Genomic DNA, 55,953 nt, shown 5'->3' on the forward strand with positions numbered 1-55,953 from the left:
TCATGCGTGAGCCAAAATGCAACAGTTCCCCGCAAGCGCACGCGGCGATGCAAGTTGCATCTAAGGGAACCACCCGACTCGGGGTTACCATCTTGCGCAAACCGGAAGGAGGGACTTTCGGATGCCGTACTACTATTTCGATCTCGTGATCGGTGAAGAGTACAAAAGCCAGGGCGGCCTGATCCTGGAGGACCTTGAGCTTGCCTCGGACCGTGCCGAGCAGCTCGCCAGCGAGCTGTCCGTGGTGCGGCCCGAGTTGAAGGCCAAAGGCTGCGCGGTTCGTGTCACGGACGGCGATAACAGGGAACTGTATCGCACGCCGCTCGATCCGATCCCGCAGTGGATGCGACACTGACTGTGGAGACCTCCTCGCCGCGCGCGAGTGCGGCGAGGAGCACAAGATCGCGAAGGGCATGGCGCGATCGCGAGCCCGTTCAGCAATAGGCACGCCCAGCTCGCGGTTCAATGCGAGCGGGCAAAGCGTCCGACGCTCTCGCGCACGCTGGAGGCCGCTTGCGGCAGGGCAAGGCTGACTGCATCGACCAGCCGGCGCCGCCACGGCCGCGCCAGCACCGACAGCTTCCCTTCGAGCAGGGCCGCCTTCTCGCGCGCGGCCATCGTCCCGATGCTGGCCTTGAGCAGTTCGGCCAGGAGCTTGTTCGTGCGCTCACACTCCCGCTCGAAGTCGGCCCGGTGGCCGCTGGCAATGGCCTCCATCTCGATCAGGTCGGCCTGCAACGTTTCGATCTTTTGCTTGAGGGCGGTGACCACCTGTTGACCGGATGGTGCCTGCGGCCCCCGTGCGATCGGGGAATGGCTGATCTCGGTGAGGTCGACCTGGACCAGCGTCTTGCCATCGTTGGAGCGTGATCGCGGCAATCGATGCCGCTTCACGACAGCCCTGGCAGCTTCGGGGGAGATCTTGAGCCGTTCGCCCAGCTCGGCATAGGTCAGCATCTCGACGGGCATGATGGTCGCTCCCGCTTAGCCGGGCGGTCACCACCCGGTGCACGGCAAAACCATATCAATTCCGAGTTAAGGGCTGGTTTACTATGAAATGGGGCGTCGCTTTTGCCCGTGCGGCCGCATGCGAGCCGATCTCATGGCGGCGACAGCGGCGGTGTGCCCGACCGAGGGGGAATCGCAGGCGGCGGCATCTGTCGCCTCCGTGGAATAACAGCGGCGCTGCGCCGATCTTCAGCACGGACCCTGAGTAGCCCCGGCTCGCGCGGGCTGCGGGCTCCGCTCGCCTCTCTGGAGCAAATGCGATGCGTCATGCCTTGGCTTTGGGATTGTTGATCGCCCTGACTGTTTGCGCCGAAGCTGCAACGGCGCATCACGCCCACAAGCGCCATCACGTCGCCATCCGTCCTGGCGTGGCCTCAAGCTTCGCCGCCGTTCCAGGTTGGGCTGACGTACCCCGTCCCCCCTCGGCGCACTACAACGACACCCCGCGCTACGACGATCCGTCGAAGTTTGGCGGCGAGGCGGCGCTGCCCGTCCGCTAGGCGGCCAGCGCGCACTTTGCCGGTGGCGGTTCCCGCGACGAAATACCAGGACGGCATGTGTTTTGAACGCTGGCGCTTCGACCTTGGCGTCGCCACATATTCCCTATCATCGATCATGACCGCGCGGCATTGATGACTGAGAGACGCTACAGCGCTCCCGCCGAGCAGGAGGAGCGCTGTGAACGCCATCATCTATCCCTTGCATCTTCGCCGAACTTTCGAACGCCGCTGGGCGGCGCGAGCGACCCGCGACGAAACACGCCGGTCGCCATCGCAAGGGACGGATATCTGCGGTTGCGGAAACCTGGTCACCGCGCCCGCGAGTCCAGCCTATTTGCCCACTGGGAAAATCATGAACCGGTGGAGGTGCACGGCGTGCGGGGCGTCCTGGGAGATGTTTGTAGATCCTGCGAGTAGTAACGAGAATTCCATGAACCAGTCCGAGCTGCTTCGAAAGAATGCTGAAAACTGTTTGACCTTGGAGGAGGCCGCGCCCAGCGCGGCGGCCCGCAACCGGTTCAAGCGAATGGGGGATGCCTGGTACGCCCTCGCAGAGACGCAGGACTGGCTTGACGGCGTGATTTCGCCGATCCGCCCGCGTCATCCTCAGCGCACGCCGACACGGCACGAGGCTGATTGACCGGTCGCCCGGAACCAGTCGGGAAAACTGCCAACACCATTTGCGATTTGCGCCGGGACCGGGACGGGCCGCGCTGCCGCTGCAACCCAAGGGCGCCTTGTTCCCGTTGTGGAACGGACCTCGGCACGCACTGTAGATCCACTTCGAACATGCAATGACTCGCTCCGACCTCGTTTCCGTCTTAGGATCGGGGTCGGCTGTCGTGGAAGCTTGTCGTGGAACAAGGACTGAGGTTGGCAGTAGAACTGAAGCGTATTTAGTTTTGGGGTCGCTTGTTATGCGTAAGACCTTACCCGATCGGTGTCCTCACTGCGCTCAACGTCTCGAAATCGTTTGCGTTAGATTTAGATGGTCAGCCCCACCTGCGACCGTGTGCGCCTGCCCAAATTGCTCGGAAGCCGCGGTGGATGAGTGGAGCGGAACAACCAGGAAGAAGGTCCGCAGGGCAAAAAGGCTGATAAACAAGGCTCACCTGCGCTGGTGGGAATATAGAATGCTGGAAATACTGAACGCTCGTTTCAGATATATCGTCAGCTTTCTTCTCGCTGCCGTGATCTTCGCAGGTGTTCTGCGGCACACTGCTCATGTCTATGCCGGTTTCTCGCGCGCGGAAATTCGAGAAGGCGCCTTGATAGGCTTGATGGCCGTTGTTGCTGTCTCGGTCGTTTTGATCTTTTGGCGTCGACGCCGTCGCGGCTGAGGATTGAGGCGCGGCTTCCTTTCCCGATCCAGCCGTTCTCATGCGGCGGCCTGTCTTCATTCGCGGCGCCCGGTGCAACGGAAAGCGCGGTCGTTTGCACCTCGCAAATCATCAATAGCGTGAGGGAAAGAACGCGCCCGCTGGCTGTCGTGGCGCTGATCTTCGCCGCGCCTGAAGGCGCAAGCTTCGCGCACAATGCCGGTTTTACCGCGTGATCGGGTATTCCGCGGACGGGATACTGGCAGCTTGATGATGTACGACGGGATGACATCAGCGCTCACGCTGCGGTGAACAAGTGTGATGGCGGGCGGTCCGGCTGGGTGCCTATCTGATTTGAATATGACGAGAAGGCATTCATCATGAAACTTGCAGCGATAGCGATAGTCATCACGGTTGCTCTCTCGAGCGCGGCTGCCCTGGCGCAACCCGGCGAGACCAGCGACCAGGTGCCCACCTTTGATATCAACCGAAATTGTCGCGCTGAAGCAGCCGACGCAGCCACCAGCTTTCAGCAGGAAGAGGCGGATTGCGTGCGGGACGAAGTCAATGCGAAAAAGCAGTTGGGTCAGGAATGGTCCAAGTTGGGGCCTAACAAGAGAGACTGCATCGTGGAAAGCTCGATCGGCGGTGATCAAAGCTATGTCGAGCTCCTGACCTGCCTGGAAATGTCATCCCCCCAGTGGAACGGAGCCGAAGACCGGGCCGCCTCAAATGCCGAGCCCCATTGAGGGCTTTGGGGGCAGAACTGTCATCTAGTTGCGATCGACGCATTGTCGCCCGGCCCGAGCAAACTACGGGCGAAAGGTGGCTCGAGATCAGCTTTAAGCGAACACAGCCTTTAGCCCACGGCTACGGCCGGGAAAGGCCTCGGCTTCCGAGGAGCTTGCTGTTTTCGAGCCAAGTTGCTGAAAGTGCTGGTGAGCGAGCTGGCTTCTCAAGCTGCCCATCAATGGCTAATAGTGCCATTTGTGTTGACCAGCGATGGCACACATATTCGTCTCGCTTGTTCCTAGGCCTCCACTCAACCTCAGTCGCGCTTAGTCGAACGTCATTGATGCGCTACAAGACGCAATCTCTGCGCTCTCAGGCGCTTTATCTCTTCATCGAGCGCGTCAATTTGCTCTTCATGCTGTGTCGGTTTGATTTCCGAGTATCCGCCTCACGCAGCTTATTGAGCGCTTTCTCAACGGAGAGCTGCGTGGTTTCGGCCAAAGTGAATCCTCGTGACGTGAGAGCAGGGTGGGTGGGGGTCTCGGCGCTTGGGAATATTGGTGATCGATCGATGGTGCCGCTGACCCCGGCGATTCAGCCACGCCATTTCGAAGCGCGAGGCGGTAACAAGGGGGCGGGCTCAGGTCCGCGCTCACGTTTTGTTTTCGCCCCGAGCACGAACTAAAGCCTTATTTAATGGTGTCGGCAGATTGCCGAACCCACATCAGCTTCACGCATTCGGTGTTCTAGTGAAAGCTCGACTATGGATTGTTGCGACTCCAAGCTCAACGACAATGTGTTCGGCATACATGATTGGCTTAACCATCTACGGGATCAGGCGACCAGGTATCGAAAACTTGTCGAGCGAGCCGACGATCCTCTCGTTAAAACCGAACTGCGTGCGTTGGCGTCGGTCTGCGATGAGATCGCCGATAACGTCGAAGATCATCTGACGGATGAGGAAGACCATGCGCCGCGTGGCCCGTCGTCAAAACTATCATGAAGGGGGCCGCCAACTAAGCGACCGCGCGGGAGTCTGATCCGCGGCCATGAAGCCGCCCGGTCTCGCACTCACCCCGCTGGGGCAGACTTCGAGCCCGCCGATTCAGCCCGGCGGTTTTTCCCTTTGACTTTGGCGGGCGCGGCAAACTGCTGGCCCTGGCTTTGAAGCTGCTGCTTTTGAGGCGCCGTCTGTGGAACCGGTCTTGCAAATCTCGCGGCCCACCGTTGTTCGCATCTTCGTTGAACGTCCAAAGGGACAACACTCATAATCGGGAACTCCGGGTTTGCGCTCTGCCCCCGGTTGCTGCCGCCTTAACGCTCACGGCGTCCTAAAGGTCCTAACCGACCAAACCGGGTCACGGGGAATCAGCGTCGCCCGCGTTTGCGGCAGGCCATGATCGGCCCATCCGGCAGCACTCCGGCTGAGCCCGCACCAGCGGGCTTCCTGGACTCGTGCAGGGCCGTCGGGGCGGGGGCTTCGGCCCCCGCGCTACTCCTTCGCTGGAGGCGGCCAAACAGAACGGCCCTGTCGTGCTGAGAACACGACAGGGCCGCTCCACCGTGAAAGGCAGGGCAGCCGCCTTTCGCAGTGCGGATAGTCATCTAGTGTCCTAATTCGGACGGTCCCCCGCCTTAGTGCATGAAGACGAAAAGCAACCCTGCCGCGAGGATGAGCAGCGCCCCCTCTTTTCCAACGGACGGCAGATTACAATTCGAGGCTGACGTGGACCTTACGACGGCCACAGGCTTGACCTAGCGACTCGCGGGAGTCTGATCCGCGGCGGCGAGAGCCAGACCACCGCGATCAGTGCCACGACGGTCATCCGACATGACGGACAACGTTGCTGATCTCGGCGCGCTGAGAGGCCAAGGCGAACGAAATCCAGGCATTGCGCACCTATGACGACAACCAGCTGCAATGCGGCGGCCTTCTCGCCGATGCGATTGAGCAAATGTGGGACTTTGCCGATCGGGCAGAGATCGTGGAAGCCCTTCGGCGGGCCGCCAACATGCTCGATAGCCACCAGGATTGACGCCCGCCGCGGCGTGCCGGGGCTCGGTCCCGCGTCCTACTTTGTGGCGCGGGTCAATAATACCCGCGCCTAGCGTAGATGCTGACGCAATTTCTTGCTGGATCTAGGACGTAATCTCTGGGGCATTGCAACTCACCGTACGGGTTAAGCCACGGCCGCGTCACCGCGCCAACAGATCCGGGGCCTGGGTATGCGCCGCCATCGTTTCCTCGGTAGCGCCGGGAATAAATGCTGACGCACCAGCCATCCTGGAACACATAGTCGGTCGGGCAGACGGCTGACCCTTGATAGTTCCAGCGGGGTCTAACCAATCCCTGTGCCGAAGCAGCCGACGCAAAAGCCAACTCGGCGGCCGCGAAGGCAAAAATGATCGCACGTCGCATGTAATTTCCCTCCCGGATGGGAATCATCCTTACGGGAGGAATAGTGGTGATTCGAATCTGAACGACACGTGAAATAGGCAGATGGGCCAGGTTCAGGTTGAGTGTCGCGCGGGGCTTCGGTCCCGCGTTTCGTTCGGGGGCCGTCCGCTTCATGCCGGGCCGCCTGATTCATTTTCAGAGGGCGGCCCGCACTCCGCGGAGCCTCCAATCAAGCCCGCACCGGCGGCCTTCCTAGTTGGGAGGCTAATCGACGTTTGATGGCCAGCAGCGGCAGTCGATTTGCCAACACGGTGCCCACACGAGGCTCTAGGATGATTTGGAGATTTTGCGGTAAGTGCTTGATCTTGCTGGTGAGCGCGCTGGGGATCGAACCCAGGACCCCGTGATTAAAAGTCACGTGCTCTACCGTCTGAGCTACGCGCTCCCATCAGCCCGGCGGGCATGATCCGGATCGCAATATCCGTTCGCGCGAGGCGAGGGCGGACCGTCTTGACCATGCTTCCGGCCCGCGCTGTGTAGGGGGCTGGCCAGCCGGGGTCAATAGTGCAGGGCGCCGGCCGAAGCCCGGCGAGCCCACCGCGAAAGTCATGGTCGCCATCGAAAGCCGCCCGGTCGAGGTTCCGCGGCTGCCGCCTGCGCAGGCCGCTATCCCCGGGCGGGATCGTTGGATTTGGCGATGAATTCGGTCGCGACCGGCTGCGAGGGGCCGGCGACCGTCGGCATCGCCACCGGCCGCAGGCCGATCAGCTCGGCGGTGCGCACGCCGGCATGGCGCCAGAACGAGAACGCGTTGATCCGCGAGTTCTCCAGGATCGCGATCGCCACTGCCGACAGGAACGGCAGGCTTTCCAACACCAGCACGGCGGCGAAGATGTAGATCTCGTGGATCTGCTTGTAGCTGTTGGAGGCGACGAGCACGGCGGCGCCGACCAGCAGCAGGACGCCGATCACGGCCTCCCAGAACGCCTGGAATTCGATCGACATCCTGGACAGGCCGCCCTTGGAGGTGCGGGCGAAGGGCAGATGGTCCTTGATCAGGCCGTTGGCGACCGCGCGCGACACCGTCCATTGCACGCTCATGGCCGCGATCATCGCGCCCAGCATCTGGCCGGTCCTGATCGGAACCCGCTTGCGATACATCCAGACGAAGTGCAGCAGCGACACCAGGAACGCCGCCATGATCGGCAGGGTGAGGATCTTGTCGGGAATGGCGATGTCGGCAAAGGCGACGATCGGCACCCAGACGAGGTTGAGCAGCGCGACCAGCACGCCGAGGCTTTCTGCGCCGAGCCAGTTCAGCCAGCCCAGCGAGAATTCGCGCTTCTGGTCCGGCGACAGCCGGCTCGCGCCGGGCAGGAAGCGGCGCCAGTGCTTCTTGACGATCTGGAAGCCGCCATACGCCCAGCGGTGGCGTTGCTTCTTGAAGGCCTCGTAGGTGTCGGGCAGCAGGCCGTGGCCGTAGCGCTGGCTGGTGTAGTGCGTGAGCCAGCCATGCTCGATGATGGCGAGCCCGAGGTCGGTGTCCTCGCAAATGGTGTCGCCGGCCCAGCCGCCGGCCATGTCCATCGCGGCGCGGCGGATCAGGCACATCGTGCCGTGCACGATGATGGCGTTCTCCTCGTTGCGCTGGACCATGCCGATGTCGAAGAACCCGGCATATTCGCCGTTCATCATGTAATGCATCAGCGACCGGTCCTGATCGCGATGGTCCTGCGGCGCCTGCACGAGGCCGACGCGCGGATCGGCAAACGCAGGGACGAGGTCCTTCAGCCAGTCCGGATGCACGACATAGTCGGCATCGATGATGCCGATGATCTCGGCGTCCGCCGCGGTACGGTCCATGGCAATGCGCAGGGCGCCGGCCTTGAAACCCTTCACCTTCTCGGCGTTGATGAACTTGAAGCGTTCGCCGAGGGTGCGGCAATGATCCTGGATCGGCTGCCAGAATTCCGGATCAGGCGTGTTGTTGATGATGACGACGCATTCGAAGTTCGGATAGTCGAGCCGCGATACCGCGTCGAGCGTTGCCTTGAGCATCTCCGGCGGCTCGAAATAGGCGGGCACGTGGATCGACACTTTCGGGAAAGTCAGGTTCTCGCCGATCGTGGCGGGCGCAAGCGCGGCGTGCTTCTCGATCAGCCGGCGCGGTGGCTGGCCGAAGGCGATCGCGGCGATCTCCTCGATCCGCGCCATCGCGATCAGGACCAGCGGCACGAGCAGAATCATGCCGAGCGTCAACGCAAAGGCCGAGCCCCAGACGAAATAATGGCTGTTCCAATAGGCGAACACCGTGGCGGCCCAGGCGCCAACGCCGTTCGCCGCCGCTGACAGCAGCACCGCCTGCAACGCGGTGGGGTCGCGAAGCCGGAGGATCGGCAGCGACATCAGTACGCCGACCAGAAGCGCGATCGCGGCGAGCTTCCAGTAGTTCGGATCGACGACGGGACCGGTCCAGGCGAATTTCGGCTCGAGGGCGGTCGTGAAGATGCCCCAATAGGGACCGACGCCACCTTCCGTGTATTTCCAGGGCTGGTCGATCGCCTCGACGATGTTGTATTCCATGCCGATCGCCTCGGCGCGGCTAACGAAATTGCGCAGCGTCAGCGCCTGCTCGAACAGCCCGGGATTGGCCTTCTGCAGATTGTAGCCGGCGCTCGGCCAGCCGAATTCGGCGATCATGATGCGCTTGCCCTGGAAGGCGTCGCGCAGCTTCTGATGGATGATCATCGCCTGGTCGACGGCCTGCTTGTCGGAAAAGCCTTCCCAGTAAGGCAGGATGTGCGCGCCGATGAAATCGACCGATGACACGAGATCAGGGTGCTCTAGCCAGATGTTCCAGATTTCGCCCGTGGTGACGGGGACATTGACCGCGCCCTTGACACGCTGGATGACTTTTATCAGCCGATGAACGTTGTTTTCGGCAATTGCCCATTTGACCGCGACGGCTCTCTTGTCTTCCGGTTGCACTTCCGCGCCCCGAAGCCGCTCGCTTTCCTCGCGAAGGATGCGCGCGGCTTCTTCAGGCTCAATCCCGATCTCGGGCAGCGATCCTAGGTTCTCGAGCGGGATCTGCTCGCCCCGGTAGATGGTCTCATTGCCGACGACGATGCCAATGACATTGCTGTTGCGCCGCGCGAGCTTGATCGCGGCCTCGATCTCGCGGGTGTTGCGATTGCTGTCCTTGTCGATCCAGGCGCCGAGCGTAACCTTCAGGCCGAACTCCGCCGCGATCGGCGGCACCAATTCGTTGCCCTCGGTCGAGGAATAAAGGCGGACCGCCCGCGCCACCGTGGCGAGCTTCTTCAGGTCGGCACGGACTTTTTCGGCGTCGCTGTCGACGACGGTGTGCTTCGGTTCAAACGGCGCATAGGAGACGCTCGGCAGGATGCCCCTGAAGTCGGGTGCCGGCTCCTTGTCGCGCAGAAGGCCCCAGATCCCTGCATGAACGGCAGACACAAGCACAAGAACTGCGACGACGGCGCGCATCGCTACTAAACCATGGGGGGCTTGGATGGCAGGGAAACGGACCCGACCCCGAGATCCGACCAAGTCAGCGGCAAATCGAGCATATCTCTGCCACGCGTTTTAACAACTGGTATGACGCCATGGCGTTTTCAGGGCGCTCGGGCCGAAGACCAAGCCAACCGCTCAATTTTCCGATCGTTCCTAATGTGATTCCGGTCGCTTGTCGCGGCAACCTCTTTCCGCGATTTTCGCACGACGGCTCGGCACCATCGTGCCGACCGTTCGTTCGTTTGACCACTCTGGCCTGAACGCTTGCTGAACGCTATTTGGCGGGAGCAGCCGCGGCAGGCGGTGCGCCCGCGGCAGGGGCGGGTGCGGCGGCGCTACCCGATGTCGCAGCCGGGGCGGCGGGCGGCGTTGCGGCCGCCGCGGCCTGCGGCTGCGCGCCCGGATTGATCCAGCAGGCATGGACCCGGCGGGACAGGCTGTCCGGCACCTTGTCGTCGATTTCGCCGAAGAAGCGGGTCAGGCAGCGAAACGTCGCCTGCACGTGGCCGCCCGGGCAGCCGAACCGGTCATAGAGATCGAGGTGGCGGAAGGCGGTGTCGAGATCGTCGCGGTACATGAGCTGGACCACCCGGCGCCCGAGCCAGACGCATTCGGGATTGCCGGCCGGGCCATTGATGGCCTGCGCGGCCTCGGAGAACTGGTCGCTGCGGCGCTGGTTCTCCTTGGCGGCGTCAGTTGCGTTGGCGGCGGGCTTGCCCGACTGGTCCTGGGCGCGGATGTCGCCGCTCTGGCCGAAGGCGCTGCCGGCGCCAAGCAGGAGGGCGAGGGCGGGGACCGCAAGCTGACGCAGGACCGTACTGTGAAGCTGAAGCACCCGTCGACGACGCATGAATTCCCCGGTGTGGTTGGCGGTCCGCCGGCCGGCGGCTTTTGGCGAGCGCCGGCTTGATGACGTTCAATTAGGTCCCCAATGCGGCGGACTCAAATGACCCCGATCTGATGCCGGGTATTTGGCATTTTGTCCAGCAAAGTCACAACTTTGTCGGTTCGTGGTAAAACGCGCGCCGGATACCGTTGTCCTTTTCCACCTCTTGGCAGAACGCCGCTGACCCGCTAATCGACGCTTCCTTGCCCGGAGGAGGGAACCGATTTCTTTTCGTACGCCACTGGCGCTTCTGCTCGTTTCACTGGGTGCGATTGCTGCCGTGTGGTGGTGGCTGGCCACGCCCATCATGCTCGCGCGGGCGCCCATCGATCCCAACGCAAAGCTGTTGTGCGTATCCTACGCGCCGTTCCGCGACAGCCAGACGCCGCTGCAGCCGACCACGCATATCCCGGCCGAGCAGATCGCCCAGGATCTGGCGCAGCTTGCCAAGATATCGGACTGCGTCCGCACCTATTCCATCGAAAACGGGCTCGACCAGGTGCCGGCGGAAGCCGCCAAGGTCGGCTTGAAGGTGATCCAGGGCATCTGGCTCGGCAGCGACCGTCTCAAGAACGCGAACCAGATATCGACCGCGGTCCACCTCACCAAGCAATTTCCGTCCGTGATCACCGCGCTGGTTGTCGGCAACGAGGTCTTGCTGCGCGGCGAAATGACCACCACCGATCTTGCCGCCATCATCCGTTCGGTGAAGGCGCAGGTGACCGTGCCGGTGACCTATGCCGACGTCTGGGAATACTGGCTGAAGAATCGCGAAATCTACGACACCGTCGATTTCGTCACGATCCACATCCTGCCCTATTGGGAAGACTTCCCGATCCGCGCCAAGTTCGCCGCCATCCATGTCAATTCGATCCGCCAGCAGATGGCGGTGACATTTCCCGGCAAGGAGATCCTGATCGGGGAGACCGGCTGGCCGAGCGAAGGGCGGATGCGCGAAGGCGCGCTGCCGTCGCGGACCAACCAGGCGCGCGTGGTCTCCGAAATACTCCAGCTGGCCAAGGCCGAGAATTTTCGCGTCAACCTGATCGAGGCCTATGACCAGCCCTGGAAGCGCCAGCTCGAGGGCACGGTCGGCGGCTATTGGGGCCTGTTCGATTCGGCGCGCCGCGCGCTGAAATACCCGCCGGGCGAGCCGATCAGCAATTTCCCGCTGTGGAAATGGCAGATGGGCGCCGGGCTCGTGCTGAGCGTGCTGGTGTTCGCGGTCGCGGGCCTGACGTTGCGGCGCCGGCCGTGGACGCCGCGCCCATCCTCCTGGATCGCGGTGGCGGTTTCGGCGACCACGGGCGGCATCCTGCTCGGCATCGCCGCTGACAAGATGTTCTACGAGAGCTACGGCATCGGTGGCTGGCTGCAATGGGGTGCGCTGCTCGCCGCGGGCATCGTCTCGCCGTTGCTTTGCGCCCATGCGCTGATGCGCGGACGACCGCTGCCGACCTTGCTCGAACTGCTCGGCCCGCGCGAGGGCCGCAGCAAATCGGTCCCGACCTTCCTGCTCGGGGCTGCCCTGATCGTTGCTGCGCTGATCGGCGGCGAGACCGCGCTCGGCTTCGTGTTCGATCCGCGCTACCGCGATTTCCCCTATGCGGCGCTGTCGATGGCGGTGATCCCGTTCGCAACGCTCGCACTCAACCGCCCGCAGGAGGGCAGTCGCCCCATCGCCGAAAGCGTGTTCGCGGGGCTGCTCGCGGTCTCGGCGCTGTATGTCGGCTTCAACGAGGGCCGTGACAACTGGCAGTCGATGTGGACCTGCGCGATCTACCTGTTGTTCGCGCTTACGCTGTGGCGGGCGCGGGCCGTGCAAATCCCAAAATGAGCAGCCCGATTGCGAGCCCCGACAGCGCGACGTTGTAGAGCACGATCCCGAGGCAGGCCGCGATCAGGCCGCCGGTGAGCAGCACGATCGAGGGCCGGATCACGTGCAGCACAGCGATCACGAGCGCGACGGTGCCGAACACCGAGTTCTTGAACAGTGAGGTCGCGACCGCGCGGCTCTTGCACAGCAGGGTCTGCAGGCCGGCGTCGCAGGCGAGCGCCACCTGCGAGAACTCGACCGCGAGGTAACGCAGATAGAGCGCATAGCCGACGGTGACGAAGCCGACGATCAGCAGGAACTGTACCTGGTAGGGCGTGAGGCGGAACGGTTTCTTGGTCATGCGGCGAATATGGCGGGGAATGGGTGGGCGCACAACCACCCTCCAAAATGCTTAAGAAGCGTTGCTCAAGCAGCTGATATTGCTGGCGTCTGCGCCTATCGGTTGAACAAGCGCGACAACGCCGAGGGCTCCGGCTTGGGCGCGGGCGGCGGCGCAGGCGGATCCTCTTTCTTGCCGTGCTTGGGATAGTAGCCGCGCCGGTGCTGGCTCGGTGCGGGCCTTGCCGGTGCGCGCGGCTCGTCGGCGTTCAGCGCGAGGCGCTGGCCGTCGAATACGGCGGTCTCGCAACTGCGCTGGCTCTCGATCAGCGCGGCGCAGATCTTCGCCGCGGCCGCGGCGTCGGTCAGCGGGCCCGCGCCAAGGTGAAGCTGCATCCCGAGCCCGGTGTTGCTTTCCTTGACCATGATGATCGGGCGGAGGCTTGCGAGGTCCGCATTCGACTTCACCAGGCCGCGCCACAGCGCGCGCAGGCCGCCGATCGAATTGGCGCTGCCGACATCGACGGCAAACTCGGTCCGCTGCACCGGCACCGCCGGCGGACTCGCGCCGTCAGGTTCTTTCGGCGCGGTAGAGGCGATGTCGGTCGCCGTAAATGGCGGCTCGGCCCTTGCCGGCTCGGCCTTCGCGACTTCCGCCTTGATTGGTTCAGACTTGGCTGGATCAGACCTTATCGATTCAGATTTGGCGGGTTCAGATTTGGCCAGTTCAGGCTTGTTCGGCTCGGTCTTGTTCGGCTCGGTCTTGGCGGAGGCCTTTTCCGGCTCGACGAGCCTGGGAGCGCCAGGGTCGGGCGGGGCCATGATCGACTTCGAGGCGACCAGGGGGGCTGTCGGCATCGCAGCGGGGGCGGTTGGCGGATTGGCCGCCTGCGGCTTTGGCGCCGCCGCACCGTGGTCGGACGTGACCGCCTCGGGCCGCGGCCGCTCGGGCTTCGCGGTCGGATCGACCTTGGCAAGCACGGTCGAGCCAACAGGGGCTACTGTGGGCGTCGCCGCCACGGCCGGCAGCGATAGGGGCGACTCGCCAGCAGACGGGATGGCCTGCGCAGGTGGCGGTGCCACGCTTTGCCGCGCGAGCGCGCCGGTCACGGAATCGAGGCCCTGCTCAAGCACGGTCACGCGCGCATAGAGGCGGTCGCGGTCGCCGTTGAGCGTGTCGATGGCAGATGCCAACCGCCGCGTCTCGCCCTGGCTTTCGCGCGCAACCGCCTGCATCTGCTGGGCCTGCCGCACCAGTTCCGCCGCCGCAAGCTGGTCGCGGCGCCACCCGAGCGAGGACTGGTTGGTGATCACGGCCACCACGACCGCGGCGACTGCTGCGGCGCCCCACGAGCCGAGGCGCCAGAGCGTGCGGCGATCGAACTCGTTCTCCTCGGCAAAAAGCCCTGATGACGCGCCGCCTGCTTTTTGCAGGCTGGCCGCCGAGTGGTCGGAATTCTTCGCCATTCCCTGTTTCGGCCCCGCCGAGCCCTCCCGAATCACGCACAAACCTTAACAGGAAAACCGCCGCCACCTTGAATCCCTCCGGTTTGCGGCGAGCGGAAAACGGCTTATGACGCTACCCGAGTGGAGCGGATTTGACGTCCGCCACCCGCCAGCCGCCAATGCGAACGTCAAATCCAAAGCTCCACTTGGATCAAATATTTGCTAGTGGTCCTTTAATTCCAACGTTCGCAAAAGTGCCCGCTGCAAATGGGATGCGAATGTTGGAATTGGACCACTAGCGGGCGGCGTGCCCCCGGGGAAAAGGACAGAGATGACCGATCGATCCAGCCTGACGGTGGTGCTCGCGGCCGGCGAGGGCACGCGGATGCGCTCAAGCCTGCCGAAGGTGCTGCATCCGGTCGCAGGCCAGTCGCTGCTTGCGCATGTGCTTGCCGCAAGCTCGGCGGGGCCGGGCGCGTCGCTTGCGGTCGTGATCGGGCCGGACCAGCAGGCGGTCGAGCAGGAGGTAAAACGCCTCCGCCCCGACGCCAGAACCTTCGTCCAGCGCGAGCGGCTCGGCACCGCGCATGCAGTGCTCGCCGCCCGCGAGGCACTCGCCAGGAAGCCCGACGACCTCCTGGTCGCCTTCGGCGACACGCCGCTGATTTCGGGTGAGACTTTTGCCCGGCTACGCGCGCCGCTGAAGAACGGCGCCGCGCTGGCCGTGCTCGGCTTCCGCGCCGCCGATCCGACCGGCTACGGGCGGCTCGTGATCGAAGGCGAGCATCTGGTCGCGATCCGCGAGCACGCCGATGCCAGCCCCGAGGAGCGCAAGATGACGCTGTGCAACGCCGGCGTGATGGCGTTCGACGGCAAGCGTGCGCTCGAAATCCTGGACAGGATCGGCAATGCCAACAGCAAGCGCGAATATTACCTGGTCGATGCCGTCGCGATTGTCCGCGACCTCGGATTGGAGGCTGTCGTGATCGAAACCAACGAAGACGAAGTGCGCGGCATCAACACCAAGGCGCAGCTCGCGGAAGCGGAAGGCGTGATGCAGGCGCGGCTGCGCCAGGCCGCGCTGGAGGCGGGCGTCACGCTGATCGCGCCGGAAACCGTCTTTCTTGCCGCCGACACCACATTCGGCAAGGACGTCACCATCGAGCCGTTCGTCGTGATCGGCCCCGGGGTGTCGATAGCGGATGGCGCCGTGATCCATTCCTTCTCGCACGTCGTGCAGGCTTCGATCGGCAGGAACGCCTCCGTCGGGCCCTATGCGCGGCTCAGGCCCGGCACGTCGCTGGGCGACGGGGCCAGGATCGGCAATTTCGTGGAGACCAAGGCCGCAACGCTTGAGGCCGGTGTCAAGGTCAACCATCTCTCCTATATCGGCGACGCCACGGTCGGCGCCAATTCCAACATCGGCGCCGGCACCATCACCTGCAACTACGACGGCTTCTCCAAGCACAAGACCACGATCGGGCAGGGCGCTTTCGTCGGCACCAATTCCTCGCTGGTGGCGCCGGTGAAGATCGGCAACGGCGCCTATATCGGCTCGGGCTCCGTCATCACCAGGGACGTGCCTGAGAACGCCATGGCGGTCGAGCGCAGTCCACAGAGCAATCGCGAGGGGGGAGCGACGCGCTATCGCGAGTTGAAGACCCGCGACAAGACGCCGAAAGGCAAGTGACGAGCCGTCAAAGCCCTATCCCTCGTCGGCGAATTCAGCGAAAATAGCCCGCGTCAGGCGCCAGCCCCGCGACGTGGCGCGCTTGGCCGGCTCGCCCGGTCGGTGCTTGATGATGAGCGGCTGGGCCGCCTGCGCGAGCAGCGGCGGCGGCCAGTGCGCCAGATGCGTGCCGAAGGTCTCTTCGGCCCGTGCGTGCCGGTAGACTGTGCCCTTGCGGACTTGTGAGCGATTGGTGGCATCCTTCATTTGGCGAGCCTCCATTGCGAGGCAGAAACGCCCGTTAAGGCTTCCGCTTAATAGTGTCTCAATCCGCAATAATTATTGAGTATCAGCGGCCTTTCGATTTTCGCTAAGAGAGGCGCGGGTTTTCGACGCAATTTAGTCGATTGGGGGATATTGATCCGACATGTGCGGCATCATCGGCATTCTCGGTCGCGCTCCCGTCGCGGAGCAACTGGTCGATTCGCTCAAGCGCCTCGAATATCGCGGCTATGATTCCGCGGGCGTCGCCACGCTCGAGGGCGATCATCTCGATCGCCGCCGCGCCGAGGGCAAGCTGAAAAACCTCGAGGCACGGCTGCGCGCCGATCCGTTGTCCGGCCATAGCGGCATCGGGCACACGCGCTGGGCCACGCACGGCAAGCCGAATGAGAGCAACGCCCACCCGCACGCGACCGACAATGTCGCGGTCGTCCACAACGGCATCATCGAGAATTTCCGCGAGCTGCGGCTCGAGCTGGAAAAGAGCGGTGCGAGATTCGACAGCGAGACGGATACCGAGGTGGTCGCCCATCTCGTCAACTCGTATCTTTTGAAGGGATTGTCGCCGCAGGAAGCAGTGAAGGCGTCGCTGCCGCGGCTCAAGGGTGCGTTCGCGCTTGCCTTCCTGTTCAGGGGCCACAACAATCTCCTGATCGGCGCCCGCAAGGGCTCGCCGCTCGCGGTCGGCCATGGCGACGGTGAGATGTATCTCGGCTCGGACGCGATTGCGCTCGCGCCCTTCACCGACACCATCAGCTATCTCGAGGACGGCGACTGGGTGGTGCTGACCCGCGAGGTCGCCGTGATCCACGACGCGCACGGCGCGGTGGTGAACCGCGAGGTGCTGAAGTCGGGCGCCTCGTCCTTCCTGGTCGACAAGGCGAACTACCGCCATTTCATGGCGAAGGAGATCCACGAGCAGCCGGAAGTGGTCGGCCACACGCTGGCGCGTTATGTCGACATGGCGACCGAGCGCGTCGCGCTGCCGATCAAGCTGCCGTTCGATTTCAAGGATATCCGGCACATCTCGATCACCGCCTGCGGCACCGCGAACTATGCCGGCTATGTCGCCAAATACTGGTTCGAGCGGCTGGCGCGCGTGCCGGTCGAGATCGATATCGCCTCCGAGTTCCGCTACCGCGAGGCGCCGCTGCACAAGGGCGATCTCGCGATCTTCATTTCGCAATCGGGCGAGACCGCCGACACGCTGGCGGCGCTGCGCTACGCCAAGGCGCAGGGGCTGCATACGCTCTCCGTCGTCAATGTGCCGACCTCGACGATCGCCCGGGAAAGCGAAACCGTGGTGCAGACGCTCGCCGGACCCGAGATCGGCGTCGCCTCGACCAAGGCCTTCACCTGCCAGCTCATGGTGCTGGCGGCGCTGGCGATCGCGGCCGGCAAGGCGCGGGGCGAATTGTCCGATGCGGACGAAGCGAAACTGGTCCGCGGCCTGATCGAAATCCCGCGCCTGATGGCGGCCGCACTTGCGACCGAGGCGCAGATCGAAAAGCTGTCGCGCGAGCTCGCGAAATCCAAGGACGTGCTCTATCTCGGGCGCGGCACCAGCTTCCCGCTGGCGCTCGAAGGCGCGCTGAAGCTGAAGGAAATCTCCTACATCCACGCCGAGGGTTATGCCGCCGGCGAGCTCAAGCACGGTCCGATCGCGCTGATCGACGAGAACGTGCCGGTCGTGGTGATCGCGCCGCATGACGGCGTATTCGAAAAGACCGTCTCGAACATGCAGGAGGTTGCGGCGCGCGGCGGCAACATCATCCTGATGACCGACGCCAAGGGTGCGGCGGAGGCCGCCATGCAGTCGCTGGTTACGATCGTGCTGCCGGACATGGCAGCTACTTTCTCGCCGATGGTCTACGCCGTGCCGGTGCAGTTGCTCGCCTATCACACCGCGGTGGTGATGGGGACAGACGTCGATCAGCCGCGCAACCTGGCCAAATCCGTCACGGTTGAGTAACGCGGTCGCGGTCTAATGGTCGCGGTGGTCTTCCAAAACCTGCTAGAAGACCCTAACTGACATTCTGGACCGATTTGGAACCCGAATGACCCCCGATCTACCCCCGCCGGTTACCCCCGGCGAGCAGCCACCGGCCGCTCCATCGGGCCTGATGGCCCGCTTCCGCAAGTATTTCCTCACCGGCCTCGTCGTGGCCGGCCCGATTGCAATTACCTTCTATTTGACCTGGTGGTTCGTCACCTGGGTCGACGGGCTGGTCAGGCCGTTCGTGCCGATCGCCTATCGCCCGGAGACCTACCTGCCGTTCGGCCTACCGGGTTCCGGGCTGATCGTCGCCGTGATTGCGCTGACACTGCTCGGTTTCCTCACCGCGAACCTGATCGGCCGCACGCTAGTCGACCTCGGCGAAAAGATCCTTGGGCGCATCCCGGCGGTGCGCGCGATCTATCGCGGTTTGAAGCAGGTGTTCGAAACGCTGTTCTCCGGCCATGGCTCGAGCTTCCGCCGCGTTGGCCTTGTCGAGTTTCCCTCGCCCGGCATGTGGTCGATCGTGCTGATCTCGCAATCGCCAAGCCCGGAGGTGTCGCGGAGCCTGCCGGGGCAGGAGGAGCACATTTCGGTTTTTCTGCCCTGCGCGCCGAACCCGACCACCGGCTTCTTCTTCTACGTGCCGAAGAGCAAGATCATCGAGGTCGAGATGAGCACGGAAGATGCCGCAACCCTGATCATGTCGGCGGGCGTGGTGCAGCCGGGCTCCGATCCGCAGAAGAAGGTCGCAGCCCTTGCCGGCATGGCCAATGCCGCGCGCGCGGCCAACAGCGCGAGACCCCTGCAGCCGCAGCCAGCGAAGGTGGAGTGAGGCGAAGCGTCATTCCGGGGCGCGAGTAAGACGAGCGAGCCCGGAATCTCGAGGTTCCCCGCCGGCGCAACTACGCGCGTGAGGTTTGCGCTTCGCGCATCCCGCAACGACGTCACCTCGATCTACCCCGCGCCGATCAGCGGAATCGCCTCGTCGCGCTCGAACAGATAAAGCAAAACGCGCAACGCCTCGCCCTGCTTGCCCGCAAGCTTCGGGTTCTCCTTCATGATGCGTAGCGCGTCCTCGCGCGCCTGCTTGATCAGCTGTCCATGCACCTCCGGCCGGGCGATCCGGTAGCCGGGAAGGCCGCTCTGGCGCACGCCGAGCACGTCGCCTTCGCCGCGCAGCTTAAGGTCCTCCTCAGCGATGCGGAAACCATCCGTGGTTTCGCGGATCACGGAGAGCCGCGCCTTCGACATCTCGTTCAGCGGCTCGCGGTAGAGCAGGAGGCAGGTGGAGGCTTCCGAGCCGCGGCCGATGCGGCCGCGCAACTGGTGGAGTTGCGCGAGCCCGAAGCGCTCGGCGTTCTCGATCACCATGATGGTCGCGGCGGGAACGTCGACGCCGACCTCGACCACTGTCGTCGCAACCAGGAGCCCGATCTCGCCTGATGCAAACTGCGCCATCACGCGGTCCTTCTCCGCGCCCTTCATCTGGCCGTGCACGAGACCGACCTGGTCGCCGAAGCGCTTTTGCAGGCTCTCGAAGCGCTTAGTCGCGTTGGTCAGATGATCGGTGCCCTCGGCCTCGGATTCCTCGACCAGCGGGCAGATCCAGTAGACACGCTTTCCAGCAGCGAGCGCGCGGCCGACGGCGTCGACCACCTCGCTGATCCGGCTCGCCGGAACCGCGCGGGTATCGATCGGCTGGCGGCCGGCCGGCTTCTCCCGCAATTCCGAGACATCCATGTCGCCGAAATAGGTCAGCACCAGCGTGCGCGGGATCGGGGTTGCGCTGAGCACCAGCACGTCGACCGCTTCGCCCTTCGAGGTCAGCGCGAGACGCTCGCGCACGCCGAAACGATGCTGCTCGTCGACGATGGCAAGCGCCAGGGCCTTGAAGATGACGTCGTCCTGGATCAGCGCATGCGTGCCGACCAGGAGATCGATCTCGCCGGCCTCGAGCCGGGCCAATAATTCGCGGCGCTCCTTGCCTTTCTCGCGGCCGGTGAGGATCGCGACGCGAATTCCGGCGCGTTCGGCCAGCGGCGCGATGGTCTTGGCATGTTGCCGCGCCAGGATCTCGGTCGGCGCCATCAGCGCCGCCTGCCGGCCGACTTCCGCCACCGCGGCCGCTGCCAGCAGCGCCACCACCGTCTTGCCGGAGCCGACATCGCCCTGCAACAGCCGCAGCATGCGCACCGGCTGACGCAGATCCTCCGCGATCGCCGCCGCCGCCTTTTGCTGCGAGGGCGTCAGCGCGTAGGGCAGGGCGTCGATGATCCTGCGCCGCAGATGGCCGTCGCCGGCGTGGCGGTTGCCCGCGGGCCGGCGCAATTGCGCGCGCACCAGCGCCAGCGCGAGCTGGCCGGCGAGCAGCTCGTCGAAGGCAAGCCGCGACCAGTAGGCATGGTCGGGCAGCACGTCGGTCAGCTCGACCGGGACATGGACGCGGGTCACTGCCTCCCGGAACGGCGGAAAATGGCAGCGGCGCAGCACGTCCGGGCTGATCCACTCGGGCAGCTCGGGCATCCGCTGCAAGGCGGCTGCGATGGCGCGCTTGAGCGAGCCGAGCGCAAGCCCCTCGGTCAGCGGATAGACCGGATCGATCCCGGACAGTTTTGCAAAGCCGGCTTCGTCGACCACGCGGTCCGGATGCACGATCTGAGGCACGCCGTCGTAGATCTGCAGCGTGCCCGACACGTAGCGCTTGGCGCCCACCGGCAAGAGCTTTTCGACATAGTCCGGCTGGCCCCGGAAATAGGTCAGCACGACGTCGCCGGTGTCGTCGCTGGCATAGACGAGATAGGGCACCCGCCGGTTGCGTGGCGGCGGCGGCCGATGCCGGTCGACTGTCACCTCCAGTGTCACCATGGTTCCCGGCGCGGCGTCGCGGATCTTTGGCCGTGCGCGGCGGTCGATCACGTTGGAGGGCAGGTGCAGCAGGAGATCGATCAGCCGCGGGGTATCATCGCGATCGAGCAGATAGCGCAGCAGCTTGTCCTGCTTCGGGCCGACGCCGGAGAGGCGGGTGACCGGGGCAAACAGCGGATTGAGCAAAGCGGGACGCATCGGGAAACCTAAGACCGTTCCTTACCGTCATGCCCGGCCTTGGGCCGGGCATCCACGTCTTTTTTTGTGGCCGAGCGGTGGATTGGCCGGGTCTTGGGCGAGCGGAAGCGAGCTGCCCTCGGGGCGCGGCTATGCCCGGCCATGACGACGCAGCCGGGCGGTTCTGCTTGGCGACCTGCTGACAGCGCCGCGAACGATCGCTATATCACCCCCGCCCGGCACGTCCGGGCTTTTGGCGTTGAAATGGATTTTTGACCGATGACGGGATCGACACGATCGAGCGGCGGGCTCGATGACCGCCGCAAGCGGCTCTTGTTTCGCTGCTGGCACCGCGGCACGCGCGAGATGGACCTTATTCTCGGGCGCTTCGCCGATGCGGCGATCACCGATCTCAGCGACGCGGAACTGGCGCAGTTCGAGCACCTGATCGAGGTGCCCGATCCCGATCTCTACGCAGCCCTGACCGGCGACAGGCCGCTTGCCGCCGAATACCAGAGCGCATTGTTCGACCGCATCAAGGCGTTCCGCGCCGTGGAACGCGACCAATGAAGCCGCAGCACAAGTCGCCCGCCGAACGGCTCGCCCCTGGCCGGGCGCTAACGCTCGCCAATGTCGCCGAGGGCTCCGAAGGTCTCGTCGTCTCCGACCTGGCGCGCGCGATCGCAGCGCGCCCGAAGCGGCCGGCGGTAAGTCTCGCCGTGGTCTGCCGCGACGGCGGGCGCATGCAGCAATTGGCGCGCGCGCTGGAATTCTTCGCGCCTGACCTCACCGTCATGCAGTTCCCGGCCTGGGACTGCCAGCCCTACGACCGGGTGTCGCCGCATGGCGGCATCCTGGCACAGCGGTTGACCACGCTGGCGCGGCTGTCGCGGCTGACAGGCAGCGACAAGCCGCTGATCGTGCTGACCACGGTGAACGCCATCGTGCAGCGGGTGCCGGCGCGCGAGGCGGTGGCGGCGCAAGCGCTGTCGGTCGCCCCCGGCAACGTGGTGCCGATGGATTCGGTCATCGCCTGGCTGGAGCACAACGGCTACAACCGCGCTTCCACCGTGCGAGAGCCCGGCGAATATGCCGTGCGCGGCGGCATCCTCGACCTGTTCCCGGCCGGGCTCGACCAGCCGGTGCGCTTCGATTTCTTCGGCGACAGCCTGGAATCGATCCGCTCCTTCGATGCCGAGACCCAGCGCACGCTGCTCGACATGCGCTCGCTCGATCTGGTGCCGATCTCCGAGTTCCAGCTCGTCACCGAGACCATCCGCCGCTTCCGGATGGGCTATGTCGCCGAGTTCGGCGCGCCCGAGCGCGACGATGCGCTCTACGAGGCGGTCAGCGAAGGCCGCCGCCATCCCGGCATGGAGCACTGGCTGCCGCTGTTCTGGGAGCGGATGGACACCCTGTTCGATTATCTTGGCGACGCCCCCGTCGTGATCGAGCCGCAGGGCGAGGACGCCGCGCACGAACGCTTCAAGCAGATTGCCGACTATTACGAGGCGCGGCGCGAGGCGCTGGCGCATCCGTCAGGAGGCGCAATCTACAAGCCATTGCCACCGGACCGGCTCTATCTCACCGAAGAGGAGTGGAGCCGGCACCTCGGCGACGCCGCGCTGGCGCGGCTGACGGCATTCGCGGTGCCTGAATCCGACAACGTGATCGACATCGGCGCGCGGCAGGGGCGCAGTTTCGCGCCCGAACGCAACGACAGCAACGTCAACGTGTTCGAGGCCGTGGTCGGCCATATCCACGCGCTGCTGGCAAGCCGCAAGAAGGTGGTGGTCGCGCTGTGGAGCGAAGGCTCGCGCGACCGCATGCGCAGCATGCTGTCGGACCACAAGCTTTCGAACCTCGCCAGCGTCAACACCTGGCGCATGGTGCAGGCGACGCCGCGCAACGAGACCATGCTGGCGGTGCTCGGCATGGAGAGCGGCTTCGAGACGGAAAACGTCGCCGTCATCAGCGAGCAGGATATCCTGGGCGACCGCCTGGTGCGACCGCGCAAGGCGGGCCGCAAGCTCGAGAATTTCATCTCGGAGGTGACGAGCCTCAGCGCCGGCGATCTCGTTGTCCATGTCGATCACGGCATCGGCCGCTTCGTCGGACTGCAGACGCTGGATGTCGCCGGCGCGCCGCACGACTGTCTCGAACTGCGCTATGCCGGCGAGACCAAACTGTTCCTGCCGGTCGAGAACATCGAGCTTCTGTCGCGCTACGGCTCGGACCAGGCCAATGTCGAGCTCGACCGGCTCGGCGGCAGCGGCTGGCAGGCGCGCAAGGCGAAGCTGAAGAACCGCATCCGCCAGATCGCGGGCGAGCTGATCAAGATCGCGGCCGAGCGCATGCTGCACGAGGCGCCGAAGCTGCCGGTGCAGGCGGGCGTCTATGACGAGTTCTGCGCGCGTTTCCCCTACGACGAGACCGAGGACCAGCTCGGCGCCATCACCGCAACGCTGCAGGATCTCGAAAGCGGCCGGCCGATGGACCGGCTGATCTGCGGCGACGTCGGCTTCGGCAAGACCGAAGTCGCCCTGCGCGCCGCCTTTGCCGTCGCGCTCGACGGCAAGCAGGTCGCGGTCGTGGTGCCGACCACGCTTTTGGCGCGCCAGCACACCAGGACCTTCACCGAGCGCTTCCGCGGCTTCCCGGTCCGCGTCGCCCAAGCCTCGCGCCTGGTCGCGGCGAAGGAATTGACGCAGGTCAAGAAGGGGATCACCGACGGCTCGATCGACATCGTCGTCGGCACCCACGCGCTGCTCGGCAAGGCGATCAAGTTCCAGGATCTCGGCCTTCTGATCGTCGACGAGGAGCAGCATTTCGGGGTCAGCCACAAGGAGCGGCTGAAGCAGCTCCGCGCCGAGGTGCACGTGCTGACGCTCAGCGCCACCCCGATCCCGCGTACGCTCCAGCTCGCGCTGACCGGCGTGCGGGAGCTCTCGATCATCGCCTCACCTCCGGTCGACCGGCTCGCGGTGCGCACCTTCGTTGCGCCGCACGACCCCCTGATGATCCGCGAGGCGCTGTTGCGCGAGCGCTACCGCGGCGGCCAGGCCTTCTATGTCGTGCCGCGCATCGAGGATCTCGCCGGCGTCAAGGATTTCCTCGACAAGAACGTGCCGGAGATGAAGGTCGCCGTCGCCCATGGCCAGATGCCGCCGACCGTGATCGAGGACATCATGTCCGCCTTCTACGACGGCAAATACGACGTCCTGCTGTCGACCACGATCATCGAGTCCGGACTCGACATCCCCAACGCCAACACGCTGATCGTGCATCGCGCCGACATGTTCGGCCTCGCCCAGCTCTATCAATTGCGCGGCCGGGTCGGGCGTTCGAAGCTGCGCGCCTATGCGCTGTTCACGCTGCCGGCGCGCGAGAAGATCACTCCGCAGGCCGAGCGAAGGCTCGGCGTGCTGCAGTCGCTGGAGACGCTCGGCGCGGGCTTCCAGCTCGCCTCCCACGACCTCGACATCCGCGGCGCCGGCAACCTGCTCGGCGAGGAACAGTCCGGCCACATCAAGGAGGTCGGCTTCGAGCTCTACCAGCAGATGCTGGAGGAGGCGATCGTCAACCTGAAGGCCGGTATCGTCGAGCCGGTGGCCGAGCGCTGGTCGCCGCAGATCACGATCGGCATGCCGGTGCTGATCCCCGAGGATTACGTCTCGGACCTGTCGGTGCGGCTGTCGCTCTATCGACGGCTGGCCGATTTCGAGACCGATGAGGAGATCGACAGTTTCGCGGCCGAGCTGCGCGACCGCTTCGGCGTGCTGCCGGACGAAGCGCGCTATCTCTTCAAGGTCGCCGCGATCAAGAATTACTGCCGGCGCGCCAATGTCGAGAAGGTCGATGCCGGCCCGAAGGGCTGTGTCATCACCTTCCGCGACAACAGCTTTGCGCATCCGGAGCGGCTGGTCGCCTTCATCCGCCAGCACGGCCAGGCCGCAAAAGTGCGGCCTGACATGAAGGTGGTGTTCTTCCAGGACTGGGAGACGCCTGAAGAGCGGCTCGCCGGCACCACCGACATCCTGCGGCAACTGGCCAATCTCGCGGCAAGCAAGAAGGCGGCATGAAAAAGCCGCCGGCATCGCGGCCGGCGGCTGCAACGCGGAAAGCTCACTTCGGATATTTGAATTCCGGCGCGGCCTTCAGCGCGTCCTTGGTGGTGTTCATCGACGCCAGCCACTTGTTGTTCTTCTCGTCATAGCGGACGTTGACCGACGCCGGCGACACCGCGACGTAGTGCTCGCCCAAGCCGAGGAAGCCGCCGACCGACAGGATCAGCGCGTCGACCTGGTGGTTCTTGATCGCGAGGTCGGTGATCTCGCCGATCGACTCGTCCTTCTGATTATAGACGTTGAGTCCCTTGAGCTTCGACGAGAACATCTCGTCCTTTGACACCGTCGAGAACTTGGCTTCCGCCGGAGCGTTGCCAGTGGTTTTCGATTCCTCAGCGAGAGCCGGGCTTGCGAGCATTGCAAGCGCAGCCGTGATCAATACGATTTTCTGCATCTTGTCCTCCAGTCGCGCGGTTTGCGCCGGCTACAATGCGGAGGCAGGAACAAATGTTCCTCGATGGGATTGAAAGGATCAGGACACGGCGCGCTGCGCGTCGTCGCACAGCCGTGCCAGGAGCGACTTCGCCGTATCGTTCGGCATCATGGTCGCGACGGTGACCGCCGGCTCGCAGCGCGTGCCGCGCCGGCCATGCGCGGTGTGGCGCATCACCGCCGACAGCCGCCGCGCGATCATGTGCGCATCGCGCAGATCGGTTTCGGGAAACACCACGACGACGGACCCATCCGCTTGCATCGCTCCGAAATCCATCTGACGCATCAGACGGCTGATGATGCGCGCGCCGTCGAACTCCGCGCGCTCCTCCTCTGCATCGAAGGCAAAGCGCGCCGCCGAAAGCGCGGCGCCGCGTGCCGCGGTCTGGTAGAGGGCGGTCGCGAAATCGCGGCTGAAGGCCTCCGCGGTCAAAAGCCCGCAGCGCGGGTCGAGCAGCCCGCCGGCGTCGATCGAACGCAGCGTGCGGGCGAGCCGCGCTTCGAACGCGTGCTGGCGGATCAGCGGCAGGGCATTGGTCGCGATGCGCGCAGCATCGCCGCTGATGATTTCGAGGTTCGGCAGCTCGTAGCCAGGCGCAAGCTCGCGCGAGGTGAGGATGACGGGCAGGTTGCGGAAGCGCGGATCTTCCGACAGCACGGTGAGGAAGGCGTCCCTGACCCGCGCCGTGAAACCGTCGCCGAGCACGATGCCGTCGATGTCACGGCTGTTGAGATGTTTGGCGGCCGCCTCGATGCTGAGCGCCCCGACCAGGCCCATCCGCTCGCCAAGCGCGACCGACAGCGCGGGGTAGGGGCCGCCGCGGCCGATCAGGAGCACCGTCGCCTCGCGTACCGGATCGATCCCGGCAAGCTCGACCTGGCCCGCAGCGTCGAGCCGCCGCATCACGGTCGCATGCAGCGCACGTACCCGCAGCGCCGCGTTGAGACGCCTGATCAGGCGATCGGGCTGGCCGCCAGCCTGTCCGAACGGCAGCACATTTTGCGGAAGTGCGATGTCGGGATCGACAGCCACCAGCGGCAGGCAGGGCTGGCGGGCGGCGATCTGCCGCGCCAGGGTCTGCAGCCGCAATTCGACCGCCTCGGAGACGGCGGCGACCACGGCGGCGGGCTGCACCAGGTCGATCGCGCGCGAGGCATCGAGCCAGGTCGCATCGACGAGCGGAAACAAAGCGGCTTCTTCAAGCGCCTTGGCAAAGGACGGCCGCCCGGCTTCCGACAGGACGATGATGGGACCCGGCTGGGACATCGAGCGAAAAGCGCTACAAATGAGGGAGCGATGATCCTAGGTCGCCGCGCTTAATGGCGCGTCAACGCGCTCTTCGGGTGGCAGCTCACGGCGCACCCGCCCGGTCCCGAAAAGCCTCTACCATCAGGGGGTTGAGGCCAAGTTCTAGGAGCGCTTCGCGGGCGCGCGCGTTATCGGGTGCGCGCCCGGCCAAGCGATGGCCACTGAGACGGTCGGGCAGCGCCGTGAGCAACGCCCCCTGTCCGAGCCGGCGTCCCCATTCCTGCAGGTCATGCGCCAGGAAGCGGTAGCCGCCGACGGTGACAATCCCGGAAGGTGGCGCGGTGATGTTGATGGCGCCGGTCGTGCGATCGATCCGCGCGGCATAGTCGGTGTCGACATAGTCGCGTGGCGCCTGGGCTAGCGAAAGATCTGGCGGCGGCGCGGGCGGCGCATAGGCGGAGACCACCACCATCGGCCCGCGCAAGCCCAACGTGCCCTTCGGCGTCACAAGGATTTCGCCTGAGATCGACGAGCCCGGCAGCTCGCGCCGCGTGCCATGCGATCCCGGCTTGACCGGTGCCGCCACACCGTCGGCGCCGCGGCGCGCGCCGAACAGCCCGGCCTCGCCGAACAGATAGACGTCGGTCAGCGATGCCTGTCGCGCGGTCCAATCGGGGCTCGAGGTGACCTGCTCGGGCGCCCGCCACAGCCCGACGACGTTGGAGAGGCTCGGCATGCGCGCAGCGATGTTGAGCTCGTCGAGCCGGAGCGCCAGCGGCGCCGGCACCACCAGCGTGTCACAGCGCTCCTCGTTGATCTGCTGCTCCAGCACGTCGGTCTCGAAGGGATGGTGCAGCACCAGCGTACCGCCGGAGAGCAGCCACGCGACCAGCGAGGAGGTGAGCCCTGCAAACGACATCGGCGAAAAGCCGGACATCAGCGTTGCGCCCTGCGGGATGTCGCTCTCCAGCGAAATCGCCAGCCCCCCGGCGATCAGGCTGAGATGGGGACGCGGCACCGGCCGAAAACCCTGCGGCGTGACGTCGAAGGACACCAGCGCCGCCTTGCGGCCGTCCTGGATCACCGTGCGGGACGTGGTCGATGGATTGGCGATCGCGTAGTCCAGCGATGCCATGCCGTCGGGCAGGTCGGTGCCGAAACCGCAGACATGGCGGATCGAGAAGGCCTCGGCCGCGGCGTTCATCGCGAGCTCGGCATAGGCGACGCCGTCGATGGTGCTCGAGGTGACGATGGCGCGTGCCGCGGTGCGGTTGAGGGCTGCGACCAGTTCGGCATGGCGCCAGAGCTGCGGCAGCACGGCCACGACGAGCCCGGCGCGATGCGCGGCCAGCACCGTCAATGCAAACTCCACCGTGTTCGGCAGTTGCACGCCGATGATGGAATTGGCCGGCAGCCCGGCCTCGATGAAATGCGCTGATAGCGCCGTGATCGCGCGATCCGCCTCGCGGTAGCTGAGCCGCAGCGGCGCCTGGCCGGTGATGCGCGGCTTGTTGAGCGGATCGATCAGCGCCGGCGCATCCGGCTTGCGCGCCAGGATGCGTTGAAACAGGACGTCCAGCGTCGGCGATACGTTGGCGGGATTCACGACATTCACTTCGCAGCAGCGTCCGGTTTGTACCACCAGGTTTCGGGAAGATAGCCGGTGAGGGCGGTCCTTGACGGCCGTTCTATCCGATTCCAGCGCGCAATCCATTGCTCGCCGATATTATAAAGCGGGATCGTATAGACGCCGGACATCAGGACGCGATCGAGCCCGCGGACCGCCGAGACGAAAGCCGGCCGCTCCCGCGCCGCCAGGATTGCCGCGATCGCCGCATCGATGGCCGGGTTCTTGGCGCCCATGTAGTTGCGCGTGCCCTGCAGATCGGCGGCTTCGCTGCCCCAGTAGAACGACTGCTCGTTGCCCGGCGACAGCGACTGGTCCCAGCGGCTCGGGATCATGTCGAAGTCGAAGGCGAGCCTGCGCTGGTCGAACTGCACGGGATCGACGACGCGCACGGAAGCCTCGATGCCGGCGCGCTTGAGGTCGCGCTGATAGGCAAGCGCGATGCGCTCGTGGTCGCGGCTCGTCACCAGGATCTCGAAGGCAAGCGGCGCGCGCGTCGTGCGCTGGCGCAGCACCGCGCCGTCGAGCGCGTAGCCGGCCTCCGCCAGCAGGGTCAGCGCGGCGCGCAATGTCGCGCGGTCGCGGCCCGATCCGTCGGTGACCGGAAGATGGTAGCTGCCATCCATGATATCGGGCGGGATCTGCGCGGCGAACGGCGCGAGCAGCGCCTTTTCGCGTTCATCAGCGGGCTTTCCGGCGGCCGACAGCTCGGAGCCCGCGAAATAGCTTGGGCTTCGCGAATAGAGCCCGAAGAAATAGTTGCGGTTGATCCACTCGAAGTCGAACAGCAGCGTCAGGGCGCGACGCACGCGGATATCGGAAAACACGGGGCGGCGGGTATTGAAGACGAAAAACTCCGACGGCCGCGGCATGCCGGTCTTGATCGCCTCGCGGATCAGGTCGCCATTGCGCGCTGCCGGAAAATCATAGCCTTCATGCCAGCGCAGCGGCTCGGTCTCGACGCGGAAATCGTACAGGCCGCGCTTGAACGCCTCGAACTGGCCGTTCGCCTCGCGGTAGAAATCGAGCCTGATCTCGTCGAAATTCCACAAGCCCCGGTTGGCGGGCAGATCGCGGCCCCAATAATCGGGGTTGCGCGTCAGCGTCACGCTTGCGCCGGGCCTGACCGCGCTGACGCGGTAGGGACCGGAGCCGACCGGCGCGGTCATGCTGGTCTCCTCGAAGGTCGCGACATTGGTCGCTTGGCGCGGCAGCACCGGCATCAACCCGATGATCAGCGGCAGCTCGCGGTCGCCGCCGCCGCCGAGATCGAAGCGCACGGTGAGCGGATCGAGCGCCTCGCCCTTGGCCACCTTGGAATAGAACTGGCGGTGATTGGGACGGCCGTGGTCGCGCATCAACGCCCATGAGAAGAGAACGTCGTCGGCGAGCACGGGCGTGCCGTCGGAGAAGCGGGCGCGCGGATCGATGTGGAAGGTGACGTAGCTGCGCGCATCGTCGGTCTCGACGCTCTGCGCGATCAGACCGTAGAGCGTGAAGGGCTCGTCATAGCCGCGCGCCATCAGGCTCTCGACCACGTAGCCGCGAATCTGCTGCACCGCCGAGCCCTTGACGATGAGCGGATTGAGGCTGTCGAAAGCGCCGGGCAGCGCCCATACCAGCCGGCCACCTTTCGGGGCATCGGGATTGGCGTAGGGCATGTGGTCGAAACCGGCCGGCAGCGCAGGCGCCCCATGCATCGCGATGGCGTAGCTTTGGCCGGCCTGCGCCGCGCCGGAAGCGGCGATCACGAGACCGAAGGCCAGCGCCAGCGCGCCGGTCGCATTACGCCCGCACATGCGCCGAAAGACGGATGAGAACGCGCACGGATTTGATTCGGAACGGCTCACCGTCGGCTTTTAACATGGCGATCCGGTCAAGGTGGATGACCCTGTCCAAAGATGCTTGTCGGCATTGATCTTTTCGTTCACCGCTGTATGAAGGCGGGCGATCGAGCCTGATCGCGGGCCGGTCACGTATCCGCCTTAATTGACGAGGAGACAGCCCGCGCGAAGCGGCCAGATCTGGTGCCTGCAGGGGTTTCGGGTGCCTCCCGTTCAGAAAGGGTTTTCCGCAATGAATTTCCGTATCTTGGCCGCGCCGAGCCGGCCGCGTGGACGCCTTCTCGCCCTGGTGGCGGCGACCGTGCTGGCCGTTCCCCTCGCGCTCGACGCTCAGGCCCAGACGCCGGCGCCGGCCCCCGCGGCCCCGAAGAAGGCTGCCCCGAAGGCGGCGCCCAAGGTTCCTGCGGCACCCGCGCCGGCCGCCCAGGCCCCCGCGCAACCGCCGGCAAACGGAGCCCAGGCGCAAGCGCCTGCCGGCCAGCCTCCGCAGGGGCAGCCGCAGGACCAGCAGGTGCAGCTCATTTATGCACCCTGGACCAAGTTCTGCCTGAAGGGCCAGGACGCCAACGCCAAGCAGGTCTGCTTCACCGGCAAGGACGGGCGCATCGAGTCCGGCCAGCCCGTGATCGCCGCCGTCATCATCGAGCCGGAAGGCGAGCCCAAGAAGATCCTGCGCGTGACGCTGCCGCTCGGCATGCAGCTCGTCCATGGAACCCGGATCATCGTCGACAACAACCAGCCACAGCAGTCGCCCTACGTGATCTGCTTCGCCAATGGCTGCATGTCGGATTACGAGGCGACCCCGGAACTGCTCGCGAGCATGAAGAAGGGCCAGAACCTCGTCGTTCAGGCAATCAACTCCAACGGCGCGCCGCTGACGTTGCCGCTGCCGCTTGGCGAATTCGCCAAGGCCTTCGACGGCCCGCCGACCGATCCGAAGGTGTTCGAGGAGACCCAGAGGAAGCTGCAGGAAGAGCTGCAGAAGCGCGCCGACGAAACCCGCAAGAAGCTCGAGGGGACCCAGGGCGGAGCGGGCGCGGCTCCCGCAGCGGCCAAGCCAAGCAATTGAGCGGGACCGTATCCCGCGAAAACGAAAGGGCGCCCCATGCGGCGCCCTTTTTGTTGGCTGATTTCCGTTTTCGCGGTCAGCTAGTTCAGCGATGAATTGCGCGGACGGTAGCCGCCCGCCTTGTCCTTGACGAAGATCTCCGACACCTGCGAATGGCGGATGGGCTCGCCGGAATCGTCCGGCAGCAGGTTCTGCTCGGACACGTAGGCGACGTATTCGGTCTCGGAATTCTCTGCGAGCAGGTGATAGAACGGCTGATCCTTGTGCGGCCGAACCTCTTCCGGGATCGACAGCCACCATTCCTCGGTGTTGTTGAATTCCGGATCGATATCGAAGATGACGCCCCGGAAGGAAAACACCCGGTGGCGCACGATCTGCCCGATCTGGAATTTGGCAGTTCTTGCTTTGATCATGCTGTCGAAATAGACCATCGGTGCGGCCGTTACTAGGGGTGGCGGCCCGATTTCATCTTCCCGATGGGCTTGCGCGGGGCGTTGCGGCACGCAATTACCCGTGAATCTGACGATTTTCCCGATGGTCGACGTCCTCAATCTCGCGCTGCCCTATTTCGGGCTGATCCTGATCGGCTTCGCCTGCGGCAAGGCCAAGGGCCTGCCCGAGGCCGGGCTGGCCTGGATGAACTTCTTCCTGCTCTACGTCTCGCTGCCGGCGCTGCTGTTCGTCATCATGTCGAAAACGCCGTTCGCGGAGCTCAACAATCCGCCCTTCCTGATCGCGACGACGCTCGGCACCATGAGCGCTTTCGTGCTGGCGCTGGCGATGGGCCGTTTCGTCGGCCGGCTTTCGCTGCGCGAGGCGACCATGGCGGGGCTTTCCGGCGCCTACGGCAATATCGGTTATATGGGTCCGGGGCTGGCGCTCGCCGTGCTCGGGGCCAAGGCGGCGGCGCCGACCGCGCTGATCTTCTGCTGCGACAGCATCTTCCTGTTCGCGGCGGTGCCGCTCCTGATCGAGCTCACCGATCGCGACCATCCATCACTGTCGCACGCGCTGTCCGTCGTGGTGAGGCAGATCGCCTCCAACCCGCTGATCGTCTCGGCCTGCGCCGGCGCGCTCGCGGCAGGCTTTCACGTTCACCTGCCGGTTGCCGTCGACAATACGCTGTTGTTCCTGCAGAACGCGGCGGCGCCGATGGCGCTGTTCGTGCTCGGGGTGACGGTCGCGCTGCGTCCGTTCGCGCGCATGCCATGGGAGATTCCCGGCGTGATCGCGATCAAGCTCCTGATCCACCCGCTGATCGTGTTCGGCCTGATGCTCGCCTTTGGACCATTCGCCCAGCCATGGGCGGCCACCGCCGTGCTGATGGCTTCGCTGCCACCGGCGCTCAATGTCTTCGTGATCGCGCGGCAGAACGACACCTGGGTCGAGCCCGCGTCCGTCGCGGTCCTGATCGGCACGTTCGCATCCATCGTCACGCTGACCAGCGTGATGTGGTTCATCCAGAGCGGCCGGCTCGTCTTTCCTTAACTACCGCGAGACGAGCGTCCCGCCGAGCGCCAGGACGGCGCCAATCCCTCGCGCATGGCGAGGCGTCGGATCGGGCCGAACGCGCCGATCAGATGCAGGCCCGCCGCACGGGCCGCCTGCAGCGGCAGGAGATCGCTCAATAGCGAGCGGTTCGCCAAGTCGATCGCGAGGGTCCGGCTGACGACGTCGGGGCGGCGCGCGGAATCATAGCGCCGCAGCGTCGCGGGCGCGCCCACATCCTCGCCGCATTCCAGCGCGGCCCGCACGATGTCGGCGATGTCGGCGGCGTCGCGCAGGCCCATGTTGAGTCCTTGCGCGCCGATCGGCGGAATCACATGCGCGGCTTCGCCGACCAGGGCGACCCGGTGCGCGGCGAATTTGGCCGGACGCTCGATCGCGAGCGGAAACAGGTGGCGCCCGCCCTCGATGCGGACGCGGCCGAAAATCGAGTGCGATTGCCTCTCCGCGGCCTCGGCCAGTTCGTCGTCGCCGAGCAGGAATAGCCGCTGCGCCTCCTTGGGGCTTGCCACCCACACCACGCTGCAGCGGTTGCCGGGCAGGGGCACGAACACGCACGGCCCCGCCGGCGTGTGGAATTCGGTCGAGACGTCGCGGTGCGGCCGCGCGAGACCGACGTTGAAGGTCAGCGCCGCCTGATGCAGATCACGGCGATGCACGCCAATGCCGGCGGCCTCGCGGCAGAGCGACTGGCGTCCGTCGGCGCCGACCACGAGACGCCCGGTGACCACGCCGCCGGCGCCGGTCGTGATGCCGACCTCGGTCTCGCCCGGATCGACCGTCACCGCCTCGTCATCAAGCCGCGTCAGGTTGGACAATTCCGATGCGCGCTGCTCCAGGCCCGCGACCAGCTCGCGGTTCTCGATGTTGTAGCCGAAGGCGTCGAGCCCGATCTCCTCGCAGGCAAAGCTGACTTCGGGCGCGCGGATCAGCCGCCCGGTGTCGTCGACCAGCCGCATCGCCTTCAGCGGCGCCGCCTTGTCCCGGCAGCGCCGCCAGACGTCGAGCCCGTCGAGGAAATCGACGGAGGCACCGAGCAGGGCGGTGGTGCGGTTGTCGGCATAGGGCGCGCGGCGAGCGATCAGCGCGGTGCGTGCGCCGGCTTGCGACAGCGCGATCGCCGCCGAAAGGCCCGCCGGCCCGCCGCCGACCACGATCACATCGAATGAGCCGGATACCTGGTTCATGCCGGCACATTTGACACTTCCTCAGGCATTTTCAAGCCGCAAGGCCGGCTCGATCGGTTCCACCGGCTTTTTAGCGGCCGAACGCCGCAAGCGCTGCAAAGGCTAGTGTCCCGGTTCTGACATTCGTATCATGTCGCCGCGAGTCCTTTTACGAATGTCACACTAGCGATTCCTGTTAACACTGCCATCGATGAATCAGGTGCTTTCATCCACCCCCCGGCGAGCGACCGTGGCGGCCCGTGCCGCGGCGTTCTCCGTGCACGTCCTCACCGCGCTCGGCGCCGGGGTTGCGCTGGTGGCAATGCTGGAGGCGGTGCGTGAGCACTGGGCCAGCATGTTTGCGTGGCTCGGGCTCGCGCTGCTCATCGACGCGGCCGACGGGCCGATCGCGCGGCGGCTCGACGTCGTGCGGCTGCAGCCGAACTGGTCCGGCGACGTGCTCGACCTCGTGGTCGACTTCGTCACCTACGTGTTCGTGCCGGCCTATGCGATCACCGCGAGCGGCCTTCTGCTGCCGCTTGCCGGCCCGATCGTCGGCGTCGGCATCGTCGTCAGCGGCGCGCTGTATTTCGCCGATCGGCGCATGAAGAGCGCGGACAATCATTTCCGCGGCTTTCCGGGCCTCTGGAACATCGCCGCATTCTACCTCTTCCTGCTGCATTGGCCGCCGGCGCTGTCGACGCTCGTCGCCGTGGTGCTGATCGCGCTGACCTTTGCGCCGTTCCATGTCCTGCACCCGGTGCGGGTGGTGCGGCTGCGCTGGCTGACGCTGACCTTGATCGCGGTCTGGACCGTGCTTGGGATCTACACGCTGATCGCCGACTTCCAGGTCGGACTTGCCGTCAAGCTCGCGCTGTGCGCGATTGCGGCCTATGTGGTGGCGAGCGATGGCGCAATCCGGCTGCTGCGGTCGCTCAAATCATGATCGACCTGCTCACCAGCCCGGAAGCCTGGGCCGCGCTATTGACGTTGACCGCGCTCGAGATCGTGCTCGGCATCGACAATGTCATCTTCATCTCGGTCATTGTCTCGCGCATTCCAAAGGCGCAGGCGAGGCGCGCGCGCCAGATCGGGCTGGCGCTGGCGCTGGTGTTCCGCATCCTGCTGCTCAGCCTCCTGGTGTGGCTGATCGGGCTGACGCAGCCGGTCGTCACCGTGAAGGGCCTCGACTTCTCCTGGCGCGACATCATCCTGATCGGTGGCGGACTGTTCCTGATCGCCAAGACGACACACGAGATCCATGCCGAGGTCGAGGCAGGCGACGAAGCCGGCGAGGGCAGATCGGGCGGCGGCGCCTTCGTCTGGGTGATACTGCAGATCATCGTCGTCGACCTCGTGTTCTCGCTCGACTCCATCATCACCGCGATCGGCATGGCGCAGGATCTCGAGATCATGATCGCCGCCGTCGTGATCGCCTGCCTGATCATGTATGCGTCGTCGGGACCGGTCGCGCGATTCGTCGCAGAGCATCCGACCACCAAGATGCTGGCGCTGGCATTCCTCGTGCTGATCGGGGTCGCGCTGGTCGCCGACGGATTCAGTTTCCACATTCCGCGCGGCTACATCTATTTCGCGATCGCCTTCTCGGCCGCGGTCGAATTTTTCAACGTGGTCGCCCGCCGCAACCGCAAGCGGGCGAAGGTGACCCCGCCGAGTTGACAAGGCGGCGACGATGGCTTTCGCTTACCAAGGAATTTTGAAGGAGAAATCAGATGACCAAGGCTGTGCGCGTGCACAAGCTAGGCGGACCTGAAGCCCTGGTTTACGAAGCCGTCGACGTGCCGGCGCCGGGCCCGGGCGAGGTGCGCATCCGCCAGCATGCGGTCGGCCTCAACTTCATCGACGTCTACTTTCGCACCGGCCTCTACAAGGCACCCGGCGTGCCGTTCATCCCCGGCAATGAGGCGGCCGGCGAAGTCGTCGCCGTCGGCCCCGGCGTGACGAATTTCCATCCCGGCGACCGCGTCGCCTACTACCACAATCTCGGCGCCTACACCGGCGAGCGCAACATCCCCTGGGAACGGCTGGTCAAGCTGCCCGACCACATCACCTATGAGCAGGGCGCGGTGCTGATGCTGAAGGGGCTGACGGTCTGGTATCTGCTGCACAAGACCTTCAAGGTCGAGCCGCACCACCGCGTCCTGATCCATGCCGCGGCCGGCGGCATCGGGCTGCTCGCATGCCAGTGGGCGAGGGCGCTCGGCGCGCATGTGATCGGCACGGTCGGCTCCAACGCCAAGGCCGAGCTCGCGCTCGCCAATGGCTGCGACCACGTGATCAACTACAGCGAAGAGGATTTCGTCGCACGGGTGAAGCAGATCAGCCGTAACGAGCTCTGCGACGTCGTCTATGACGGCGTCGGCAAGGCGACCTTTCCGGGCTCGCTGTCATGCCTGAGGCCGCGCGGCATGTTCGTCAGCTTCGGCAACGCGTCGGGCCCGGTGCCGCCGTTCGCGATTGCCGAGCTCAACAGCCACGGCTCGCTGTTTGCGACGCGGCCCAAGCTCAACGACTATATCGGCAAGCGCTCCGAACTGCTCGAAGGCGCGGACACGCTGTTCGCCGCGGTCATCAACGGCAAGCTGCACGTGCCGATCAACCACGCCTATGCGCTGAAGGATGCGGCGAAGGCGCATGTCGACCTCGAGAGCCGCAACACCACGGGCGCGTCGATCCTGAAGCCGTAGATGCCAACGACCTGTCGACCTATCGTGCCGTCGATTGCGAGGGGGCCGCAAGTGACGGATCGAGAACGCGCAAGACGCGATGGATCTTGATACCGGCGTCGATTCCGGCGTTTCGCACGAAATCCTCGATCACCTGCTCATTTTCAACGACAACGAGGCCGAACAGCTTCCCGTCGTCCGTCGCATAGGTGCAAAGCCAGTGCATCTTGCCAAGCAACGCGGCCAGCGCATCGACTGCGATACGCGCATGCCGCGCCGCCTGTGCATCGTCCAGAACATCGAAACCTGCGGGCAGGTCCCGCTCCATCAGCACCTTGATCATTGGGCCCTCGCTGCTCGAGAGCATCAAACCTAACACAGTCGACCGGCGGCGACGCGCGGCACCTTAGTCGGCCCCCGCATTGACGCGCCACATCCGCCCCCACAGGTCTGCTAACGCCCCGAAATCGTTGGGCATGATCTCGAAACATTCGGCGCGATTTGGCACACGCTGCCAGGCCTGGGCGCTGCGCAGGTACTGATGGGCAGCCGGCCGCAGCCACGAGGTGTCGTCGAGCGTGCCGGCCCTGACGGTAACGACGTCGGGCTGTGCTGTGCGCTCGCCGAAAACCCCGCCGCCGCAGTCGCCGCAGAACCAGTTCGTGCTCTCGATACCGCCTGCCGTGGTGCGCCGATAGGCTTTCGGCGCGCCGCGGGTCAATGCGAAGTGCCGCGCCGCGACCGGCATCGCCAGCGAGAAGGCGCTGCCCGACCAACGCTGGCACTCGGTGCAGTGACAGGCGTAGACGAGGAGCGGCATGGCCGTGACTGCAAAGCGCACGGCCTTGCAAGGACAGCTTCCGGTCAACGGCAGCTCCGGCGGCCTCAAACCGAGCGCCATGATCTCCTCCTATGCGACGCGCCTGGCGGCGCCGGCGCGGGTCAGGATCGCGTCCAACCCTTCGATCATCTCGGCGATCTCCTGCTTGGTGACGTTGAGCGCAGGCATGAAGCGCAGCGCGTCCGGCTGCGGCGCGTTGAGAAGCAGACCTGCCTCGAACGCCTGCGCGACGATCGCGGGTCCGATCGGCAGCTTCAAATCGAGCGCAAGCAGCAGGCCGCGCCCGCGCACATCGCCAAGCCCGTGGCGCGCGGAAAGCTTCTGCAATTCGCTTTCGAGATGGAGGCCGGCATCGGCGGCGGCTTTCAGGAACGCCGGCTGCGCCACCTGGTCAAGCACGGCAAGGCCGACCGCACACATCAGGGAATTGCCGTTGAACGTGCCGCCCTGGTCGCCATGCTCGAAGCAGGAGGCGCGCTCGGTCGCGAGCAGCGCGGCGAGCGGCGCCCCGCCGCCGATGCCCTTGCCGAGCGTCATGATGTCCGGCGCGATGCCGGCATGCTCATGGGCGAACAGCTTGCCGCCGGTGCGGCCCATGCCGGTCTGGATCTCGTCGACGATCAGCAGCAAGCCATGCTCCCGTGTCAGCGTGCGCAACTCGCGCAGGAATGCATCGGTCGCGGGCCACACGCCGGCTTCGCCCTGGATCGGCTCCAGCATCACGGCAACCGTGTTCGCAGAGATCAATTGCTTCACGGACCCGATGTCGTTCAGCCGCGCCTTCCGGAAGCCCGGCACCTTCGGCTCGAACAGCGGCTCGAACGCCTTCTTGCCGGACGCCGACATCGTCGCCAGCGTGCGGCCGTGGAAGCCGCCTTCGAAGGTGATGATCTCGAATGCGCCGCCTCGGTGCAGGCTGCCGAATTTGCGCGCGAGCTTGATCGCGCCCTCGTTGGCTTCGGCGCCGGAATTGGCGAAAAACACCTGGTCGAAACAGCTCGCTTCGACCAGCGCCTGCGCAAGCTTCAGGCTCGCCGCGTTGTGATAGGCCGGGCTCGGCGTCAGCAGGAGTTTTGCCTGCGCGGCGACGGCTTCCGCAATCGCAGGCGGTGAATGGCCGAGGCAGTTCACCGCCCAGCCCTGGATGAAATCGAGATAGCGCTTGCCGGTATCGTCCCAGAGATAAGCGCCTTCGCCCTTCACGAACACGGTTTTCGGGCGCGCGGTGATCTCCATCAGCGCGTCGAACGGATGGGTCGCGTGGGTCATGTCGATCTCCTGGAGGTTTGGGGAAACGGCCGGCAAAAACGCAAGAAGGCCGCACTTTTGAGGGTGCGGCCTTCTCGAAAACGGTGCTGATCTAGCTATTCAGCGCAGTCGTCGGACATGGCGCGCCCCATCGGCGTCACGGGCGTGACGGCGGCAGCGGGCGCGGGTTTTGGTCCGGAACGAGATCATGGGATGCGGCCATACAGCCGAACGGTGGCCGATGTCAAGGAGTGTTGTCAGGCCCACCGCAGCAGCGGGATTGCAACGGCCGCACAGATCACCGCGGCGAGGCGCAGGCGGGTCAGGGATTCATGCAGCCAGAATACCGCAATCAGGAGTGCGAACACCGCGCTGGTGTCGCGCAGCGCTGCCGCCGGCGCGATTGGCGCGCGGCTCCAAACCACGAGGATGAGGAGGTAGGACGCAACCGATGCCGCGGCGACCGGGATCGCCTTCAACCCGTGATGCTGCATCACGTGCCAGGGCCTGATGCCGCGCGATGCCTGCAACGCCAGCATCGCCGCGGCATTCGTCACGCAGATCACGAAGCCGTAGGCGAAGGGCGAGCCGGCCGCGCGCACGCCCTTGGCGTCGCACATCACGTAGACCGCCGTCGCTACGCCGGCAACGACGATCCACCAGCCTGCCCGCGGCGTGCCGGCCCGGGACGCGCGACCGTCATTGCCAAGGCCGAGCAGGACCAGCGCCAGCGCGATCAATCCGACGCCTCCCAGCCCGTAAACCGACAGTCTCTCGCCCGAGAGCAATGCGGCGATCGGCACCACGAGCATCACCGACAGCGCGCGGACCACGGGATAGCCGATACCAAAGCCGAACAGCGCATAAACCCGAAGCAGCGCGGTCACGGCCAGCATGTTCAGCGTGGTTGAAGCGGCGATCCACGGCCACGCCGCAGGCGACGGCAACCCGCTCCAGACCGTTGCCGGCAGCACCATCACGGCCGCGATCACCATTTGCGCCGTCATGATGCCGTGCGGCTGCCGGTCTACCTTCACCGCCGCATTCCAGCCGGCATGCAACGCAGCGCTCAGAAGCGCGGCCGCGACATGCCAGCTCTCCATGGTGCGATCCTTCGCTCAGGCGAGCTTGCGGTAGTAGTAGGTGGTCGAGCAGAAGCCGCCGCCGGGCCACAGCGCGAAGTCCGGGATCTCGCCGACACGACACCAGCCCAGCCGCTGATAGAGCCGCTCGCCTTCGCCGCCCGTCACTGTGTCGAGCACGAGCAGACTTAAACCGGCCTCGCGCGCGGCGTCTTCCGCGGCGCGCAGCAGCGCCGCGCCAACGCCCTGGTTGCGGAGACGGCGATGCACCAGCATTTTCGCCAGGTCGCCACGATGGAGCTGGTTCTCGGGCATCTCGAGCGCGACCTGCACCGTGCCGGCAATGCCTCGCGCGTCCTCGGCGACGAGCAGGATTCGCGTACCCCGGCGAACATCAGCGGCGACACGGCGCCAGAAGGTGAGGGACTTTTCCGCCGACAGCGGCAGCATGAAACTCACGGACGCGCCGCCCTCGACGCAATCGATCAAGACCGCGGAAAGCTGCGCGATTTCCGTCTCGGTCGGATCAGCGAGACGCCGAATGCACGCGTTCATGGCTATCCCTCGGCGATGACGACGGCATAGCGCGCGGACTGGCGTGTCCGGTTGCGGTACCGGGTTGGACGGTCGAGCACGAAGGCGAGACAGTCGCCGGCCACAAGCCGGTGCGTCTCGGAGCCGACCGTCACCTCGATCGCGCCCGCAAGCACCCAGACCTGGTGATGGATGCGCTTGGGCCGCGTCGTCTCATAGGCAACCTCGGCGCCCGCGGGAAAGCTGACCTCGACGATCTGAACCGGCGCTCCCGCGGGCGACACGTTGCGTCTGACATAACCGGAGGCCGGATCGCGCCACAGCGGCTGGTCGGCTTTGCGCGCGACCGGCCCTCCCGGCTCGCCCTGCGGCTCGAACAGGCCGGCGAGCGTGGTGCCGAGCGCGGCTGCAAGCTTCTCCAGCAGCACCGCGGTCGGGCTGGTCTCGCCGCGCTCGATCAGCGAGATCATCGAACGGCTCACGGCACTCTTTTCGGCAAGCGCTTCGATCGACAAGTCGCGTGCGTCGCGCAGGCTGCGGATGCGCGCTGCGATGGCGGCATCGATGTCAGGCTTGGGGGGCGTGGCGGGCCTGGTCGCGGCCTTGCCGATGGATTTTCCCATTTGCAATCGTCCGTCCAATATAATGGAATGTTCCTCCATTATACCGATGGCGTCAACGGGGCAGGCGAGGGTTTGCGCGCACCAGCAAAAAAGGGCGCCCGCTCAGGCGCCCTCAAGCTGTTTCTGTCGTTCTTTCTGCAAGCTGCTGGCACCGCTTGCGCCGCGCCAGCGCGCGTGCGGGCGCACGTGATCGCGTGGATCGATTAAAGTTTGGAAAGCTTGCTGTCAGAAACCGGCGACGCTGCCGTGGAGATCGTATTGGTCCGCGCGCTCGATCTTCGCGGTGACGATCTCGCCGACCTTGAGCGGCCGGCGGCTCGACAGATAGACCGCACCGTCGATCTCGGGCGCATCCGCCTTGGAGCGGCCCCTCGCCACCGTCGGTCCGACCTCGTCGACGATCACCTGTTGCCGCGTGCCGACCTTGCGCTTGAGCCTGCGCGCGGAAATCTTCTGCTGGCGCGCCATCAGCGCGTTCCAGCGCTCCTGCTTGACCTCTTCGGGCACGGCGCCTGGCAGCGCGTTGGCGGCGGCGCCGGCAACCGCTTCATACTTGAAGCAGCCGACGCGATCGATCTCGGCTTCATCGAGCCAATCGAGCAGATAGGCGAAATCGGAATCGGTCTCGCCGGGGAAGCCGACGATGAAGGTCGAGCGCAGCGCGAGATCGGGGCATTGCTCACGCCAGGCCTTGATGCGCGACAGCGTCTTGTCCTGCGCCGCGGGGCGCTTCATGGCCTTCAGGACCTCTGGGCTCGCATGCTGGAACGGGATGTCGAGATAGGGCAGCACCTTGCCGTCCGCCATCAGGCCGATCACCTCGTCGACATGCGGGTAGGGATAGACATATTGCAAACGTATCCAGGCGCCGAGCTCGCCGAGCTCGCGGGCGAGATCAATGAACTTGGCGCGGACCTCGCGGCCTTTCCACGGACTCGCCGCATATTTCACGTCGATGCCGTAGGCCGAAGTGTCCTGCGAGATGACGAGCAATTCCTTGACGCCGGCCTTCACCAGCCGCTCCGCCTCGCGCAGCACATCGTCGGCCGGCCGTGACACCAGGTCGCCGCGCAGCTTCGGGATGATGCAGAAGCTGCAGCGGTTGTTGCAGCCTTCGGAAATCTTCAAATAGGCATAGTGGCGGGGCGTCAGCTTGATGCCCTGCGGCGGCACCAGATCGATATGCGGGTCGTGCGCCGGCGGCAGCGCGCGGTGCACGGCTTCCAGCACGCTCTCATAGGCTTGCGGGCCCGTGATCGAGAGCACGCCCGGATAGGCCTGCTCGATCGCTTCCGGCTCCGCCCCCATGCAGCCGGTGACGATGACCTTGCCGTTCTCGGCCATCGCAGTGCCAATCGCGCCCAGGGATTCCTGCTTGGCGCTGTCGAGAAAACCGCAGGTGTTGACGATGACGATGTCGGCGCCGTCGTGCTTGCGCGCGAGCTCATAGCCCTCGGCACGCAGGCGCGTGATGATGCGCTCGGAATCGACCAGCGCCTTGGGACATCCGAGTGAAACGAAACTGACTTTGGGCGCGGCGGCCTGCGACATGTCCTGCTGTACCTATCGGGAATGGCAAGGAGCTAGTGCGGTGAATTTGAAGTTCCTGTCAGTTTCGCGGCTGGGCTGCCCACAGGAACTTCAAATTCAAGACCGCACTAGAAATCATATTTTCTAGTGCTCCTTTGATTCCGAAGTTCGCATCAGAGAGTGCCCAGGCGGTTTGCGAACTTCGAAATCGGAGCACTAGTCTGAATTGCCTAGAATTACAAGGCTTTGAGCTGGGCCTTGTCATGGTATGGATGCGGGGCCGGGTCAGTTGGATGGTCGATGAGCGCCGAACAGTCGCCCAAAATCGTGATTGTCGACGAAAGCCCGATCCGCGCCGCGATCCTCGAGGAGGGGCTGCGTGAGGCGGGCTATAGCAGCGTCGTGCGCATCAGCGAGATGCAAAGCCTGTTGTCGCGGATCTACGCCGTAGACCCCGACATCATCGTGATCGACCTGGAGAATCCCAGCCGCGACGTGCTGGAACAAATGTTCCAGGTCAGCCGTGCGGTACGGCGCCCGATCGCGATGTTCGTCGACCAGAGCGATTCGGCCTCGATCCAGGCCTCCGTGGACGCCGGCGTGTCCGCCTATATCGTCGACGGCCTGAAGAAGGAGCGCATCAAGCCGATCCTCGATCTCTGCGTCTCCCGCTTCAACGCTTTCGCCAAGCTGCAGGACGAACTCGACCGCACCAGGACCGCGCTCGAGGATCGCAAGGTGATCGACCGCGCCAAGGGCATCCTGATGAAGATGAAGGGCCTCACCGAGGACGAGGCCTATGTGCTGCTGCGTTCGACCGCGATGCGCGAGAAGAAGAAGATGAGCGAGATCGCGCAGTCGATCATCACCGCCTCGGAGATGCTGAAATGAGCATGCCGCTCCGCATCGGGTTCATTCCGCTGGTCGATGCCGCCGCGCTGATCGTCGCGGTCGACAAGGGATTCGCCGCGGAGGAGGGGCTCGACGTCACCCTGGTGCGCGAAGTGTCATGGTCCAACGTGCGCGACAAGCTCAATATCGGCCTGTTCGACGCCGCGCATCTCCTGGCGCCGGTCGCGATCGCATCCAGCCTCGGGCTCGGCCACGTCAAGGTTCCGATCGTCGCTCCCTTCAACCTCGGCATCAACGGCAATGCGATCACGGTGTCGCCCGCGCTGCACGGCGCGCTCGTGAACGAGCTCGAGGGCGACCGCTTCGATCCGATGGCCACCGCGCGGGCGCTGGCGCGGGTCGTGGCGCACAGGCGCAAGCGCGGCGCCGAGCCGCTGACCTTCGGCATGACGTTTCCGTTCTCGACCCACAACTACCAGCTTCGGTTCTGGATGGCTGCGGCCGGGGTCGATCCGGACGAGGATGTCCGTCTCGTGGTGCTGCCGCCGCCCTACATGGTCGATAGCCTGGCCAGCGGCCATATCGACGCCTTCTGCGTCGGCGCGCCCTGGAACTCGATCGCGGTCGACCGCGGCATCGGTCACATCCTGCATTTCGTCTCCGACATCCTGGAGCATGCGGTGGAAAAGGTGCTGGCGCTCCGGCAGAGCTGGGCCGAACGCCATCCGGACGTGGTCGCAAAGCTCGTGCGCGCCGCGCAACGCGCCGGAGATTTCATCGAAAGCCTGGAGAACCGCGCCGAGGCCGCCCGCATCCTGGCGCATCCGGAACGGCTCGCCGTCGACATGGAGGTGATCCGGCGCACGCTCGATGGCCAGCTCAAGATCTCGCCCGACGGCTCGTTGCGCCAAAGCCGCCGCTATCTCCTGGTGGCGCGCGAAGGGACAGCGCGGCCCGACCCCGTGCAGGCGGCGTGGCTCTACGCGCAGATGGCGCGCTGGGGGCAGACTGCCGTCAGCCCGGCGGCGCTGAAGACGGTGCAGGCGGTGTTTCGCCCCGACCTCTATGACGCCGCGCTCGGCAGGAGCGGGGACGTCGGCGCCCGCGGCCTGGGTGCCTTCGCTGGCCCCGAATTCAACCCCGACGATATCGCCGGCTATCTGGCCGCTTTCGACGTGGCGCGCCGCCGGTAAGCGCTCGATTTGATCAAATACTGAGCATTCCGATTCGGCGCTTATTCTTTGAGCTTCTGCCTTTTAACGGGCATGAACCGCGGTCCACTTAATGCGATGCAAAATATATACCCATTTGTATTAACTAGATAATTTACAAAATGCTGCGCTGGCACATGATTTGAATAGCAGGATTTGGCCGGCAGCCATGGATGCCTGCTGGCCCGACCCAAGGTGGATTTCCGCAGCAACGAGGCTGACCGGATCGCCCGCGACGACACGGGTGATCGCACGCCGCTTATCCCTCGTTCTGACCACGCGCTGGCGTGGCATGGAGCCCCGACATGGACTACGCGAAACCTGCCGACGTTGTTGCCGCGATGATCGACGCCGGCGTGAGGAAGCTGGAGCTGGCCCCGCGCGACCTTCTGGTCCGGGGCGCGCTCTCGGGCGCACTCCTGGGCGCAGCCACCACCCTCGCCTTCACCGGCGCAGTGACGACGGGCCAGCCGCTGGTCGGCGCACTCATCTTTCCGGTCAGCCTGGTGATGATCGTGCTGCTCGGACTCGAGCTCGTCACCGGCAGCTTCGCGCTGGTGCCGCTGGCGCGTTTCGAGGGTAGAGCGACCTGGAGCGCGGTGCTCGCCAACTGGTCCTGGGTCTTCCTCGCCAACCTGCTTGGCAGCGTCGCCTTCGGCGTCCTGATCGCGATCGCGCTGACCAACATGGGCAAGACCGACGTGGTCGGCGTCGCCGCCCGCATCGTTGCGGTCGCTGAGGCCAAGACCGTCGCCAATGCCGCGCTCGGCAGCGCCGGCATGGTCAGCGTCTTCGTCAAGGGCATCCTGTGCAACTGGCTGGTCTGCCTCGGCGTCGTGATGGCGATGACCTCGACGTCGACGGTCGGCAAGATCGCCGCGACCTGGCTGCCGATCTTCACCTTTTTCGCGCTCGGCTTCGAGCATGCCGTGGTCAACATGTTCATCATCCCGACCGGGATGCTGCTCGGCGCCAAGGTCAGCCTCGCCGACTGGTGGGTGTGGAATCAGATTCCGGTCACGCTCGGCAACCTCGTCGGCGGCTTCGTCTTCACTGGCCTTGCGCTCTATTCGACCTACAAGCCGGCGCGGCAGGCTGTGCCCGCCCCGTCCGCCGCCGTGCATGCCGCCGCAGAGTGATCGCCCCATCATGAAGCTTGAAACAGCAACGTCGACCGATTTCAGCGACGAGCAGAAGCGCTACCTCGAGGGCTTCATGTCGGGCCTGCAGGCCAGCCGCAGTGGCCGCGGCCTTGGCGGCGGCAGCGCGAGCAAGCCGGCCGCGGAGCCAAGCGGACCCGACGCTGCGCACATCAAGGCGCAGGACCGCGTCGTCGCCGCTGGCCGGAAGCTCGCCGACCAGGAGAGGGTCAAACGCGAGGAGCACCCCTTCGATGCCTATCCGCGGCTGAAAGCCCAGGCGCGCGACAACGCCGCGCCTTCGGCGGCGGACAATTTCCGCTGGCGCTATTTCGGCCTGTTCTATGTCGCGCCCGCGCAGGATTCCTACATGTGCCGGCTGCGGCTTCCGAACGGCATCCTCAAGCATTGGCAGCTTGCGGGCCTTGCCGATCTGGCCGAACGGCTGGCCGGGCCTTACGCGCACGTCACCACGCGCGCCAATCTGCAGCTTCGCGAGGTCGCACCGAAGCACGCCGCCGAGCTGATCGAGGGCATCCAGGATCTCGGCCTCTGTTCGCGCGGCTCCGGCGCCGACAACATCCGCAACGTCACGGGCACGCCGACGGCGGGCATCGATCCGCAGGAGCTTCTGGATACGCGCCCCTATGCACGCGAGTGGCACTATCACATCCTCAACGACCGTTCGCTTTACGGCCTGCCCCGCAAGTTCAACGTCGCCTTCGACGGCGCAGGCACCATCGCCGCGCTCGAAGACACCAATGACATCGCGTTTTCCGCGGTCGAGGTGAGGGACGGCTTCGGCGTCGAGGCCGGCGTGTGGTTCCGGCTCGGCGTCGGCGGCATCACCGGTCACAGGGATTTCGCCAAGGCGACCGGCATCATCGTCAGGCCGGACGAGGCGACCATCGTCGCAGACGCCATCGTGCGGGTGTTCATCGACAGAGGCGACCGCACCAACCGCCTGAAGGCGCGCCTGAAATACGTGCTGGATGCGATGGGCGTGGACAAGTTCATGGCTGCGGTCGAGGAGAAGCTCGGCCGCAAGCTGGTTCGCGTGCCTGACGAGGCGATCGCCGCGCGGCCTCCTTGCGACCGCATGGCGCATATCGGCGCGCACCGGCAGAGGCAGGAGGGGCTGAACTGGATCGGCGTCGTGCTGCCCGTGGGTAAGCTCACCTGCGAGCAGATGCGCGCGCTGGCGAAGATCGCCGCCGATCTCGGTGACGGCGAGATCAGGCTGACCGTGTGGCAGAACCTGCTGATATCAGGGGTGCGCGATCAGAACGTCGCGCTCGCGGTCGCCGCGATCAAGACGGCAGGACTTTCGACCGAAGCATCATCCATCCGCGCCGGCCTTGTCGCCTGCACGGGCAACACCGGCTGCAAGTTCGCAGCCGCCAACACCAAGCTGCACGCGGCCCGCATAGCCGACTGGTGCGAAAGCCGCGTCGCGATCGATACCCCGCTGAACATTCATCTCACCGGCTGCCACCATTCCTGCGCGCAGCACTACATCAGCGACATCGGGCTGATTGCGGCGAAAGTCGCTGTTGGCGACACCGACGAGACGGTCGAGGGCTATCACTTGTTTGCCGGCGGAGGTTTCGGCCCCGATGCCGAGATCGGACAGGAGGTCTATCGCGACCTCAGGGCGGAGGACGCGCCGCTGACGGTGGAGCGGCTGTTGAAGGCCTATCTCGCGCACCGCGCCTCGCCCGATGAAACGTTCCTTGCTTTCGCGCGCCGCCATGACGGCGAAGCCTTGCGCAGGCTCACCGAGGCCGAGGTGTCCACATGAACCAGATCACGCCTCCGCCGAAAATCGAGGTCATCCCGGCCACTGCGCCGTTCTCCGAAGCGCAGCGGTCCTGGCTGAACGGCTTTTTCGTCGGGCTGCTTTCCAGTGATGGCGCGGTGACGACGCCCTTATCAGCGGAGCAGGGCGCCGCCGTCATGGAGGGGGCCGCCGAAGGCGACGACGGCGACGCGCCCTGGCACGACCAGACGCTGCCGATCGCCGAGCGGATGACGCTCGCCGAAGGCCGCCCTCTACGACGGCGGATGATGGCGGCGATGGCACAGCAGGATTGCGGCCAGTGCGGCTACAATTGCAGCGACTATTCCGACGCGATCGCGAGCAGGAGCGAGGCGCGGCTCAATCTCTGCGTCCCCGGCGGCAAGGAAACCGCGCGGATGCTGAAGCAGCTCCATGAGGAGCTCGACAAGGCACCGGCCGCAAAGCCTGTGCCCGCCGTCGTGCCGGCCGTGGCCGTCACGGCGACGATCAGCGCGCCCGGCCGCTCGCGCGACAATCCGGTTGAGGCCACCTTTCTGTCCCGCCGCCTGCTCAACAAGAAGGGCTCCGAAAAGCAGACCTGGCACATCGATTTCGATCTCGCCGAGGGCGGGCTCGACTATGTCGTCGGCGATTCCTTCGGCATCTTTGCGCAGAACGATCTTGGCCTGGTCGACCAGATCATCGCCTTGCTCGGCGCCTCCCATACGACGAAGGTGAACGGCAAGACGCTGCGCGAGGCGCTGACCGAGGACGTCTCGCTGTCGCCCGCGCCCGACTCGCTGTTCGAGCTCCTATCCTACCTCACCGGCGGTGCCCAGCGCGAGAAGGCGCGCGCGATGGCACAGGGCGAAGACCCTGATGGCGATGCAGCCACGCTCGACGTCATGGCGGTGCTGCAGAAATTTCCCAATGTGCGGCCGCATCCGGAGGCCTTCGTAGAGGCGCTGGAGCCGCTGCAGCCGCGGCTCTATTCGATTTCCTCCTCCCACAACGCCACCCCCGGAAAACTGTCGCTGACAGTCGATTGCGTGCGCTACGTGATCGGCAAGCGCCAGCGCCTCGGCGTCGCCTCGACCTTCCTCGCCGAGCGCATTGGGGAAGGCGAGCGGCTGAAGGTCTATGTGCAGAAGGCGCACGGCTTCGGCCTGCCGCAGGACCCGAAGACGCCGATCATCATGATCGGCCCCGGCACCGGCATTGCGCCGTTCCGCGCCTTCCTGCTCGACCGCAAGGCGACGGGCGCGACAGGCAAGAACTGGCTGTTCTTCGGCCATCAGCGCAGCGACTATGATTTCTTCTATGCCGACGAGCTCAACGCCATGAAGACCGCGGGTCTGCTGACGCGATTGTCGCTCGCCTGGTCGCGCGACGGCGAGAAGAAGTTCTATGTGCAGGACCGCATGCGCGAGGTCGGCCGCGAATTGTGGAACTGGCTCGCCGAGGGCGCGCATGTCTATATCTGTGGCGATGCCAAGCGCATGGCCAAGGATGTCGAGCGCGCGCTGGTCGATATCGTGGCCCAGTTCGGCGCCCGTTCGACCGACGAGGCCGTCAGCTTCGTCGCCGACTTGAAGAAGAAAGGCCGATTCCAGCAGGATGTCTACTAAAGCGCGATGGGATCAGGTTGAATCACCATCGCGCTTTAGGTTCTTGATTGAGCATGATCTCCGCGCAAACGCGTTCCGCGTTTGTCGCGAGGGAAAACCGCTGCACACTTTTCCGGATCATGCTCTAGGCCACGCTCCCGGCGCAATCATTGGCGAAGCGCGCGCCCGGAGCCAGCCCGGCTATTTGATCGTGACGGCAATCTTCTGCGAAACGATCGGCGGGGTGAACGGATAATGCCTGGCATCGCCCAGCACCAGTTGCAGGGTATGTTTTCCCGGCGGCAGCTCGATCCGCGCCTCGGTTTGGCCCGCGCCAAAATGAACGTGCGACTTGTCCTGTGGGATCGGCTCGTTGGCATCGAGCGGCTCGTTCACGTCGATCAAGAGATGATGGTGGCCGCTGTTTTGAAAGTCGTCGCCCGCGTGTGTGATCCCCATGTTGCGCAGGCCGAAGCGGCACCAGAATCCGCCTTTGATGGTCGCGCCATCCTGCGGCCATATGAAGTAGAGGAGGGCATCCTTTGGCGCCGGCTTTCCCTGGGCGAAGGCGGGCAGTGACGGGCAGGTCAGCACCACGAGCAGGGTGATCAGCCGGGCGACCTTCATGACGCACCTTCCCTTGACGCTCCAGCTTCAGCGTTCGGTGGAGGGCAATGCGACGCGGAAACCGTGAGTCGGATATCGCACGTTGGTGTCGTAACTGTCGCGGTTCGACGGCCGGACATACTGCGCATCATTCTTCCATGAGCCGGATCGAATGACATGTGAGCCGCAATCGGCCTCGGCCCAGGCCGAGCCGTCGGCGGGTGCGCCCTGGTAATTCTTGTGCCAGCAATCCTCGACCCACTGGTCGACGCTGCCCCCCATGTCGAACAGCCCGAACGGATTTGGCTTGAAGCTGCCGACCTTGAGCGGCTGCTCGGCGGCGGCGGTCTCACTGCAATTCTTGCAGTTGGCGAGGCCCGATTGAAGCTGATCGCCCCACCAGTACTTCGTTTGTGTGCCGCCGCGCGCCGCATATTCCCACTCCGCTTCGCTTGGCAGCCGATAAGGCCTTTTCGTTGCGCCCGCGAGCCAGGCGACAAACTGCTTTGCGTCGGTCCAGCTCACATTGGTGACCGGCGCATCGTCCTTGCCGGAGGCGACGAATGCGCATGCCTTTGCCGCGGCACATTGGTTCCAGTCACGAACGGAGATCGGATACTGGCCGATCGCGAACGGCTTGATGGTGACCTTGTGGGGAGGCTTCTCGGTCGCATCCTCGTTGCTGCCCATCGTGAAGCTGCCGCCATTTATGGCGGTCATCGCGGGTTCGCGGATCGGCGGGGCCGATTGTACGGCGGGAGGCGCCGAATGTGCCTGAGGCACTGGCTGGACCTGAGGCGCCGGCTGGACCTGGGGCACCGCCTGCGGGGCCACGGCGGGGGGCTGGGGTTGCGGCTGTTTCGAGGCGAGCGGCGGAAGCGCCTTCTGCACCTCCGGCGCGGCGGGGACCGACGCGCGATTGGCTGGCGAACCGTGCGGTCCCCAGACGAGGTACCAGAGCGCACCGCCCGCGATGATCAGCAAGACGACACTCAGTAGTAAAATGAGAAGATTCTCGCGTCGCTGCCGCGCCCTGTTGAAGGCGGCGGGATCCGGAAGCACGCGGTAGACCCTGACCGGGTCGGTGATGTTCTTGACCTTGCGATCGCCGAGCGACTCGTAGCCGCAGACCAGCTTGTGCTTGATCTGCTCGTAGATGCCGCCCGAGATGTAGACCTGGCCGGGATCGGCAATGCCTTCGAGACGGGTGGCAATGTTGACGCCGTCGCCATAGACGTCGTCCTCTTCGATGATGACGTCGCCGAGATTCACCCCGATCCGGAACTCGATCCAATGGTGCTTCGGCATGGCGGCGTTGCGCCCAACCATGTTTTGCTGGATGACGATGCCGCAGCGGACCGCCTCGACCGGACTGTCGAAGATCGCAATGAACCCGTCGCCCGTGGTCTTGACGAGGCGCCCATGGTGCCCGGCGATGCTCGGCTCTATGAGGTCGCGCGTGATCCGCTTGACGCGACCATGCGTTCCCTCCTCGTCGATCTGCATGAGGCGGCTGTAGCCGACGATATCGCCAGCGACGATCGCAGCGAGGCGACGCGGCGTCGACTCTCGCGGGGGATCACCACCTCTGCTGGCTTTCAACTTGCGAATTTCACCCATGATCTGGGTCTCCGCACACCGCAAATGGCGGTGTTAGGGGCGGACGCCTTGATCCGCAGAAACTTCAATTCGCACGCGACAAGCTACCATACTGCCGCGTTGGAACAAGCCAATTGAGCCCGTCCCGGACAAACATAGCGCGGACCGCGGTATTCCAATGTGAACCGCTCCACATCCTGCGAATTCGCGCGGTGAGATTGTCGACCCGATACCGATCCGGCAGCGAGTTCCGGAGCCCGCAATATCGCGGCCGCAGCTGCGCCGGTTCCAAAGTGATGGGAGGTTCGGGGCGCACCCTCACGCCCAGCACGGTTCCAATCACCTCAAATCCTGCCGAATAAAATTCTCAGCGGACTCGGTCGCGAAGAATATTCGGCTGCGCGGGGCCCGTTTGAAAGGGGCGTCATCGCTATTTGCCGTGATGTCTTGCAGGCGGCGGCGAGGCGTACTTGATTTTGTGTCATGGGGCGATGGAGATCCACCTTGCGCGAACTCTCGGCGGAAGCCCGCCTGCATCTCTACGCGCGATCCCTCTCGGGGCGTGGCAGCGCTGGCATTCACCTCTTCGCGCTCTTCGGCGCCCTGGCCGTCATTGCCGGTGTCGTGTTCGGCTCGCTCTCGGTGCATCCGTTCTAGAGCATTTGCGGTTTTGATGGAGCCAGAACCGGTTCTCCAGTTTTTGTTCTGACGCGTTTTCTTCACGCGAACCGGTGCCCACCCCGGATCGTGTCCGGGGCAGGCTTTCGCTCGAAAACGCGATGGATTTCACGTCGCGCGCTTGAACGGCGCAACCGCAATTCCGGCTTCCTTCAGCGCCTGCCGCACGCCGCGGGCGATCTCGACGGCGCCCTGCGTATCGCCATGAATGCAGACGGTATCGGTGCGCATCTTGATCACCTTGCCGGTCACGGACACCACCGCGCCATCCTGCACCATCCGCACCACGCGATCGGCAATCTGCTTCGCGTCGTGCAGCACGGCGCCCGGCTTGCGCCGAGAGACCAGGTTGCCGTCGTCCTCATAGGCGCGGTCGGCGAATACCTCGTGCACCATCGGCAGGTTGGCGGCTTCGCCGGCCTTCACCAGCTTCGAGTTGGCAAGCACCACGAAGACGAGATTGGGATCGACCGCCTTGATTGCGCTCGCGATCGCCTTCGCCGTCATGTCGTCCTCGCAGGCGACGTTCGACAGCGCGCCATGCGCCTTGATGTGGGTGACCTTGTGGCCGGCCGCGGTCGCGATCGCCTGCAGCGCGCCGATCTGGTAGGCGACGAGGTTCTCGATCTCCGCAGACGTCAATCCGGGAACCGGGCGGCGGCCGAAGCCGTGCAGGTCGCGGTAGCCGGGGTGGGCGCCGATGCTGACCCCACGCGCCTTCGCGAGATCGACGGTCTTGCGCATGATGTCGGCGTCGCCGGCGTGGAAGCCGCAGGCGATGTTGACGCTGGTCGCAAGCTCGATCATGGCAGCGTCGTTGCCCATCTCCCAGGGCCCGAAGCTTTCGCCGAGATCGCAGTTGAGATCGATTGATGTCATGGGCTTTGTCCTCTGGGGAAGGCCTATTCCGGCGTGCGTGCAATCTGCCAGGTTCCGGCGTCGACCGCGCTCACGGCGCTGCCGGCGACATTAGCATCGCGGAGTGCGTCGAGGTTGAGGTCGCGGCCGCTGAGGTCGCCCAGCCGATCGGGCAGCGCGCGCAAGAGCGCCGCGAACTGCTTGGCGTCCTCCTGCGCTTCGGCGACGCTGACCGCCTTGAAGCGGAATCCGCTTCCCGCCGGAATTTGCGCAAAGCGCCCGAAGTCGGCCGAGATCACGGTTGCGATCTTGGGATAGCCGCCGCTGGTGCCGCGGTCCGGCATCAGCACGATCGGCATGCCGTTGCCGGGCACCTGGATGCTGCCGTTCACGGTGCCGTCGGAGACGATGTTGTGGCCGTGCAGATGTTTGATCGCGGGGCCTTCGAGCCGGAAGCCCATGCGGTCGCTGGTTGCGGAAATCTTCCACTCGCTGTCGAGGAACAGCGCCTTGGCCTCATCGGAAAACTCATCGTCCTGGGGCCCGAACACAACGCGGATCGGACCTGTGTCGGCGGGGGGCAGTTCGATACGGCGCTCGGCGGCGCCGCTGGCGGCGGCCGTCGTCAGTTCATCGCCAGCCTGAAGTGGCCGCGGGTAGGGGCTGCCGAGCCCGGCGCGCGCGTTGACCGCGAGGCTTCCAAAGGTCGGTTCGCCCAGGATGCCGCCTTCGAGCGCGAGATAGCTGAACGAGCCGCCGCGGGCGAAGCCAAGCGTCAGCGTCTCGCCATCCGCAAGCGTGGCCGAGCTGTCGACCGCGATCGCGCGACCGGCGATGTCGGCGCTGCGCGGCGCGCCGGCAAGACCAATCCTCACCGCGCCACCGCGCGCAGTGAAGGAGGCCGCGAACGGGCTGATCTCGACCGCGGCGGCAAAGGGCTTGTTGCCGACCAGCGTGTTGGCGGCCGCGAGCGCCAGCCGGTCGATGGCGCCGCTCGGCACGAGCCCGTAGCGCTGCGCGCCCGGCCGGCCGCCGTCCTGAACGGAGCTTGCCGGCCCGATCGATGCGACCACGAGCCGAGTAGTGGTGGACTTCAAATCGGCGGTACTGCTCATGCGGCGATCAATTCGGCGATGATCTCGCCGGCCTCCGCGGCCCTGTCCTGCTCCGCAAAGGCCGTGGCGTCGATGGGGAAAAGCGTAACGCGATCACCGGGTTCCAGGAGGAACGTGGGATTTCGATTGAGCTGATAGGTGCGCACCGGGGTGCGTCCCAGAAGGTGCCAGCCGCTGGGGCCGGAAATGCACTGGATGCCGGTCTGTACCCCGCCGATGGAGATCGTGCCTGATGGCGTCACCAGCCGCGGCGCGTGCCGCCGCGAGAGCTGAAGCGACGGCACGAGCCCGCTGAGATAGGACCAGCCCGGCGTAAAGCCGATCATGGCGACGCGATAGACGGGCTCGGTATGGCGACGGACGATTTCGTCCGGCGTCGTATTGAGAGCCTTGGCGACGTCCTCGAGGTCGATGCCGTGCTCGCCGCCATAGGCCACCGGCACACGCCAGCGCCGGGCCTTCGACGAAGGCGGCGAGGGGCGCTCCGCCAGCGCGGACAGTTTTGCGCCGAGGGCCGCAAAGCCGATCATGGTCGGATCGTAATGGACCAGCAGTGAGCGATAGGTCGGCACGGTCTCGGTCACGCCGACGATTTTGGCCTCGGCGACTGCCCGATCCAGCGCCAGCACCCGCTCATTGGCGGCATCGTCGATGTCACGGCTGAACTCAACCGTGATGGCGGCATCGCCACTCGGCAAAAGGCGGGGCGGGGTGAGGGTCTCGACCATGGCATGTACTTTCGCGCGCGCAAGCTAGCCTGTTTTTGAATGCACGCAAATGACGCTGCAACTTCAATAAATTAATCTACTCGTCACCGATAAGATGTTGTGATCGGTGAGGCCATTCTCGCCCTTGACGCGCTCCCCCAGCACCGCAAGATGGCGCCGCGAAATTATTCCACCGGAGCCCGCTTTTTCGATGTCCCTGTCCCCCGACGCCATCAAGACGCTGTCGCACATCACGACCGCCACCATCACCACAATCCTGCTCAAGAAGGGCCTGCGGAACATCTGGATGCGCGGCACGCGGCCGTTGAAGCCGGGGCTGCCGCGTCTCGTCGGCCCGGCTTTCACGCTGCGCTTCGTCCCCGCGCGGGAGGACCTCGCGACGCCGGAATCCTGGTCGTCGCCGATCTCGACCCGCACCGCGATCGAGGCGATGCCCGAAGGCTGCATCGCCGTGGTCGACGCGATGGGGATCTCCGATGCCGGGATTTTCGGAGACATCCTCTGTGCGCGGATGGTCAAGCGCAAGGTCACGGCGCTGGTCACGGATGGCGTGGTGCGCGACGTCGAGGGCGTGCTCGGCACCGGCATGCCGGTCTGGTGCAACGGCTATGCGGCGCCGCCCTCGGTCGCCGGTCTCACCTTCGTCGGCTGGGGCGAGCCGATCGGCTGCGGCGGGGTCGCGGTGTTTCCGAACGACATCGTGGTTGCCGACCAGGACGGTGCGGTCCTGATCCCGCAGGCCTTGCTCGACCACGTGCTCAGCGAAGGCCCGGAGCAGGAACGGATGGAAGGCTGGATCGTCAATGAGGTGAAGAATGGCGCGCAACTGCCGGGGCTCTATCCGATGAATGCCGAGACCAAGGCGCGCTACGCCGCGTCCAAGAAATAACAGCAAGCGAATACAAGGGAGACAAGCGATGGAAATCCATCTTGCGGGCTCGCGGCCGACGCGGCGTGCGCCGAAGGAGAATTTCACCGGCACGGTGCTGCAGGACCCGATCAACATGGCGCCGGCGCCGGCGCGGCTGAACTGCTCCCGCGTCTCGTTCGAGCCCGGCGCGCGCACCGCCTGGCACACCCATCCGCTCGGCCAGACGCTCTACGTGATTTCGGGCGTGGGGCGGGTGCAGGCCAAGGGTGGCCCGATCCGTGAGATCCGGCCGGGCGACGTGGTCTGGATTCCGCCGAACGAGAAGCACTGGCACGGCGCTTCACCCAACAACAGCATGACCCACATCGCCATGC

General features: G+C 65.3%; 53 protein-coding genes and 1 tRNA gene (2 of these 54 cut by a window edge). 26 read left to right on the plus strand and 28 right to left on the minus strand.

Annotation, left to right across the window (positions count from 1 at the left end; genetic code table 11):
- Positions 1-4, minus strand: partial view of a hypothetical protein gene (locus QOU61_RS18560; RefSeq protein ID WP_289652656.1) — the 5' portion only. The gene continues 155 nt to the left of window position 1, outside the view; the window shows 4 of its 159 coding nt (coding positions 1-4); it begins with the start codon at positions 2-4; the stop codon falls past the left edge of the window.
- A 117-nt stretch (positions 5-121) separates the two neighbouring features.
- Between QOU61_RS18560 and QOU61_RS18565 the strand changes: the two genes are divergently transcribed.
- Positions 122-355 (plus strand): DUF6894 family protein, encoded by a 234-nt coding sequence (locus tag QOU61_RS18565; RefSeq protein WP_289652657.1) that lies wholly within the window; start codon positions 122-124, stop codon positions 353-355.
- 107 nt (positions 356-462) lie between these two features.
- On the opposite strand, the gene QOU61_RS18570 is transcribed toward QOU61_RS18565, so the two are convergent.
- Positions 463-969, minus strand: a complete 507-nt coding sequence (locus QOU61_RS18570) for a hypothetical protein (RefSeq protein ID WP_289652658.1) — start codon at positions 967-969, stop codon at positions 463-465.
- 299 nt (positions 970-1,268) lie between these two features.
- Here QOU61_RS18570 and QOU61_RS18575 point away from each other — a divergent pair, with 299 nt between their 5' ends.
- The 5 genes from QOU61_RS18575 to QOU61_RS18595 all read left to right on the plus strand — a co-directional run bounded on the left by QOU61_RS18575 (position 1,269) and on the right by QOU61_RS18595 (position 4,244).
- Positions 1,269-1,508 (plus strand): hypothetical protein, encoded by a 240-nt coding sequence (locus tag QOU61_RS18575; RefSeq protein WP_289652659.1) that lies wholly within the window; start codon positions 1,269-1,271, stop codon positions 1,506-1,508.
- A 430-nt stretch (positions 1,509-1,938) separates the two neighbouring features.
- A complete protein-coding gene (locus QOU61_RS18580; RefSeq protein ID WP_289652660.1) occupies positions 1,939-2,148 on the plus strand; it encodes a hypothetical protein in 210 nt (69 codons plus the stop codon).
- Between the two features lie 493 nt (positions 2,149-2,641).
- Positions 2,642-2,848, plus strand: a complete 207-nt coding sequence (locus QOU61_RS18585) for a hypothetical protein (protein ID WP_289652661.1) — start codon at positions 2,642-2,644, stop codon at positions 2,846-2,848.
- A gap of 359 nt (positions 2,849-3,207) precedes the next feature.
- Complete coding sequence (locus tag QOU61_RS18590; RefSeq protein ID WP_289652662.1) at positions 3,208-3,576, plus strand: hypothetical protein; 369 nt, start codon at positions 3,208-3,210, stop codon at positions 3,574-3,576.
- 326 nt (positions 3,577-3,902) lie between these two features.
- Positions 3,903-4,244 (plus strand): hypothetical protein, encoded by a 342-nt coding sequence (locus tag QOU61_RS18595; protein WP_289652663.1) that lies wholly within the window; start codon positions 3,903-3,905, stop codon positions 4,242-4,244.
- 141 nt (positions 4,245-4,385) lie between these two features.
- Here the strand turns inward: QOU61_RS18595 and QOU61_RS18600 are convergent, their stop codons facing one another.
- Positions 4,386-4,529 carry a hypothetical protein gene (locus tag QOU61_RS18600; RefSeq protein ID WP_289652664.1) on the minus strand — a complete coding sequence of 48 codons (144 nt, stop codon included), beginning with the start codon at positions 4,527-4,529 and terminating at the stop codon, positions 4,386-4,388.
- 922 nt (positions 4,530-5,451) lie between these two features.
- On the opposite strand from QOU61_RS18600, the gene QOU61_RS18605 reads away from it, so the two are divergent.
- On the plus strand, positions 5,452-5,595 hold the full coding sequence (locus QOU61_RS18605) for a hypothetical protein (protein WP_289652665.1): 144 nt from the start codon (positions 5,452-5,454) through the stop codon (positions 5,593-5,595).
- A gap of 731 nt (positions 5,596-6,326) precedes the next feature.
- Here the strand turns inward: QOU61_RS18605 and QOU61_RS18610 are convergent.
- The 3 genes from QOU61_RS18610 to QOU61_RS18620 all read right to left on the minus strand — a co-directional run bounded on the left by QOU61_RS18610 (position 6,327) and on the right by QOU61_RS18620 (position 10,341).
- Positions 6,327-6,402: transfer RNA gene (locus QOU61_RS18610), tRNA-Lys, on the minus strand.
- 221 nt (positions 6,403-6,623) lie between these two features.
- Positions 6,624-9,464, minus strand: coding sequence for a glycosyltransferase (locus tag QOU61_RS18615; RefSeq protein ID WP_289652666.1), 2,841 nt, complete (start codon positions 9,462-9,464; stop codon positions 6,624-6,626).
- Positions 9,465-9,765: 301 nt separating this feature from the next.
- Positions 9,766-10,341: a beta-1-3, beta-1-6-glucan biosynthesis protein gene (locus tag QOU61_RS18620; protein ID WP_289652667.1), complete on the minus strand. Its 576-nt coding sequence runs from the start codon at positions 10,339-10,341 to the stop codon at positions 9,766-9,768.
- Between the two features lie 343 nt (positions 10,342-10,684).
- On the opposite strand from QOU61_RS18620, the gene QOU61_RS18625 reads away from it, so the two are divergent.
- Positions 10,685-12,214 carry a glycoside hydrolase family 17 protein gene (locus tag QOU61_RS18625; RefSeq protein ID WP_289661589.1) on the plus strand — a complete coding sequence of 510 codons (1,530 nt, stop codon included), beginning with the start codon at positions 10,685-10,687 and terminating at the stop codon, positions 12,212-12,214.
- Here QOU61_RS18625 and QOU61_RS18630 read toward each other — a convergent pair.
- On the minus strand, positions 12,174-12,554 hold the full coding sequence (locus QOU61_RS18630) for a hypothetical protein (RefSeq protein ID WP_289652668.1): 381 nt from the start codon (positions 12,552-12,554) through the stop codon (positions 12,174-12,176). The genes QOU61_RS18625 and QOU61_RS18630 overlap by 41 nt on opposite strands.
- Before the next feature lie 95 nt (positions 12,555-12,649).
- The gene (locus QOU61_RS18635) at positions 12,650-13,999 is read right to left on the minus strand and encodes a hypothetical protein (RefSeq protein ID WP_289652669.1); all 1,350 of its coding nucleotides are present in this window, start codon (positions 13,997-13,999) and stop codon (positions 12,650-12,652) included.
- A gap of 310 nt (positions 14,000-14,309) precedes the next feature.
- Between QOU61_RS18635 and glmU the strand changes: the two genes are divergently transcribed.
- Positions 14,310-15,668: a bifunctional UDP-N-acetylglucosamine diphosphorylase/glucosamine-1-phosphate N-acetyltransferase GlmU gene (gene glmU / locus QOU61_RS18640; RefSeq protein ID WP_289652670.1), complete on the plus strand. Its 1,359-nt coding sequence runs from the start codon at positions 14,310-14,312 to the stop codon at positions 15,666-15,668.
- Between the two features lie 15 nt (positions 15,669-15,683).
- Here glmU and QOU61_RS18645 read toward each other — a convergent pair whose 3' ends face one another.
- Positions 15,684-15,914, minus strand: coding sequence for a hypothetical protein (locus tag QOU61_RS18645; protein WP_289652671.1), 231 nt, complete (start codon positions 15,912-15,914; stop codon positions 15,684-15,686).
- Positions 15,915-16,074: 160 nt separating this feature from the next.
- Between QOU61_RS18645 and glmS the strand changes: the two genes are divergently transcribed.
- Both glmS and QOU61_RS18655 read left to right on the plus strand, forming a co-directional pair.
- Positions 16,075-17,901 (plus strand): glutamine--fructose-6-phosphate transaminase (isomerizing), encoded by a 1,827-nt coding sequence (glmS, locus tag QOU61_RS18650; RefSeq protein ID WP_289652672.1) that lies wholly within the window; start codon positions 16,075-16,077, stop codon positions 17,899-17,901.
- Positions 17,902-17,986: 85 nt separating this feature from the next.
- The gene (locus tag QOU61_RS18655) at positions 17,987-18,760 is read left to right on the plus strand and encodes a DUF502 domain-containing protein (RefSeq protein WP_289652673.1); all 774 of its coding nucleotides are present in this window, start codon (positions 17,987-17,989) and stop codon (positions 18,758-18,760) included.
- Between the two features lie 122 nt (positions 18,761-18,882).
- Here the strand turns inward: QOU61_RS18655 and recG are convergent, their stop codons facing one another.
- Complete coding sequence (gene recG / locus QOU61_RS18660; RefSeq protein ID WP_289652674.1) at positions 18,883-20,991, minus strand: ATP-dependent DNA helicase RecG; 2,109 nt, start codon at positions 20,989-20,991, stop codon at positions 18,883-18,885.
- Positions 20,992-21,249: 258 nt separating this feature from the next.
- On the opposite strand from recG, the gene QOU61_RS18665 reads away from it, so the two are divergent.
- Complete coding sequence (locus QOU61_RS18665; protein ID WP_289652675.1) at positions 21,250-21,540, plus strand: FAD assembly factor SdhE; 291 nt, start codon at positions 21,250-21,252, stop codon at positions 21,538-21,540.
- A complete protein-coding gene (gene mfd / locus QOU61_RS18670; RefSeq protein ID WP_289652676.1) occupies positions 21,537-25,052 on the plus strand; it encodes a transcription-repair coupling factor in 3,516 nt (1,171 codons plus the stop codon). Before QOU61_RS18665 ends, mfd begins: the two co-directional genes overlap by 4 nt.
- A 43-nt stretch (positions 25,053-25,095) precedes the next feature.
- Here the strand turns inward: mfd and QOU61_RS18675 are convergent, their stop codons facing one another.
- The 4 genes from QOU61_RS18675 to QOU61_RS18690 all read right to left on the minus strand — a co-directional run bounded on the left by QOU61_RS18675 (position 25,096) and on the right by QOU61_RS18690 (position 30,204).
- Positions 25,096-25,491, minus strand: a complete 396-nt coding sequence (locus QOU61_RS18675) for a PRC-barrel domain-containing protein (protein ID WP_289652677.1) — start codon at positions 25,489-25,491, stop codon at positions 25,096-25,098.
- 78 nt (positions 25,492-25,569) lie between these two features.
- The gene (locus QOU61_RS18680) at positions 25,570-26,796 is read right to left on the minus strand and encodes a GGDEF domain-containing protein (RefSeq protein WP_289652678.1); all 1,227 of its coding nucleotides are present in this window, start codon (positions 26,794-26,796) and stop codon (positions 25,570-25,572) included.
- An 85-nt stretch (positions 26,797-26,881) separates the two neighbouring features.
- Positions 26,882-28,384, minus strand: a complete 1,503-nt coding sequence (locus QOU61_RS18685; RefSeq protein WP_289652679.1) for a class I adenylate-forming enzyme family protein — start codon at positions 28,382-28,384, stop codon at positions 26,882-26,884.
- Positions 28,385-28,389: 5 nt separating this feature from the next.
- Positions 28,390-30,204, minus strand: a complete 1,815-nt coding sequence (locus tag QOU61_RS18690) for an extracellular solute-binding protein (protein WP_289652680.1) — start codon at positions 30,202-30,204, stop codon at positions 28,390-28,392.
- 277 nt (positions 30,205-30,481) lie between these two features.
- On the opposite strand from QOU61_RS18690, the gene QOU61_RS18695 reads away from it, so the two are divergent.
- Positions 30,482-31,318 (plus strand): invasion associated locus B family protein, encoded by an 837-nt coding sequence (locus tag QOU61_RS18695; RefSeq protein WP_289652681.1) that lies wholly within the window; start codon positions 30,482-30,484, stop codon positions 31,316-31,318.
- Positions 31,319-31,398: 80 nt separating this feature from the next.
- On the opposite strand, the gene hspQ is transcribed toward QOU61_RS18695, so the two are convergent.
- A complete protein-coding gene (gene hspQ / locus QOU61_RS18700; protein WP_289661592.1) occupies positions 31,399-31,731 on the minus strand; it encodes a heat shock protein HspQ in 333 nt (110 codons plus the stop codon).
- A gap of 121 nt (positions 31,732-31,852) precedes the next feature.
- On the opposite strand from hspQ, the gene QOU61_RS18705 reads away from it, so the two are divergent.
- On the plus strand, positions 31,853-32,806 hold the full coding sequence (locus QOU61_RS18705; protein ID WP_289661594.1) for an AEC family transporter: 954 nt from the start codon (positions 31,853-31,855) through the stop codon (positions 32,804-32,806).
- Here QOU61_RS18705 and QOU61_RS18710 read toward each other — a convergent pair.
- Positions 32,803-34,011, minus strand: coding sequence for a UbiH/UbiF family hydroxylase (locus tag QOU61_RS18710; RefSeq protein WP_289652682.1), 1,209 nt, complete (start codon positions 34,009-34,011; stop codon positions 32,803-32,805). The genes QOU61_RS18705 and QOU61_RS18710 overlap by 4 nt on opposite strands.
- A 190-nt stretch (positions 34,012-34,201) precedes the next feature.
- Between QOU61_RS18710 and pcsA the strand changes: the two genes are divergently transcribed.
- The 3 genes from pcsA to QOU61_RS18725 are packed head-to-tail and all read left to right on the plus strand — an operon-like array spanning position 34,202 to position 36,698.
- Entirely contained in the window at positions 34,202-34,936 is a 735-nt protein-coding gene (pcsA, locus tag QOU61_RS18715) for a phosphatidylcholine synthase (protein WP_289652683.1), read from the plus strand.
- Positions 34,933-35,670: a TerC family protein gene (locus QOU61_RS18720; RefSeq protein ID WP_289652684.1), complete on the plus strand. Its 738-nt coding sequence runs from the start codon at positions 34,933-34,935 to the stop codon at positions 35,668-35,670. Before pcsA ends, QOU61_RS18720 begins: the two co-directional genes overlap by 4 nt.
- A gap of 53 nt (positions 35,671-35,723) precedes the next feature.
- Positions 35,724-36,698: a quinone oxidoreductase family protein gene (locus QOU61_RS18725; protein ID WP_289652685.1), complete on the plus strand. Its 975-nt coding sequence runs from the start codon at positions 35,724-35,726 to the stop codon at positions 36,696-36,698.
- 19 nt (positions 36,699-36,717) lie between these two features.
- On the opposite strand, the gene QOU61_RS18730 is transcribed toward QOU61_RS18725, so the two are convergent.
- The 7 genes from QOU61_RS18730 to rimO form a co-directional block, all read right to left on the minus strand.
- Complete coding sequence (locus QOU61_RS18730; protein ID WP_289652686.1) at positions 36,718-37,020, minus strand: hypothetical protein; 303 nt, start codon at positions 37,018-37,020, stop codon at positions 36,718-36,720.
- Positions 37,021-37,083: 63 nt separating this feature from the next.
- Positions 37,084-37,578 (minus strand): GFA family protein, encoded by a 495-nt coding sequence (locus QOU61_RS18735; protein WP_289652687.1) that lies wholly within the window; start codon positions 37,576-37,578, stop codon positions 37,084-37,086.
- A gap of 9 nt (positions 37,579-37,587) precedes the next feature.
- Positions 37,588-38,787, minus strand: a complete 1,200-nt coding sequence (locus tag QOU61_RS18740) for an acetylornithine transaminase (protein ID WP_289652688.1) — start codon at positions 38,785-38,787, stop codon at positions 37,588-37,590.
- Between the two features lie 236 nt (positions 38,788-39,023).
- Entirely contained in the window at positions 39,024-39,869 is an 846-nt protein-coding gene (locus QOU61_RS18745; RefSeq protein ID WP_289652689.1) for an EamA family transporter, read from the minus strand.
- Between the two features lie 15 nt (positions 39,870-39,884).
- A complete protein-coding gene (locus tag QOU61_RS18750) occupies positions 39,885-40,403 on the minus strand; it encodes a GNAT family N-acetyltransferase (protein ID WP_289652690.1) in 519 nt (172 codons plus the stop codon).
- Between the two features lie 2 nt (positions 40,404-40,405).
- The gene (locus QOU61_RS18755; protein ID WP_289652691.1) at positions 40,406-41,005 is read right to left on the minus strand and encodes a helix-turn-helix domain-containing protein; all 600 of its coding nucleotides are present in this window, start codon (positions 41,003-41,005) and stop codon (positions 40,406-40,408) included.
- Between the two features lie 225 nt (positions 41,006-41,230).
- Entirely contained in the window at positions 41,231-42,556 is a 1,326-nt protein-coding gene (rimO, locus tag QOU61_RS18760) for a 30S ribosomal protein S12 methylthiotransferase RimO (protein WP_289652692.1), read from the minus strand.
- Positions 42,557-42,835: 279 nt separating this feature from the next.
- On the opposite strand from rimO, the gene QOU61_RS18765 reads away from it, so the two are divergent.
- From QOU61_RS18765 to QOU61_RS18785, 5 genes are all read left to right on the plus strand, one after another.
- Positions 42,836-43,426 carry an ANTAR domain-containing response regulator gene (locus tag QOU61_RS18765; RefSeq protein ID WP_289652693.1) on the plus strand — a complete coding sequence of 197 codons (591 nt, stop codon included), beginning with the start codon at positions 42,836-42,838 and terminating at the stop codon, positions 43,424-43,426.
- A complete protein-coding gene (locus tag QOU61_RS18770) occupies positions 43,423-44,580 on the plus strand; it encodes a CmpA/NrtA family ABC transporter substrate-binding protein (RefSeq protein WP_289652694.1) in 1,158 nt (385 codons plus the stop codon). The genes QOU61_RS18765 and QOU61_RS18770 overlap by 4 nt, the downstream gene beginning before the upstream one ends.
- A 323-nt stretch (positions 44,581-44,903) precedes the next feature.
- The gene (locus tag QOU61_RS18775) at positions 44,904-45,737 is read left to right on the plus strand and encodes a formate/nitrite transporter family protein (RefSeq protein WP_289652695.1); all 834 of its coding nucleotides are present in this window, start codon (positions 44,904-44,906) and stop codon (positions 45,735-45,737) included.
- Between the two features lie 10 nt (positions 45,738-45,747).
- Complete coding sequence (locus tag QOU61_RS18780; RefSeq protein WP_289652696.1) at positions 45,748-47,538, plus strand: NirA family protein; 1,791 nt, start codon at positions 45,748-45,750, stop codon at positions 47,536-47,538.
- Entirely contained in the window at positions 47,535-49,145 is a 1,611-nt protein-coding gene (locus QOU61_RS18785; protein WP_289652697.1) for a sulfite reductase subunit alpha, read from the plus strand. Before QOU61_RS18780 ends, QOU61_RS18785 begins: the two co-directional genes overlap by 4 nt.
- Before the next feature lie 180 nt (positions 49,146-49,325).
- Here QOU61_RS18785 and QOU61_RS18790 read toward each other — a convergent pair whose 3' ends face one another.
- Both QOU61_RS18790 and QOU61_RS18795 read right to left on the minus strand, forming a co-directional pair.
- Positions 49,326-49,751, minus strand: coding sequence for a DUF4399 domain-containing protein (locus tag QOU61_RS18790; protein ID WP_289652698.1), 426 nt, complete (start codon positions 49,749-49,751; stop codon positions 49,326-49,328).
- Between the two features lie 27 nt (positions 49,752-49,778).
- Positions 49,779-51,350, minus strand: coding sequence for an SUMF1/EgtB/PvdO family nonheme iron enzyme (locus tag QOU61_RS18795; RefSeq protein ID WP_289652699.1), 1,572 nt, complete (start codon positions 51,348-51,350; stop codon positions 49,779-49,781).
- Between the two features lie 483 nt (positions 51,351-51,833).
- Between QOU61_RS18795 and QOU61_RS18800 the strand changes: the two genes are divergently transcribed.
- Positions 51,834-51,986, plus strand: a complete 153-nt coding sequence (locus QOU61_RS18800; RefSeq protein ID WP_289652701.1) for a hypothetical protein — start codon at positions 51,834-51,836, stop codon at positions 51,984-51,986.
- 129 nt (positions 51,987-52,115) lie between these two features.
- Here QOU61_RS18800 and QOU61_RS18805 read toward each other — a convergent pair whose 3' ends face one another.
- From QOU61_RS18805 to pxpB, 3 genes are read right to left on the minus strand one after another with little or no spacing between them, the layout of a single operon-like run.
- Positions 52,116-52,886 (minus strand): LamB/YcsF family protein, encoded by a 771-nt coding sequence (locus QOU61_RS18805; RefSeq protein ID WP_289652702.1) that lies wholly within the window; start codon positions 52,884-52,886, stop codon positions 52,116-52,118.
- Between the two features lie 23 nt (positions 52,887-52,909).
- Positions 52,910-53,980 (minus strand): 5-oxoprolinase subunit C family protein, encoded by a 1,071-nt coding sequence (locus QOU61_RS18810; protein ID WP_289652703.1) that lies wholly within the window; start codon positions 53,978-53,980, stop codon positions 52,910-52,912.
- Positions 53,977-54,708, minus strand: coding sequence for a 5-oxoprolinase subunit PxpB (gene pxpB / locus QOU61_RS18815; protein WP_289652704.1), 732 nt, complete (start codon positions 54,706-54,708; stop codon positions 53,977-53,979). The genes QOU61_RS18810 and pxpB overlap by 4 nt, the downstream gene beginning before the upstream one ends.
- 190 nt (positions 54,709-54,898) lie before the next feature.
- Here pxpB and QOU61_RS18820 point away from each other — a divergent pair, with 190 nt between their 5' ends.
- A complete protein-coding gene (locus tag QOU61_RS18820) occupies positions 54,899-55,597 on the plus strand; it encodes a ribonuclease activity regulator RraA (protein WP_289652705.1) in 699 nt (232 codons plus the stop codon).
- 28 nt (positions 55,598-55,625) lie between these two features.
- Positions 55,626-55,953, plus strand: the 5' portion of a protein-coding gene (locus QOU61_RS18825) for a (R)-mandelonitrile lyase (RefSeq protein WP_289652706.1). Its footprint extends 77 nt past the window's final position; the window shows 328 of its 405 coding nt (coding positions 1-328); it begins with the start codon at positions 55,626-55,628; its stop codon lies off the right edge, out of view.

The organism is Bradyrhizobium sp. NP1 (assembly GCF_030378205.1).
Classification (GTDB): domain Bacteria; phylum Pseudomonadota; class Alphaproteobacteria; order Rhizobiales; family Xanthobacteraceae; genus Bradyrhizobium.

Coding starts and splice junctions, on each gene's coding strand:
- QOU61_RS18565 (WP_289652657.1), top strand. CDS start 122: ATGCCGTACTACTATTTCGATCTCGTGATCGGTGAAGAGTACAAAAGC.
- QOU61_RS18570 (WP_289652658.1), bottom strand. CDS start 969: ATGCCCGTCGAGATGCTGACCTATGCCGAGCTGGGCGAACGGCTCAAG.
- QOU61_RS18575 (WP_289652659.1), top strand. CDS start 1,269: ATGCGTCATGCCTTGGCTTTGGGATTGTTGATCGCCCTGACTGTTTGC.
- QOU61_RS18580 (WP_289652660.1), top strand. CDS start 1,939: ATGAACCAGTCCGAGCTGCTTCGAAAGAATGCTGAAAACTGTTTGACC.
- QOU61_RS18585 (WP_289652661.1), top strand. CDS start 2,642: ATGCTGGAAATACTGAACGCTCGTTTCAGATATATCGTCAGCTTTCTT.
- QOU61_RS18590 (WP_289652662.1), top strand. CDS start 3,208: ATGAAACTTGCAGCGATAGCGATAGTCATCACGGTTGCTCTCTCGAGC.
- QOU61_RS18595 (WP_289652663.1), top strand. CDS start 3,903: ATGCGCTACAAGACGCAATCTCTGCGCTCTCAGGCGCTTTATCTCTTC.
- QOU61_RS18600 (WP_289652664.1), bottom strand. CDS start 4,529: ATGGTCTTCCTCATCCGTCAGATGATCTTCGACGTTATCGGCGATCTC.
- QOU61_RS18615 (WP_289652666.1), bottom strand. CDS start 9,464: ATGCGCGCCGTCGTCGCAGTTCTTGTGCTTGTGTCTGCCGTTCATGCA.
- QOU61_RS18620 (WP_289652667.1), bottom strand. CDS start 10,341: ATGCGTCGTCGACGGGTGCTTCAGCTTCACAGTACGGTCCTGCGTCAG.
- QOU61_RS18625 (WP_289661589.1), top strand. CDS start 10,685: ATGCTCGCGCGGGCGCCCATCGATCCCAACGCAAAGCTGTTGTGCGTA.
- QOU61_RS18630 (WP_289652668.1), bottom strand. CDS start 12,554: ATGACCAAGAAACCGTTCCGCCTCACGCCCTACCAGGTACAGTTCCTG.
- QOU61_RS18635 (WP_289652669.1), bottom strand. CDS start 13,999: ATGGCGAAGAATTCCGACCACTCGGCGGCCAGCCTGCAAAAAGCAGGC.
- glmU (WP_289652670.1), top strand. CDS start 14,310: ATGACCGATCGATCCAGCCTGACGGTGGTGCTCGCGGCCGGCGAGGGC.
- QOU61_RS18645 (WP_289652671.1), bottom strand. CDS start 15,914: ATGAAGGATGCCACCAATCGCTCACAAGTCCGCAAGGGCACAGTCTAC.
- glmS (WP_289652672.1), top strand. CDS start 16,075: ATGTGCGGCATCATCGGCATTCTCGGTCGCGCTCCCGTCGCGGAGCAA.
- QOU61_RS18655 (WP_289652673.1), top strand. CDS start 17,987: ATGACCCCCGATCTACCCCCGCCGGTTACCCCCGGCGAGCAGCCACCG.
- recG (WP_289652674.1), bottom strand. CDS start 20,991: ATGCGTCCCGCTTTGCTCAATCCGCTGTTTGCCCCGGTCACCCGCCTC.
- QOU61_RS18665 (WP_289652675.1), top strand. CDS start 21,250: ATGACGGGATCGACACGATCGAGCGGCGGGCTCGATGACCGCCGCAAG.
- mfd (WP_289652676.1), top strand. CDS start 21,537: ATGAAGCCGCAGCACAAGTCGCCCGCCGAACGGCTCGCCCCTGGCCGG.
- QOU61_RS18675 (WP_289652677.1), bottom strand. CDS start 25,491: ATGCAGAAAATCGTATTGATCACGGCTGCGCTTGCAATGCTCGCAAGC.
- QOU61_RS18680 (WP_289652678.1), bottom strand. CDS start 26,796: ATGTCCCAGCCGGGTCCCATCATCGTCCTGTCGGAAGCCGGGCGGCCG.
- QOU61_RS18690 (WP_289652680.1), bottom strand. CDS start 30,204: ATGTGCGGGCGTAATGCGACCGGCGCGCTGGCGCTGGCCTTCGGTCTC.
- QOU61_RS18695 (WP_289652681.1), top strand. CDS start 30,482: ATGAATTTCCGTATCTTGGCCGCGCCGAGCCGGCCGCGTGGACGCCTT.
- hspQ (WP_289661592.1), bottom strand. CDS start 31,731: ATGATCAAAGCAAGAACTGCCAAATTCCAGATCGGGCAGATCGTGCGC.
- QOU61_RS18705 (WP_289661594.1), top strand. CDS start 31,853: ATGGTCGACGTCCTCAATCTCGCGCTGCCCTATTTCGGGCTGATCCTG.
- QOU61_RS18710 (WP_289652682.1), bottom strand. CDS start 34,011: ATGAACCAGGTATCCGGCTCATTCGATGTGATCGTGGTCGGCGGCGGG.
- pcsA (WP_289652683.1), top strand. CDS start 34,202: ATGAATCAGGTGCTTTCATCCACCCCCCGGCGAGCGACCGTGGCGGCC.
- QOU61_RS18720 (WP_289652684.1), top strand. CDS start 34,933: ATGATCGACCTGCTCACCAGCCCGGAAGCCTGGGCCGCGCTATTGACG.
- QOU61_RS18725 (WP_289652685.1), top strand. CDS start 35,724: ATGACCAAGGCTGTGCGCGTGCACAAGCTAGGCGGACCTGAAGCCCTG.
- QOU61_RS18730 (WP_289652686.1), bottom strand. CDS start 37,020: ATGATCAAGGTGCTGATGGAGCGGGACCTGCCCGCAGGTTTCGATGTT.
- QOU61_RS18735 (WP_289652687.1), bottom strand. CDS start 37,578: ATGGCGCTCGGTTTGAGGCCGCCGGAGCTGCCGTTGACCGGAAGCTGT.
- QOU61_RS18740 (WP_289652688.1), bottom strand. CDS start 38,787: ATGACCCACGCGACCCATCCGTTCGACGCGCTGATGGAGATCACCGCG.
- QOU61_RS18745 (WP_289652689.1), bottom strand. CDS start 39,869: ATGGAGAGCTGGCATGTCGCGGCCGCGCTTCTGAGCGCTGCGTTGCAT.
- QOU61_RS18750 (WP_289652690.1), bottom strand. CDS start 40,403: ATGAACGCGTGCATTCGGCGTCTCGCTGATCCGACCGAGACGGAAATC.
- QOU61_RS18755 (WP_289652691.1), bottom strand. CDS start 41,005: ATGGGAAAATCCATCGGCAAGGCCGCGACCAGGCCCGCCACGCCCCCC.
- rimO (WP_289652692.1), bottom strand. CDS start 42,556: ATGTCGCAGGCCGCCGCGCCCAAAGTCAGTTTCGTTTCACTCGGATGT.
- QOU61_RS18765 (WP_289652693.1), top strand. CDS start 42,836: ATGAGCGCCGAACAGTCGCCCAAAATCGTGATTGTCGACGAAAGCCCG.
- QOU61_RS18770 (WP_289652694.1), top strand. CDS start 43,423: ATGAGCATGCCGCTCCGCATCGGGTTCATTCCGCTGGTCGATGCCGCC.
- QOU61_RS18775 (WP_289652695.1), top strand. CDS start 44,904: ATGGACTACGCGAAACCTGCCGACGTTGTTGCCGCGATGATCGACGCC.
- QOU61_RS18780 (WP_289652696.1), top strand. CDS start 45,748: ATGAAGCTTGAAACAGCAACGTCGACCGATTTCAGCGACGAGCAGAAG.
- QOU61_RS18785 (WP_289652697.1), top strand. CDS start 47,535: ATGAACCAGATCACGCCTCCGCCGAAAATCGAGGTCATCCCGGCCACT.
- QOU61_RS18790 (WP_289652698.1), bottom strand. CDS start 49,751: ATGAAGGTCGCCCGGCTGATCACCCTGCTCGTGGTGCTGACCTGCCCG.
- QOU61_RS18795 (WP_289652699.1), bottom strand. CDS start 51,350: ATGGGTGAAATTCGCAAGTTGAAAGCCAGCAGAGGTGGTGATCCCCCG.
- QOU61_RS18805 (WP_289652702.1), bottom strand. CDS start 52,886: ATGACATCAATCGATCTCAACTGCGATCTCGGCGAAAGCTTCGGGCCC.
- QOU61_RS18810 (WP_289652703.1), bottom strand. CDS start 53,980: ATGAGCAGTACCGCCGATTTGAAGTCCACCACTACTCGGCTCGTGGTC.
- pxpB (WP_289652704.1), bottom strand. CDS start 54,708: ATGGTCGAGACCCTCACCCCGCCCCGCCTTTTGCCGAGTGGCGATGCC.
- QOU61_RS18820 (WP_289652705.1), top strand. CDS start 54,899: ATGTCCCTGTCCCCCGACGCCATCAAGACGCTGTCGCACATCACGACC.